The organism is Parashewanella tropica (genome assembly GCF_004358445.1).
In the GTDB taxonomy this organism is placed as follows: Bacteria; Pseudomonadota; Gammaproteobacteria; order Enterobacterales; family Shewanellaceae; genus Parashewanella; species Parashewanella tropica.
The window spans coordinates 297,501-354,961 of record NZ_CP037951.1 but is presented as its reverse complement, the minus strand read 5'-3'; the positions used below and the strand labels follow the sequence as shown (position 1 = coordinate 354,961).

General features: G+C 42.8%; 59 protein-coding genes, 1 tRNA gene and 2 rRNA genes (2 of these 62 cut by a window edge). 26 read left to right on the top strand and 36 right to left on the bottom strand.

What is annotated here, in order from left to right:
* The 4 genes in view from E2H97_RS01570 to hemC are tightly spaced (at most 43 nt apart) and all read right to left on the bottom strand, a layout consistent with a single transcriptional unit that may run on beyond the window.
* Window positions 1-840, bottom strand: the 5' portion of a protein-coding gene (locus E2H97_RS01570; protein WP_133405497.1) for a heme biosynthesis HemY N-terminal domain-containing protein. It extends 321 nt beyond the left edge of the window; only the first 840 of its 1,161 coding nucleotides appear in the window; it begins with the start codon at window positions 838-840; its stop codon lies off the left edge, out of view.
* Window positions 837-1,916 (bottom strand): uroporphyrinogen-III C-methyltransferase, encoded by a 1,080-nt coding sequence (locus E2H97_RS01565; RefSeq protein ID WP_133405496.1) that lies wholly within the window; start codon window positions 1,914-1,916, stop codon window positions 837-839. The genes E2H97_RS01570 and E2H97_RS01565 overlap by 4 nt, the downstream gene beginning before the upstream one ends.
* Window positions 1,916-2,656 carry a uroporphyrinogen-III synthase gene (locus E2H97_RS01560; RefSeq protein WP_133405495.1) on the bottom strand — a complete coding sequence of 247 codons (741 nt, stop codon included), beginning with the start codon at window positions 2,654-2,656 and terminating at the stop codon, window positions 1,916-1,918. The genes E2H97_RS01565 and E2H97_RS01560 overlap by 1 nt, the downstream gene beginning before the upstream one ends.
* 43 nt (window positions 2,657-2,699) lie before the next feature.
* Window positions 2,700-3,626, bottom strand: coding sequence for a hydroxymethylbilane synthase (gene hemC / locus E2H97_RS01555; RefSeq protein ID WP_133405494.1), 927 nt, complete (start codon window positions 3,624-3,626; stop codon window positions 2,700-2,702).
* 405 nt (window positions 3,627-4,031) lie between these two features.
* Here hemC and E2H97_RS01550 point away from each other — a divergent pair, with 405 nt between their 5' ends.
* Window positions 4,032-6,449, top strand: coding sequence for a class I adenylate cyclase (locus E2H97_RS01550; protein WP_133405493.1), 2,418 nt, complete (start codon window positions 4,032-4,034; stop codon window positions 6,447-6,449).
* A gap of 23 nt (window positions 6,450-6,472) precedes the next feature.
* Here the strand turns inward: E2H97_RS01550 and cyaY are convergent, their stop codons facing one another.
* On the bottom strand, window positions 6,473-6,805 hold the full coding sequence (gene cyaY / locus E2H97_RS01545) for an iron donor protein CyaY (protein ID WP_133405492.1): 333 nt from the start codon (window positions 6,803-6,805) through the stop codon (window positions 6,473-6,475).
* A gap of 74 nt (window positions 6,806-6,879) precedes the next feature.
* Here cyaY and lptM point away from each other — a divergent pair, with 74 nt between their 5' ends.
* The 6 genes from lptM to E2H97_RS01515 all read left to right on the top strand — a co-directional run bounded on the left by lptM (window position 6,880) and on the right by E2H97_RS01515 (window position 11,481).
* Entirely contained in the window at window positions 6,880-7,041 is a 162-nt protein-coding gene (gene lptM, locus E2H97_RS01540) for an LPS translocon maturation chaperone LptM (RefSeq protein WP_133405491.1), read from the top strand.
* Between the two features lie 24 nt (window positions 7,042-7,065).
* Window positions 7,066-8,310, top strand: coding sequence for a diaminopimelate decarboxylase (lysA, locus tag E2H97_RS01535; protein ID WP_133405490.1), 1,245 nt, complete (start codon window positions 7,066-7,068; stop codon window positions 8,308-8,310).
* A gap of 75 nt (window positions 8,311-8,385) precedes the next feature.
* Complete coding sequence (gene dapF, locus E2H97_RS01530; RefSeq protein WP_133408541.1) at window positions 8,386-9,213, top strand: diaminopimelate epimerase; 828 nt, start codon at window positions 8,386-8,388, stop codon at window positions 9,211-9,213.
* On the top strand, window positions 9,210-9,863 hold the full coding sequence (locus E2H97_RS01525) for a DUF484 family protein (protein ID WP_133405489.1): 654 nt from the start codon (window positions 9,210-9,212) through the stop codon (window positions 9,861-9,863). Before dapF ends, E2H97_RS01525 begins: the two co-directional genes overlap by 4 nt.
* Window positions 9,863-10,762 (top strand): tyrosine recombinase XerC, encoded by a 900-nt coding sequence (gene xerC / locus E2H97_RS01520; RefSeq protein ID WP_133405488.1) that lies wholly within the window; start codon window positions 9,863-9,865, stop codon window positions 10,760-10,762. The genes E2H97_RS01525 and xerC overlap by 1 nt, the downstream gene beginning before the upstream one ends.
* Entirely contained in the window at window positions 10,762-11,481 is a 720-nt protein-coding gene (locus E2H97_RS01515) for an HAD-IA family hydrolase (protein ID WP_133405487.1), read from the top strand. Before xerC ends, E2H97_RS01515 begins: the two co-directional genes overlap by 1 nt.
* 89 nt (window positions 11,482-11,570) lie before the next feature.
* Here the strand turns inward: E2H97_RS01515 and E2H97_RS01510 are convergent, their stop codons facing one another.
* From E2H97_RS01510 to E2H97_RS01450, 13 genes are all read right to left on the bottom strand, one after another.
* The gene (locus E2H97_RS01510; protein WP_133405486.1) at window positions 11,571-12,563 is read right to left on the bottom strand and encodes a transposase; all 993 of its coding nucleotides are present in this window, start codon (window positions 12,561-12,563) and stop codon (window positions 11,571-11,573) included.
* Between the two features lie 96 nt (window positions 12,564-12,659).
* Window positions 12,660-13,289, bottom strand: a complete 630-nt coding sequence (locus tag E2H97_RS01505; protein WP_133405485.1) for an HAD-IA family hydrolase — start codon at window positions 13,287-13,289, stop codon at window positions 12,660-12,662.
* A gap of 97 nt (window positions 13,290-13,386) precedes the next feature.
* Window positions 13,387-13,740, bottom strand: a complete 354-nt coding sequence (locus tag E2H97_RS01500; RefSeq protein ID WP_133405484.1) for a hypothetical protein — start codon at window positions 13,738-13,740, stop codon at window positions 13,387-13,389.
* A 27-nt stretch (window positions 13,741-13,767) separates the two neighbouring features.
* The gene (locus tag E2H97_RS01495) at window positions 13,768-14,043 is read right to left on the bottom strand and encodes an HPr family phosphocarrier protein (protein ID WP_133405483.1); all 276 of its coding nucleotides are present in this window, start codon (window positions 14,041-14,043) and stop codon (window positions 13,768-13,770) included.
* Entirely contained in the window at window positions 14,030-14,881 is an 852-nt protein-coding gene (rapZ, locus tag E2H97_RS01490; RefSeq protein WP_133405482.1) for an RNase adapter RapZ, read from the bottom strand. Before rapZ ends, E2H97_RS01495 begins: the two co-directional genes overlap by 14 nt.
* On the bottom strand, window positions 14,878-15,321 hold the full coding sequence (gene ptsN / locus E2H97_RS01485) for a PTS IIA-like nitrogen regulatory protein PtsN (protein ID WP_133405481.1): 444 nt from the start codon (window positions 15,319-15,321) through the stop codon (window positions 14,878-14,880). The genes rapZ and ptsN overlap by 4 nt, the downstream gene beginning before the upstream one ends.
* Before the next feature lie 2 nt (window positions 15,322-15,323).
* Window positions 15,324-15,623 (bottom strand): ribosome hibernation-promoting factor, HPF/YfiA family, encoded by a 300-nt coding sequence (gene hpf / locus E2H97_RS01480; RefSeq protein WP_133408540.1) that lies wholly within the window; start codon window positions 15,621-15,623, stop codon window positions 15,324-15,326.
* 40 nt (window positions 15,624-15,663) lie between these two features.
* On the bottom strand, window positions 15,664-17,145 hold the full coding sequence (locus tag E2H97_RS01475; RefSeq protein WP_133405480.1) for an RNA polymerase factor sigma-54: 1,482 nt from the start codon (window positions 17,143-17,145) through the stop codon (window positions 15,664-15,666).
* A gap of 76 nt (window positions 17,146-17,221) precedes the next feature.
* Window positions 17,222-17,953, bottom strand: a complete 732-nt coding sequence (gene lptB / locus E2H97_RS01470) for an LPS export ABC transporter ATP-binding protein (protein ID WP_133405479.1) — start codon at window positions 17,951-17,953, stop codon at window positions 17,222-17,224.
* A complete protein-coding gene (gene lptA / locus E2H97_RS01465; RefSeq protein WP_133405478.1) occupies window positions 17,950-18,513 on the bottom strand; it encodes a lipopolysaccharide transport periplasmic protein LptA in 564 nt (187 codons plus the stop codon). The genes lptB and lptA overlap by 4 nt, the downstream gene beginning before the upstream one ends.
* Window positions 18,497-19,060: an LPS export ABC transporter periplasmic protein LptC gene (gene lptC, locus E2H97_RS01460; RefSeq protein ID WP_133405477.1), complete on the bottom strand. Its 564-nt coding sequence runs from the start codon at window positions 19,058-19,060 to the stop codon at window positions 18,497-18,499. The genes lptA and lptC overlap by 17 nt, the downstream gene beginning before the upstream one ends.
* Complete coding sequence (gene kdsC / locus E2H97_RS01455) at window positions 19,057-19,602, bottom strand: 3-deoxy-manno-octulosonate-8-phosphatase KdsC (RefSeq protein WP_425466805.1); 546 nt, start codon at window positions 19,600-19,602, stop codon at window positions 19,057-19,059. Before kdsC ends, lptC begins: the two co-directional genes overlap by 4 nt.
* A gap of 11 nt (window positions 19,603-19,613) precedes the next feature.
* Window positions 19,614-20,591 carry a KpsF/GutQ family sugar-phosphate isomerase gene (locus E2H97_RS01450; RefSeq protein ID WP_133405476.1) on the bottom strand — a complete coding sequence of 326 codons (978 nt, stop codon included), beginning with the start codon at window positions 20,589-20,591 and terminating at the stop codon, window positions 19,614-19,616.
* Between the two features lie 387 nt (window positions 20,592-20,978).
* Between E2H97_RS01450 and mlaF the strand changes: the two genes are divergently transcribed.
* The 8 genes from mlaF (at window position 20,979) to E2H97_RS01410 (ending at window position 27,607) form a co-directional block, all read left to right on the top strand.
* Entirely contained in the window at window positions 20,979-21,791 is an 813-nt protein-coding gene (gene mlaF / locus E2H97_RS01445) for a phospholipid ABC transporter ATP-binding protein MlaF (RefSeq protein ID WP_133405475.1), read from the top strand.
* Window positions 21,778-22,560, top strand: a complete 783-nt coding sequence (mlaE, locus tag E2H97_RS01440; RefSeq protein ID WP_133405474.1) for a lipid asymmetry maintenance ABC transporter permease subunit MlaE — start codon at window positions 21,778-21,780, stop codon at window positions 22,558-22,560. The genes mlaF and mlaE overlap by 14 nt, the downstream gene beginning before the upstream one ends.
* Before the next feature lie 108 nt (window positions 22,561-22,668).
* Window positions 22,669-23,142: an outer membrane lipid asymmetry maintenance protein MlaD gene (gene mlaD, locus E2H97_RS01435; RefSeq protein WP_133405473.1), complete on the top strand. Its 474-nt coding sequence runs from the start codon at window positions 22,669-22,671 to the stop codon at window positions 23,140-23,142.
* Window positions 23,143-23,151: 9 nt separating this feature from the next.
* Window positions 23,152-23,796 (top strand): MlaC/ttg2D family ABC transporter substrate-binding protein, encoded by a 645-nt coding sequence (locus E2H97_RS01430; protein WP_133405472.1) that lies wholly within the window; start codon window positions 23,152-23,154, stop codon window positions 23,794-23,796.
* Window positions 23,796-24,089 carry an STAS domain-containing protein gene (locus tag E2H97_RS01425; RefSeq protein WP_133405471.1) on the top strand — a complete coding sequence of 98 codons (294 nt, stop codon included), beginning with the start codon at window positions 23,796-23,798 and terminating at the stop codon, window positions 24,087-24,089. Before E2H97_RS01430 ends, E2H97_RS01425 begins: the two co-directional genes overlap by 1 nt.
* Window positions 24,090-24,109: 20 nt before the next feature.
* Complete coding sequence (locus tag E2H97_RS01420) at window positions 24,110-24,367, top strand: BolA family protein (protein WP_133405470.1); 258 nt, start codon at window positions 24,110-24,112, stop codon at window positions 24,365-24,367.
* A 12-nt stretch (window positions 24,368-24,379) separates the two neighbouring features.
* Window positions 24,380-25,639: a UDP-N-acetylglucosamine 1-carboxyvinyltransferase gene (gene murA / locus E2H97_RS01415; protein WP_133405469.1), complete on the top strand. Its 1,260-nt coding sequence runs from the start codon at window positions 24,380-24,382 to the stop codon at window positions 25,637-25,639.
* Between the two features lie 795 nt (window positions 25,640-26,434).
* Window positions 26,435-27,607 carry a DUF4062 domain-containing protein gene (locus E2H97_RS01410; protein ID WP_133405468.1) on the top strand — a complete coding sequence of 391 codons (1,173 nt, stop codon included), beginning with the start codon at window positions 26,435-26,437 and terminating at the stop codon, window positions 27,605-27,607.
* A gap of 258 nt (window positions 27,608-27,865) precedes the next feature.
* Here E2H97_RS01410 and E2H97_RS01405 read toward each other — a convergent pair whose 3' ends face one another.
* From E2H97_RS01405 to E2H97_RS01390, 4 genes are all read right to left on the bottom strand, one after another.
* Window positions 27,866-29,128, bottom strand: a complete 1,263-nt coding sequence (locus E2H97_RS01405; protein WP_133408538.1) for a glutamate-5-semialdehyde dehydrogenase — start codon at window positions 29,126-29,128, stop codon at window positions 27,866-27,868.
* Window positions 29,129-29,158: 30 nt separating this feature from the next.
* Entirely contained in the window at window positions 29,159-30,271 is a 1,113-nt protein-coding gene (gene proB / locus E2H97_RS01400; protein WP_133405467.1) for a glutamate 5-kinase, read from the bottom strand.
* Window positions 30,272-30,372: 101 nt separating this feature from the next.
* The gene (locus tag E2H97_RS01395; RefSeq protein WP_133405466.1) at window positions 30,373-31,326 is read right to left on the bottom strand and encodes an aldo/keto reductase; all 954 of its coding nucleotides are present in this window, start codon (window positions 31,324-31,326) and stop codon (window positions 30,373-30,375) included.
* A 113-nt stretch (window positions 31,327-31,439) separates the two neighbouring features.
* Window positions 31,440-32,183 (bottom strand): ComF family protein, encoded by a 744-nt coding sequence (locus tag E2H97_RS01390; RefSeq protein WP_133405465.1) that lies wholly within the window; start codon window positions 32,181-32,183, stop codon window positions 31,440-31,442.
* Between the two features lie 103 nt (window positions 32,184-32,286).
* Here E2H97_RS01390 and bioH point away from each other — a divergent pair, with 103 nt between their 5' ends.
* Together bioH and E2H97_RS01380 are read left to right on the top strand one after the other, a co-directional pair.
* Window positions 32,287-32,988, top strand: coding sequence for a pimeloyl-ACP methyl ester esterase BioH (gene bioH / locus E2H97_RS01385; protein ID WP_246029079.1), 702 nt, complete (start codon window positions 32,287-32,289; stop codon window positions 32,986-32,988).
* 35 nt (window positions 32,989-33,023) lie between these two features.
* The gene (locus E2H97_RS01380; RefSeq protein ID WP_133405463.1) at window positions 33,024-33,491 is read left to right on the top strand and encodes a hypothetical protein; all 468 of its coding nucleotides are present in this window, start codon (window positions 33,024-33,026) and stop codon (window positions 33,489-33,491) included.
* A gap of 198 nt (window positions 33,492-33,689) precedes the next feature.
* Here the strand turns inward: E2H97_RS01380 and E2H97_RS01375 are convergent, their stop codons facing one another.
* Entirely contained in the window at window positions 33,690-36,026 is a 2,337-nt protein-coding gene (locus E2H97_RS01375; RefSeq protein ID WP_133405462.1) for a Tex family protein, read from the bottom strand.
* Between the two features lie 58 nt (window positions 36,027-36,084).
* Window positions 36,085-36,231, bottom strand: a complete 147-nt coding sequence (locus E2H97_RS18765) for a hypothetical protein (protein WP_170308218.1) — start codon at window positions 36,229-36,231, stop codon at window positions 36,085-36,087.
* A 4-nt stretch (window positions 36,232-36,235) separates the two neighbouring features.
* Here E2H97_RS18765 and greB point away from each other — a divergent pair, with 4 nt between their 5' ends.
* Entirely contained in the window at window positions 36,236-36,703 is a 468-nt protein-coding gene (gene greB / locus E2H97_RS01370) for a transcription elongation factor GreB (RefSeq protein WP_133405461.1), read from the top strand.
* Here the strand turns inward: greB and E2H97_RS01365 are convergent.
* Entirely contained in the window at window positions 36,700-38,112 is a 1,413-nt protein-coding gene (locus E2H97_RS01365) for a hypothetical protein (protein ID WP_133405460.1), read from the bottom strand. The genes greB and E2H97_RS01365 overlap by 4 nt on opposite strands.
* A gap of 135 nt (window positions 38,113-38,247) precedes the next feature.
* Between E2H97_RS01365 and E2H97_RS01360 the strand changes: the two genes are divergently transcribed.
* Window positions 38,248-39,488 (top strand): IS3 family transposase gene (locus E2H97_RS01360; RefSeq protein ID WP_133405459.1). Its coding sequence is split into 2 segments (ribosomal slippage): window positions 38,248-38,608 and window positions 38,608-39,488, totalling 1,242 coding nucleotides; the frame shifts between segments, so codons are not numbered across the junction.
* 38 nt (window positions 39,489-39,526) lie between these two features.
* Here the strand turns inward: E2H97_RS01360 and E2H97_RS01355 are convergent.
* Window positions 39,527-40,720 (bottom strand): SO_0444 family Cu/Zn efflux transporter, encoded by a 1,194-nt coding sequence (locus E2H97_RS01355; protein ID WP_133405458.1) that lies wholly within the window; start codon window positions 40,718-40,720, stop codon window positions 39,527-39,529.
* Window positions 40,714-41,178 (bottom strand): Zn(2+)-responsive transcriptional regulator, encoded by a 465-nt coding sequence (gene zntR, locus E2H97_RS01350; RefSeq protein WP_133405457.1) that lies wholly within the window; start codon window positions 41,176-41,178, stop codon window positions 40,714-40,716. Before zntR ends, E2H97_RS01355 begins: the two co-directional genes overlap by 7 nt.
* 248 nt (window positions 41,179-41,426) lie before the next feature.
* On the opposite strand from zntR, the gene purH reads away from it, so the two are divergent.
* Both purH and purD read left to right on the top strand, forming a co-directional pair.
* Window positions 41,427-43,016 (top strand): bifunctional phosphoribosylaminoimidazolecarboxamide formyltransferase/IMP cyclohydrolase, encoded by a 1,590-nt coding sequence (purH, locus tag E2H97_RS01345; protein ID WP_133405456.1) that lies wholly within the window; start codon window positions 41,427-41,429, stop codon window positions 43,014-43,016.
* A 180-nt stretch (window positions 43,017-43,196) separates the two neighbouring features.
* Window positions 43,197-44,489 carry a phosphoribosylamine--glycine ligase gene (gene purD / locus E2H97_RS01340; protein WP_133405455.1) on the top strand — a complete coding sequence of 431 codons (1,293 nt, stop codon included), beginning with the start codon at window positions 43,197-43,199 and terminating at the stop codon, window positions 44,487-44,489.
* A 33-nt stretch (window positions 44,490-44,522) separates the two neighbouring features.
* Here the strand turns inward: purD and E2H97_RS01335 are convergent, their stop codons facing one another.
* Together E2H97_RS01335 and typA are read right to left on the bottom strand one after the other, a co-directional pair.
* Entirely contained in the window at window positions 44,523-45,281 is a 759-nt protein-coding gene (locus E2H97_RS01335) for a hypothetical protein (RefSeq protein ID WP_133405454.1), read from the bottom strand.
* 198 nt (window positions 45,282-45,479) lie between these two features.
* The gene (typA, locus tag E2H97_RS01330; RefSeq protein WP_133405453.1) at window positions 45,480-47,321 is read right to left on the bottom strand and encodes a translational GTPase TypA; all 1,842 of its coding nucleotides are present in this window, start codon (window positions 47,319-47,321) and stop codon (window positions 45,480-45,482) included.
* A gap of 519 nt (window positions 47,322-47,840) precedes the next feature.
* Between typA and glnA the strand changes: the two genes are divergently transcribed.
* Complete coding sequence (gene glnA, locus E2H97_RS01325) at window positions 47,841-49,250, top strand: glutamate--ammonia ligase (RefSeq protein ID WP_133405452.1); 1,410 nt, start codon at window positions 47,841-47,843, stop codon at window positions 49,248-49,250.
* 52 nt (window positions 49,251-49,302) lie between these two features.
* On the opposite strand, the gene E2H97_RS01320 is transcribed toward glnA, so the two are convergent.
* Window positions 49,303-50,187 carry an SDR family oxidoreductase gene (locus E2H97_RS01320; protein WP_133405451.1) on the bottom strand — a complete coding sequence of 295 codons (885 nt, stop codon included), beginning with the start codon at window positions 50,185-50,187 and terminating at the stop codon, window positions 49,303-49,305.
* Window positions 50,188-50,397: 210 nt separating this feature from the next.
* On the bottom strand, window positions 50,398-51,318 hold the full coding sequence (locus E2H97_RS01315) for a manganese-dependent inorganic pyrophosphatase (protein ID WP_133405450.1): 921 nt from the start codon (window positions 51,316-51,318) through the stop codon (window positions 50,398-50,400).
* Between the two features lie 98 nt (window positions 51,319-51,416).
* Here E2H97_RS01315 and E2H97_RS01310 point away from each other — a divergent pair, with 98 nt between their 5' ends.
* Window positions 51,417-52,307 carry a pseudouridine synthase gene (locus E2H97_RS01310; RefSeq protein WP_133405449.1) on the top strand — a complete coding sequence of 297 codons (891 nt, stop codon included), beginning with the start codon at window positions 51,417-51,419 and terminating at the stop codon, window positions 52,305-52,307.
* Window position 52,308: 1 nt separating this feature from the next.
* Here E2H97_RS01310 and E2H97_RS01305 read toward each other — a convergent pair whose 3' ends face one another.
* Complete coding sequence (locus E2H97_RS01305; RefSeq protein WP_133405448.1) at window positions 52,309-54,450, bottom strand: hypothetical protein; 2,142 nt, start codon at window positions 54,448-54,450, stop codon at window positions 52,309-52,311.
* 51 nt (window positions 54,451-54,501) lie between these two features.
* Window positions 54,502-54,984: a CesD/SycD/LcrH family type III secretion system chaperone gene (locus tag E2H97_RS01300; RefSeq protein WP_133405447.1), complete on the bottom strand. Its 483-nt coding sequence runs from the start codon at window positions 54,982-54,984 to the stop codon at window positions 54,502-54,504.
* 109 nt (window positions 54,985-55,093) lie between these two features.
* Here E2H97_RS01300 and E2H97_RS01295 point away from each other — a divergent pair, with 109 nt between their 5' ends.
* From E2H97_RS01295 to E2H97_RS01285, 3 genes are read left to right on the top strand one after another with little or no spacing between them, the layout of a single operon-like run.
* On the top strand, window positions 55,094-55,993 hold the full coding sequence (locus E2H97_RS01295) for a virulence factor BrkB family protein (RefSeq protein ID WP_133405446.1): 900 nt from the start codon (window positions 55,094-55,096) through the stop codon (window positions 55,991-55,993).
* Window positions 55,953-56,393: a D-aminoacyl-tRNA deacylase gene (gene dtd / locus E2H97_RS01290; protein ID WP_133405445.1), complete on the top strand. Its 441-nt coding sequence runs from the start codon at window positions 55,953-55,955 to the stop codon at window positions 56,391-56,393. Before E2H97_RS01295 ends, dtd begins: the two co-directional genes overlap by 41 nt.
* Entirely contained in the window at window positions 56,393-56,842 is a 450-nt protein-coding gene (locus E2H97_RS01285) for a thioesterase domain-containing protein (RefSeq protein ID WP_133405444.1), read from the top strand. Before dtd ends, E2H97_RS01285 begins: the two co-directional genes overlap by 1 nt.
* Before the next feature lie 112 nt (window positions 56,843-56,954).
* On the opposite strand, the gene E2H97_RS01280 is transcribed toward E2H97_RS01285, so the two are convergent.
* From E2H97_RS01280 to E2H97_RS01270, 3 genes are all read right to left on the bottom strand, one after another.
* A tRNA-Asp gene (locus tag E2H97_RS01280) sits at window positions 56,955-57,031 on the bottom strand.
* A 44-nt stretch (window positions 57,032-57,075) separates the two neighbouring features.
* Window positions 57,076-57,191, bottom strand: a 5S ribosomal RNA gene (rrf, locus tag E2H97_RS01275).
* A 134-nt stretch (window positions 57,192-57,325) separates the two neighbouring features.
* A 23S ribosomal RNA gene (locus E2H97_RS01270) occupies window positions 57,326-57,461 on the bottom strand (it continues 2,756 nt past the right edge of the window).

The following is a 57,461-nucleotide window of genomic DNA, read 5'->3' as shown; positions in this document are numbered from 1 at the left end:
TTTCTTTGCCTGAGCCTTATCACCCAGCTTTGCTAAGCACTTGACATATTCTGCTATATTGCTCGGTTCTTTGCGCTCTTTTCGACTCAACCAATGCCAAACTTTTTCTAATTCGGGAGTATTGTCAGCCCCTTTCAGTAATGACTGATTCACTTGATGCTGTAGTTCATTAAGCTCGATTTCATTCAGCAATTTTAGTTTTACCACTTTTGGCAGTAATATTTTCAACGCCGACCAATCTTGTTGTAAGCGATATAGCTCTAACCCCAGCTTAATTAATGTGGCCTTATTACTGTCTGAAGCAATGAGTTTATCTAGCTGTGTCCTAGCAGAATCTAATTCTCCTTGCTTGATCAAATAACGAACTCGAGTCACCGCAATTGAGGACTTTTTCTCTGCCAGCTTTTCAGCTTGATTGAGGTAATGCTCTCTTTGTTGAATATTGCCTTGGTGATGCGCAGCCCTTGCAGCGGCAAGCCAGTTAACCAAAGGCAATTCGCCATTATTTGCACCTTTACACATCGACTGTTCAGCGCTCAACCAATCTTCTTCGGCGATGAAGAGTGCGCCCTGTAACGTATGCTTTCGTGCTGATTGTTTGCGCCAATGGCTGGATAACCAACCTCGGCGTACAAAGGTGTTAATAACACTGACAATGAGCCACTCAATAAGCTGTATTAAACTGAAGATCACTAACAGCGCCACCACAGCGAAAACCACGCTGGTTTCGACCTCATAGTCGCCAATCGATAAATATAGATAACCTGTATGAGATAAGATCCAAGGGCTGATCACTAACCCAAGTAATATGATCACAATATAAGCGAGTGTCCTGATCATAGAGAAGGCTCCCTCACCGCTGACAAGTGACCATAAGTGACGAGTTGCTTGAGTAATGGAACCGAATCAAAACGACGGATTTGTGTATGAGAAAGCGTCAACCTTTTCAATTGCTCAAGCTCATTTAATGCATTTTTAGTGGTTTCATTTTGCAGATCAAAATATTCAGATAACCACTTGTGCGCTAACTGAATAGAGTGATGAAAATTCACTTCGTCGTTGCGATACAAGGCTAGCTGTGCTTGCAGTAATTTGTTTTTAATATTTTCTTGTAGATACCAACGCTGTTTTGGTGACATCAAAGGCTGTACATCCCCCTGACGTTTACGAATATGAATAAAATCCTTAATTAACGCTTGCCAGGTCTTATTAATGTTTTCTTTCCAATCATCAATCGATTCTGACAAGACATTATCTTCAGGCTGTACTGTTACTTTCGGTTTAAATTGATTGAGTGGTAAGCTATCTAGCTGCTCAATCACGCCATCAATAGCAAATACAGCACCTGTAATATCGGTTTCGTTTATGGATTTGACTTTGGATAGATCCCGAGAAATGGCTTTTCTGATTTGCAATAACGAAGGGTCTTGCATCGATGCAATCTGCTGATCGGCAGCTTTCAATAATTCAGTCGCCGTCATAGGATCATTTTCTAACCACAGTTTCCGACCCGCCATACGTACAAGATAATCCGCTTCCGCTGCCATCCAATGTTTGGGGCTGCGTTTGGCTAGTCCACTGACATTACTTTCTAATTCTGCCACACGTTGCTGTAGCTGCTGGCTTTTTTGGTTAACACTTTGGTTTTCTGCTTTGAGCTGTGCCGTGTATGAATTCTGTTGTTGTAGTTTCTGCTCAACACTCGCTATCTGTGCATGCCATTCTGCTTCTTTTGATTGTTGCTGGTTATAAAAGTAATACCCCGTAGCCACAATCCCGCAGCTCACAGTAAAACAAAGCAAGATACTCAATATTATCCAGATTGAGGTTTTCGCTTTAGCTTTGCCCTTTGAGCTCGCCACAGCTGACTTAACCTCAGACTTAACTGGCTCTGATTCAGTTTGGGCTGATTCCATTATGATGATCCTTGATGAAGCAATGTACAGGTCTCTAGCAAAGCAAGTTCACTTGCTCCACCAGCGTTCATCACCTTGGCAAATCCGTTCGATTTCGCCATGGCTTCAATTCGTTCGCTAACGACGATTAATTGGCATTGTTTGAGCCAATCACTGTCGGTTTTTTCCATTAATGTTAATAGGTTTGTGAGGATCTCACCACTGGTGATGATAACTGTATCCACGTTTTGCAGTTTCCATTCAGTTATACAAGACGCGGCATCAAGCTCAGGTAAAAGCCTTTGATAAGCTTCGATGTAATGAACCTCACCACCACGCTGCTGAATTTGTTCAGCCAACAACTCTCGACCACCTTGTCCACGTACAATAACCACAGTTTGCCCGCTTAAATCCTGAAATTGAGATAGGGATAACAACCCCTCACTGTGCTGCTCAAGTTTTGGTGGACACTTCGCCTCTATCCCTTTGCACTTTAATTGCTCTTTTGTGGCGGAGCCAATGGCAAATACTTGTGTAGAATGACTCAACGCCTGAAATAATTCTTCAGGCGCACAATTTACCGCATTAACACTGATAAATATGACTTTCTGAGAGCTTTCAACAACCGCCAGTTTATCCGCAGAAGGTGTCACTGCAGATATCGACAATAAGGGCTGGCATAGACTTTCTATCCCTAGGTCATTTAACTTACTCGCCAAAGTAAGGTTTTTTCCTTTGGGTCGAGTCAATAGCACCTTCATTTCATGTCGCCCTTACTGTTCATACCTTCAATGATGATTGATTTTATTTGTAGACTGCATCGAGAATGGCTTTAGCCCCTTGCGCTAGCAATTTTTCAGCGAGTTCAATACCTAACTCCGTGGCTTGCTGCTTATCACCTGTCACTGAATCAGCAATGATTTCACTGCCATCAGGTGCGCCCACTAATCCTCTTAACGATAGTTGATCACCGTCAATTTGAGCAAACGCGCCTATCGGCACCTGACAGCCCCCTTCTAATCGAGTATTCATCGCACGTTCGGCTAAAACGCGATAGCGGGTTTCTTGATGCTCAAGTGGCGCTAATAGGGCTTTGACTTGCTCGTCATCCATGCGACATTCAATCCCTACCGCACCTTGACCGTTAGCAGGCAGTGACACTTCAGGCTCAATAAAGCTGGCAATTCGATTAGACAATTCAAGACGGATCAGTCCGGCTGCCGCAAGAATAATGGCATCGTAATCACCGTTATCAAGCTTGGCGAGACGAGTGCCTACGTTTCCGCGTAAATCACGGATTTCAAGATCGGGACGCAAGGCACGTAACTGACATTGACGACGCAAACTAGAGGTTCCAACAATCGCACCTTGTGGCAATTCTGTAATACTCTTGTAGGTATTGGAAACGAAAGCATCACGCGGATCTTCACGCTCACAAATCACATGTAAGCCTAATCCCTCAGGGAAGTCGACAGGCACATCTTTCATCGAATGCACAGCGATATCAGCACGGCCTTCTAACATCGCGACTTCAAGCTCTTTTACGAACAATCCCTTTCCACCAACTTTGGCCAGAGGCGTATCTAAAATCACGTCTCCTTTAGTACTCATCGGCAGCAGCTCTACGGTGATATCACCATGGATTTGCTCAAGGCGTTGTTTAACATACTCTGCTTGCCACATGGCAAGAGGACTTTTGCGGGTTGCAATACGAATGACAGGTTGAGACATCGACGGTTCCACTTTTACGACTCAATGATTAGAGCAATGCTATCATTGCCCTGATAAAGTTACCATTTTTGCAGCATTGAAAATCAAAACTCAGGGTTTAACCTGATTTTTTTCTAATCGTGATATTGCTACTCTTTTTCTTGAGATCGCTTTGCCTGCCAGAATCACCATGACCGATTAAGTGATAAATCACTTTTGTATTTGATTGAATAGGGGTAACCCTAATTCACCTTCCCCCGCCAGGGATGGCTTCCATTTCCCCTTATATCAAGGTGTTATTTGTATGATAATTTCGTGATCTGGGACATAAAACAGGCGTTTTCGTGATCCATTTCACTTTAACTTGCTCGTTGACAAATTTATCGCTAGCATGAGCATTCATTGCCGTTCTGACCTAGTATCTCGATGCTTGAACAACAGCGCATATCTAAACTCGCCAATCAGCTTAATCAAGTAAGACTTGCACGCCTTCACGCATTATTAACCCCAATGCAGCAACGGGTGTTTCGCTTACTTCCGTATTTATTGCATCAGAACCACGTCGAAGTACCAGGTTTTGTCAGTCGGCATACGTCTAAAGGTGTCGTTGATTTTTCCTTCAACGACGCGCTCATTGAAGATTGCCAAATATTTAATTTCCCGCTTGAAATAGACTCGGTATCTGCGCCCATTTTTGAAGGTATTTATGCCATGGGCAGTGTGGCGAGTTTCGGACACTCAAAACACAGTGACATCGACATTTGGGCCGTGCATCAAGCTAAAGCCTTAGCCACAGATTTAACATTACTAAGACAAAAACTCGATAAGTTGACTCAATGGTTCGCCAGTTTCGATTTAGAAGTGAATTTTTATCTGGTTCATCCACAGCAATTTTGTGTCGAACAAGCTGAAAGTCATCATCAAACTCTAGGTCGAGAACACAGTGGTAGCGCACAGCACTGGTTATTATTAGAAGAGTTTTATCGCTCACAAATTTGCCTTGCTGGACGACCTGTTGCTTGGTGGCCTCACGTCAAAGAACTTCCTGAATTACTGCATTTAGGTGATGTTCGTAATCTCGATGCCAGTGAATATTTTGGCGCTTCTTTGTGGCACCTTTATAAAGGGATCGAGAAACCTCATAAAGCGTTACTCAAAGTACTGCTGCTTGAAGCCTATGCCAGTGACTATCCGAATTCTCTTTTGGTGACCGATAAAATATGGCAAAAGATATTAGATGGTGATTTTTCTCAGGAAAACGATCCCTATCTGGTGCTTTATTATTACATTGAAGATTATTTACTTAAGCTCAACGATGCTAAGCGATTAGAAGCATTGCGACGCTGTTTTTATTTAAAGTGCGGATTAAAGCTCACTCGTGAAGATCATGAAAACGATTGGCGAGCTGAAAAAATGCAGCAGCTGGTCAAGCAATGGCAATGGTCTGAGACCCTACTACAAACACTAGACGAGCGTGAACATTGGCACTGTGGACAAATACAACAATTTAACAGCCAGTTATACGATCTACTGCTTTCTAGCTATCAAACCTTATTGGCTTTTGCTTCAAAACAAGGGCTGGATGAAAGTTTAAAAATGGATGAGTTGAATGTGCTTACTCGAAAATTACGCACATTTTTTCATAACAATGATCATCAAATCAGTAAGCTCAACCGCGTATCTGCCGCTGTCATCACCGAAGATGAATTAACCGTGCTTCACTCCAATCGTGACGGTTTGTATTACTTATATCGTGGTGCGTTACAAGGCTCAGATTTCATTGGACAAACACCAATATACCAAGCTACGGCATTATCAGGTTTGTTGATGTGGGTGTGTTTCAATAAGATTTCATCACCAAAAACCAAATGGTATTTATCGCTAGATACTTGGCAACGGTCTAAAAAAATTGAAGCCATTAATAAGCAGATCCTCAGTCTTTTAAAAAGCGCTCCACCACCCAACAGCGTCAGTAAACACGATTTATGTCAGCCTTGGTATTATCGTCAGTTAATTTTGCTCATTAACCTTTCGTCTGATCCCACTCATGACTGGCAAGGGCAAGAAATGATGGTAGATGTACTCAATGCCAACATCTTTTCTTTGGGCCGAAAAAAGCTCAACATGCTCGGCAGTATTGATATTTTATCGGTAAACAGCTGGGGCGAATGGCATTATCGAAGCTTTAAAGGAAATACTGCAATGCTTGATGCTCTGACCTTTATGGCACCGGGATTAAGCCGAGCTAGCCAAGGACTAGGCATTGAAATATTCAGTGCTTCTAGACGTCTCGCTCGTCAGCTCAGCCAGCAAATAGAAAAGCTAACCAGACAGGCATTGAGGTTAACTCATAGAGCCACCGACTCTTGTACTTTATTACAGCCAATCCATATAGGTGAAAAACGTTTTGGGATTTTTATCAACCGACACAGCGCCGTTTGCCAAGATCTACAAGACCCTAAATCTTTTTATCAACGCATCAGTTGCGATAAATTAACCGAATTGCCCCGTCCAGAAGTATGTGAAGACCCACATGCTTGTGCTCCTTCAATCATATTGGATCATGCCGCCATGGATACCATCCAATACTTTTTAAGGCAGACAGGAGAAGATATTGAAGTGTTTGTGATGGATGAGTTCAACGAGATTCAGCATTTTATCCAACGTCAGCAACCGATTGAGCAACTGATCAGCACCATCAGTCGCCATTTTGCATTTAGTGAAATCACAGAAAATCGCGGCCATTTTAATTTGCCGCAATTTTTCTTACTTCAACGCACGGAAGGAAACTTAGAAGTCGTGCCATTTGGCATATCAGCTGAAGAAGCACTGAATGATTTTTAAATCAAAAAAATCATTCATTAACTCTAACTAAATTTGATCACCAGTCCGCTTTGTTTGGTAATTGAATCTTCCAGATGAGAAATAAATTCACACTGATTACGAGTGTCATACCACTTTTCGCCATCAAACCCAAAGTGATAACCTCCAAAGCGCGTCGCCAACCAAATTTCATGCAATGGCTCTTGTTTATTGATAACGATCTTGGAGCCATCTTCAAAGGCTAGTTCAAGAACCCCTCCACTGGCATCAATATCAATATCGGCATCTTGCTCATCGATCATGGCCTCAACGGCGTTTTCAATGGTATGAAATACCTCATCAACCTTATGGTGATATTCAGTATCTGTCATTTTCATGCTTGAACCCTTTGCTTTTTAGTCATTGGATGCGATTATAACTCTAAATGTATAAAACTCAGAGTAATAGACGCATGAAACCAATGATGTTGATGTTGTTAGCTTGCCTTTGCCTTAGTGGTTGCGGGCAGAAAGGTCCTTTATATCAAACCCCAACTCCAGAGACCAATAAAGCATCAGCTCAGCAACAAACTGATGTTGACCAAGCACAGTCAGCCCCGTCCATTACCAATTAATGAGTTACTAAAAGGAAGTTAGTTATGGATCATTTCACTTATCAAGGCGAGCGACTGTGGGCTGAACAATGTGATGTTCATGCGTTAGCTCTACAACATGGTACGCCTATGTACCTTTATTCTCGCGCCACCTTTGAACGCCATTTTAAAGCATTTAAAACTGCGATTGCTGATCATCCTCATCTTATTTGCTATGCCGTTAAAGCCAATTCAAACTTAGCCATATTAAACCTAATGGCAAGACTGGGCAGTGGTTTTGATATTGTATCTGGCGGTGAGCTAGCCCGCGTAATTGAAGCCGGAGGTGATCCCGCTAAAGTGGTGTTTTCAGGCATTGGCAAAACTCAACAAGAGATGCAAGAAGCCCTTGAACTTGGGATCCATTGCTTTAACGTCGAATCCATTGCGGAATTAGAAACCCTAAACTTAGTCGCTGAACGTTGCGGCAAAGTTGCCCCTGTTTCATTACGCATTAATCCTGATATCGATGCCGGAACTCACCCGTATATTTCGACAGGTATGAAAGAGAATAAGTTTGGCATTGCAATGAACGATGCCTTGGCCACGTTCCGCCTAGCTCAGTCATTACCTCACGTAAATGTGATTGGTGCAGATTGCCACATTGGCTCTCAGCTTACAGAAATCCAACCTTTCCTCGATGCCATGGATCGCATGTTGGTACTCATTGATACCCTTAATGCCGAAGGTTTTGATATCAAGCACCTTGATATTGGTGGTGGTTTAGGCGTTCCTTATGATGATGATGTGCCGCCACATCCGAATGAATACGCAGCGGCTGTAGTAAAAAAATTGGAAGGACGCCCATTAAAGCTCATTATGGAGCCGGGACGTGCTATTGCTGCGAATGCAGGGATTTTTGTCACTCAAGTACTGTACCTCAAACACAATGAAGATAAGCGTTTTGCCATTGTCGATGGCGCTATGAATGACTTATTACGACCATCGCTGTATCAAGCCTATCATCAGATCATTCCTGTGATAAAACAGTCTGGAGAGGCTCAAGAATACGACATTGTTGGACCAGTGTGTGAAACCGGCGACTTTTTGGGTAAGAATCGTTCACTTGTCACCAAAGCCAATGATTACCTTGCTGTGCGCAGTTGTGGGGCTTACGGGTTTACTATGGCTTCCAACTATAACTCTCGCCCTAAAGCGATCGAAGTGATCGTTGACGGCGATCAAAGCCATGTGATCCGCCAACGTGAAACCCTACCGCAGCTTTGGCAAGGTGAGCAGTTACTGCCGTAATCAAGCTCTACCTTTTTGACTCACTACAGCAATGGAAACAACAACAGCATTATGAACGATAAAAGAAAGGCGAATGTGATCAACTTTACTAAAATGCACGGTTTGGGAAATGACTTTATGGTGATTGATGCCATCACCCAAAACGTCTTCTTTTCACCCGAGCAGATCAAACGCCTTTCTGATCGGAATTTTGGTGTTGGCTTTGATCAATTGTTATTAGTAGAACCGCCATACGACCCAGATCTTGATTTTCATTACCGTATTTTCAATGCCGATGGCAGCGAAGTGGAGCAATGCGGTAACGGTGCACGCTGCTTTGCCCGTTTTGTAAAAAATAAAGGGCTAACGCAAAAGCATAAAGTCAAAGTCAGCACTTCCAATGGCAAAATGACACTTCGTCTTGAACGAGACGGCCAAGTTACCGTGAATATGGGGGTACCGATTTTCGATCCACAGCGCATTCCATTTAAAGCCAAGCAAACCGAAAATATCTACTTATTGCAAGCTCAAGAGCAAACGTTTTTGTGCGGTGCTGTCTCTATGGGAAACCCTCATTGTGTGATTGAAGTTGACGATATAGAAACTGCGCCCGTTGATGAAATTGGCGCTATACTTTCAAAGCATGAACGCTTCCCTAAAGGCGTTAATGTCGGCTTTATGCAGATCATTAGCCCTGATCATATTAAGCTCAGAGTCTATGAACGTGGAGCCCAAGAAACATTAGCTTGTGGAAGTGGAGCATGTGCTGCTGTTGCCATTGGACAACGGCAAAATAAATTGAAACACGTCGTTCGAGTAGATTTACCCGGCGGTCGTTTAAAAATCGCATGGGATGGTGAAGGAAAACCATTGTGGATGACCGGCCCAGCGCAACATGTTTATGATGGAAACATTCAGTTATGAGTAATGCTTTAACGCCCAAGGAAAAAGTTTGTGCTGAGCTGGACGAACAGTTAGTCTACGAATACCTCTCTGATAATCCGGATTTTTTTAATCGCTATCCCAATTTATTACATACATTAAGGCTACCGCATCAACAACGTGGCACGGTCTCGATTGTTGAGCGTCAGCAAGAGTCATTGCGCCAGCGAGTCGTTCAACTGGAAGAAGAAATTACGGCGTTGATGAGTGCAGCAACCAATAATGAACGCATCTTTCGTTTCAACTCCCAATTAGTATTAGATTTATTTGCTTGTACTCAGTTTGACGATCTTAAACACACGCTCTCCGATGCATTAAAAAGTGAATTTAACTTTTCAAATGTGCGCTTAATCGCGGTTCAAGACGTCGACACTGAAATGATGCAATTATGGAACAAGCGCATGCATTCAGGCTATTACTTAGGTCGACTGACTCAACAAGAGTCTAAAAAGCTGTTTGGGAAGGAAGTCGGCTCAGTAGCGCTTTCTCAACTCACACCAGAAAACGGCTGTGATAAAGTAATTTTTGCCATTGCCAGCCCTAACGGTGCCCATTTTCAACCGGAAATGGATACTTTGTTCCTCGAGCAACTGAAAACTATCATTACTCTTAAACTCAGCAGTTTCAAATAATGGCGCAGCCAGACAATACTAAAATAGAACAAGACTTCGAGCGCTACTTGCGCTCAGAAAGACGATTGTCTCCCTACACCTGTCGAAATTACTTACGTGAATTAACTCGTTTTAAAGCATTACAAACGGAAGAACAACACTGGCAAGCTCTCAGCCCTGATGATTTACAATCATTGCTGGCTAAGCTCCATCGACAAGGATTGAGTCCAAGAAGTATTGCCCTTAGTTTGTCATCCATAAAACAGCTGTACCAATTTTTGTTGCGAGAAGGAAAGATCAATACTGACCCGAGCGTGTTACTTCGCGCACCTAAACAAAATAAACCATTACCCAAAAATCTTGATGTTGATAGCATTCAACACCTTGTTGATATCAACCCAGATGATCCGTTGGCTGTTCGTGACAAAGCGATCATGGAGTTGTTTTACTCAAGTGGACTTCGCTTAGCCGAACTTGCAGCATTGAATACAAGTGATTTTAGTGATCAACTAAAACAAGTCACTGTAATGGGTAAAGGTGGGAAGATGCGAATGTTACCCGTTGGCTCCAAAGCGGTAGATGCATTACAAGATTGGCTAGACATTCGAAGTACGATTAATACATTAGATTCTGCAGTTTTTGTTACCCAAAAAGGCAAGCGTTTATCTCACCGTAGTATTCAGACACGACTCAATAAATGGGCACAGCAACAAGGGCTATCAAGTAAAGTTCACCCTCACAAATTACGCCATTCATTTGCCACGCACATGCTAGAAGCGAGCGCTGATCTTAGAGCCGTACAAGAACTGTTGGGACATGCCGATTTATCCACAACACAAATCTACACCAGCTTAGACTTTCAGCATTTAGCTAAGGTTTACGACGGTGCTCATCCAAGAGCAAAAAGAAAGGAAAAATAATGCGCAGTTATCTTGGTCTTCGCCAAATCCAAGTCATTAGCTTCGATCTTGACGACACCCTATATGACAACCGTCCGATCATCAAAAAGGCTGAACTACAATTTCTGAAGTGTATGCAACAAATTGCGCCAGCGACACATCAATGGCAATCAGACTTTTGGCTCAGTCAAAAACAACAAGTGCTAGAGCTATCTCCAGAACTATCTCATGATACTTGGCAGAGTCGAGAGCAAACATTGAAGTTTGTTCTTAAGCAACAAGGAATATCTGAGCAGCAGACTCAACAGTTGGCAAAGCTAGGCATGGAACATTTTTTATTCCATCGCAGCAATTTTACTGTTCCTCAAACCAGCCTTGAATTGCTTAACGCCTTGAGCCAACACTATCCACTGATTGGCATTTCCAATGGCAATGTCGATCCCAAGGCCATTGGTATTGCAGACTATTTCCAATTCATTTTACATTCTGGAAATGGCTTAAGAATGAAACCGGCACCAGATATGTTTTCGCTAGCTTGCGAGCGTCTGCAGTTGGCTCCAGAGCACATCCTTCATGTAGGTGATAACCCTCATGCCGATGTGGTTGGAGCCAAAAACTTCGGCTGCCAAGCGGCATGGTTAAATCCAGGTTATGGCCAAACCGAAAGGCAGTCGCCAATAACCACCTTACCTCATATTGAACTGAGCGATATTCAGCAACTTCGCTATTTACTACCATAATCATTACCACTTTGAGTTAAACATTCATTAGCGCACAACGTTAAGATTATGTTTTCTAAGCCCTGTTATATACAGGGCTACTAGACACGTTAGCCAGTTTCATCTTTATTCGGAGTTAGCCATTTCGCACTGTTAGCCGCCCCTTGTCGTCGTCTTCTGTCTAAGCGTTGGCAATACTCGGTTAATGCCATTAGGTTTCCGGCAGGTCCTTTAAACATCTTGCTAAATCGAGAACACAACCTTAGCCAATTTTCGCAAGGTAAATTCAAGCCCATCAAAATACGTTCACTCTTCACCAATCGCTCACTATTATGATGAACTAGGCTGAATGCCGTTTCTTCGACAAGCTTGATGTAATCCCGCATCCCAAGTGGTAAACATTTTTCATGCTCATTCACATCTTGATGGTTAAACTTCATCAACTCTTTCGGCTGTACGCCTTTTAATTTAGCTTGAATACGACGCTGGATACTCGTGAATGTGGAATCTATAGGGGTGTCTGAAATTTTGGCTCGGATCGGGTTCAGATCTACATAAGCCATACAAGCCAGAAGTGCTGTTTCATCTAATAAAGCTTGAGATTTAAATCGACCTTCCCAAAAACGTCCTTTACATTCATCTTCCTTATTCGCCATCCGAGCTATAGGCTCATTTAATGCCCGCATAAACCAGCTGATGTCGCAAAGACGACTTCGGTATTCAATGATTTGTTTAGTTAGCTCTTGCTTTTTAGCCTTTGAGAGTGAGTCGCCTTGAATGAACGCCTGCGTTAAAGGTGTTCCTTTATGCAGCCGATGCCACTGCTCTATCACTTCAAGATCTGACCAACGCTTTGCTTTATCTAAATCTACGTGCAATACGACATGCAAATGATTCGACATCACCGCATAAGCACAGATATCAATGGCAAAAATTTCAGCCAGATGCAGTAAGCGTTGTTCTACCCAGCCTCGCCGATGCTCATAACTTTTACCCGTGAGCTGGTCGAGTCCACATAAGAAAGCACGACGCACGCAACGAGAGATACAGTGATAATACGGCGTATCTTGCAGGCTAACTAAACTTTTTCGAGGGGCAGGCATCCACGACTCTCCTTGTCTGGAACGGTTATTTTTTAAGCCTAGGCGAGGATTTAAATTAATGCAAATAATTATGGGTGTCTAAATAAATTATTTTGATTAGGGTTTTAAAAACGGAGTTAATATCTCTTCTACATCTTCATGGTTTTGTAGCAATCGAGCCTGAATTTTACAGTGGCGCGCACCTTCGATGTGTCTTTGGGTGTCATCGATAAATAATGTAGTTTCTGGATTGGCATTGGCTGAAGCTAATACTTTCTTAAATGCTTCTGGCTGTGGCTTTCGTAAGCCTAGTAAATGAGAGTAAAAAACTCGGTCGAATACCTGCTGCAGAATGTCTTGTTGATACTGCTGATGTAAGATTAATTGCAGAGCCTCATAATGAATGGCATTAGTATTTGAAAACAGGATTAATTGATAATGAGGTTTTAACTTTAATAGCAATTCAATTCGAGATTCGGGTAAATCAAACAACATTGCATTCCAAGCGCTATCAATTTCATCATTGCTTAAGGCTAGGCCTGAAAGCTCACGGATCTTGCTTCTAAAAGCCTCTGGGGTTTCTTTACCTGCTTCCAAGCGGTCAAAGAAAGGCTGTTGTGCATTTTGGTGATAGTAATCAGTAAAGGAACGAAAGCCTAGTTTGGCAAAGGCTTGCTCAGTAGCCTGATAATCCAAATTGAGCAATACACCACCGAGATCCAACAGCAATGTCTTGATTGATGCCATGACAGTGTGACAGTTGATTTCAATTAACTAGACAGTAACCCGTCAGTTCTGAACTTAGTCTTAATCAAGATGAATAGAAAGGATATTTTTGACAGAACTATTTATCTAAAAAAACCACTTGGTAATAATGACTATCAGTGTATTCTGCATAGGGTGAAAAGATAGAATGGCCACTGAGCTTTCCGGCATAGATAAATTGGTATTTAGGTTTTCTAATTGGCTTTAGCACTAGGCAATTATGATAATAGGGCTCAGTAAAAGTAAATTTACCTAGATTAGTTAAAGGTTTAGCTGAAGAAACATCAATGATTGTAGAACTGACATCCAGCTGATAATCGTAGTTTTGAGGCACTTTTACATTGGATGCAAGAGGAGTATTAAACTCAGGCTTTGAATGACTAGAACAAGCCGCCAACAAGCTAATCAAAAGTAACGCGATAAATCCTTTCATCTATCATCCTTTTAATGAGGTTCTAGTTCAACAAGCCTCTTCAAACTTATCATCAATCAGCTGACAAACGGCATTTAAAGCCGCTTTAGCATCTTTTCCTGTAGCAATAACTTTAATGGTTTTTCCCATGCCAGATTCCAGCATCAACAATCCCAAAACACTTGAAGCTGATGCCGATTTATCACCTTGCTTGAGCGTCACTTCGGCATCAAATTCTGAGGCTAATACGGCTAGTTTAGTGGCTGCTCTTGCATGTAAGCCCAGCTTATTGCAAATCAGAACTTCTTTTTCAAGCGTCGGCATTCACCAGTTCCTTATGACGAACCTCGACATTACGATTATTTTTATTCAAATGCTCACCAAGCTGCTCAGCCACAAACACAGAACGGTGTTGCCCACCTGTACAGCCAATCGCAATGGTCAGATAGCTACGATTATTCCGTTCAAGTTGAGGTAGCCAAGTATCAATCAAATTGGCAATTTGCCAGATAAACTTATTCACTTCAGGTTGAGCATTCAAAAAATCTTGAACAGGTTTATCAAGCCCAGTGAATGGTCTAAGGGCTTCTTCCCAATGAGGATTCGGAAGAAATCGAACGTCAAACATAAAGTCAGCATCATTAGGACGACCGTGTTTGAAACCGAAAGACTCCACATTGATCACCAGCTCTTGCTCGACTCTACCAAGCAAAACCTCTCGGATTTTATCACTGAGCTGATAAGCATTGGTTTCTGAAGTATCTATAAAGTGATCCATCATCTTAGACATGCCTGACAATAGCTCACCTTCAATACGAATCGCTTCGGGTAAGTTTTTGCATTGATAGGCCAGCGGATGCAATCGTCTTGTTTCGGTATATCGTTTAAGTAAAACCTCATCATTAGAACTGATAAAGAAACTGAGGATCTCAATATCAATGAAACTTTTCAGTTGTTGCTCAAATACTTTGTCTTGTTCAGGTAGATTACGGACATCGACACTGATCGCTACCAGCTCTTGAGTCGGTTTTAGCTCTTCAATTAATCCACCTAACAAACTCATCGGTAGATTATCAACACAGTAATAGCCTAGATCCTCAAGTACTTTAAGTGCTACCGATTTACCCGACCCACTTCGACCCGAAACAATGACTAATTTCATCCAGTAATCACCTGATAAAGTTCTTGCTCGTCATTAATACGACGTAACTGTTTGAGAGTTTGCTTATCGCTGAGTTTTTCAGCCATTGCTGATAAGGTACTAAGATGCTCTTGACACTGATCAGAAGGAACCAATAGCGCAAACAAGATATCCACAGGTTGCTTATCGATGGCTTCAAAGGCGATGGGCTGCTCACATTTGATCAATACTGCAATCGGAGTATCGATGTTGTCTAATCGACCATGTGGGATCGCAATACCATTTCCAATGCCCGTACTGCCCATTTTTTCACGGGCGAGGAGGCTCTCAAAGATTTCTTGAGAAGAAAGCTCTGGATACTGAGAAGCAACCAAGTCACTGATCATTTCCAGTACTTTCTTCTTACTGCCAGGCGTCGCACAGGTTGTGCATTCTGGCTTTAAAATGATGTTTAATTCCATCGTTAATGTTTTATCAACTTCTCTTTATGTTTGATCACTTGACGATCGAGCTTTGCCATTAACAAATCAATGGCAGTATACATATCATCATGTTGTGATTTGGCATAGGCTTCTTTGCCATTTAATATCAAACTGGCTTCAGCGGTTTGATTCGATTTTCGAACATTTAGCACGACGCGCACATTATTGATCTGTTCGAAATGACGTTCAAGTTTTGCCATTTTACCGCTGACGTATTCTTTTAGTGATTCAGTAACATCCAACTGCTGACCATTTTGTTGACCATTGATCCGGATTTGCATATCCATTGCCTCCTGTCGTTGTTAGCTGACGTTTATGTGATCATAAACTTTTGCGCTGATTTGATGGTGGGATCATCATTGCCTCTCGATACTTGGCGATGGTACGTCTTGCTACTTTGATCCCTTGTTCTCCAAGTAATTGCGCTATTTTATTATCACTGAGTGGCTTCTTCTGATTTTCTTCAGCTACTAGCTTTTTAATAAGAGCACGAATTGCTGTGGAAGAACATTCTCCGCCATCGTCAGTACCCACATGGCTAGAGAAAAAGTACTTCAGTTCAAAAATCCCTCTCGGCGTGTGCATGTATTTTTGTGTCGTCACTCGTGAAATGGTCGATTCATGCATCTCGATTTCTTCGGCCACATCATTCAAAATCATGGCTTTCATGGCTTCTGGGCCATGCTCAAAAAAGTTGACCTGATTTTTGACGATACAATTGCACACTTTTAATAAGGTATCGTTGCGACTTTCTAAACTTTTAATAAACCACTTAGCATCTTGAAGATGACCACGAACAAATTGGGTATCACTACTGCTACGACTGGTTTTCGCTAATGCTGCGTATTGCTGATTGAGTCCGATTTTCGGCATCGCATCGGGATTTAACTCCACTTGCCAACGCCCATTCTTTTTCATCACGGATACATCAGGAATAACATACTCATCTTCTTTACGGCCAATGTTTAAACCCGGTCTTGGGTCTAAACTTTGGATCAAACTCATCGCTGCTTTTAACTGTGGTTCTCTAAGCTTAGTTTTTTTCAACAAAGATCGAAAGTCACGAACGGCAATCAAGTCAATATGATCTTTAATAATGTGTTTGGCTTCGGCTAAATACGGCGTTGCCTCATCAAACTGAGACAATTGTAATAATAAGCATTCTGGTACATCTCGAGCCGCAACACCAATGGGATCAAAATGTTGTACTCGCTTTAATACCGCTTCCACTTCATCCATTTCAATCTCAGGGTCGCCCATTGCTTCTAAAATATCTTCAAGCGATTGAGTCAAATACCCTCGTTCATCAATGGCCTCAATAATGGCGGTCGCAATACCATAATCAGTACTAGAAAACGGAGTAAGATTTTTTTGCCATTCAAGATGCTCGTATAGTCCATCACTGGTTTCACCTTGAAACGGAAGATCGTCAGCCGGTAAAGCACCACTACCCGAGGTAGGCATAGCGGTAAAGGTTTCATCCCAAGTCGTATCCATGGGCAGCTCTTCAGTGAGCTTTTCTTGGGTTAAAGTCTCAGCGGTATCAGGCGTTACTGGCTCAGCAATGTCCGCATTATCATCTTGCTTTATGACTATATCTTGCTCAGCCTCAGATGCTGTTACGGACTCAGCATTAGCCGAGGCTAACTCTTCTTCTAATTCCAACAAAGGATTAGATTCAAGAGCCTGCTGAACTTCTTGATGTAGCTCTAATGATGAAAGCTGTAGCAAGCGTATGGCTTGTTGCAGCTGGGGCGTCATGGTGAGCTGTTGTCCTAACTTAAGCTGGAGTGACGCTTTCATAGTTACCGCTTGTCCTTCTTATTGTTCTTGTTGGCGCATAGCAGGACTCCCTATAAGGGTTCCCAAATAATCATCACTATAACGTGAATTGCTCTCCTAAGTACACTTCACGTACATGCTTATCATCGAGGATTTCCTCTGGCGTACCTTCGGCAATCAAACTGCCGTGGCTCACAATATAGGCATGTTCACAGACATCCAGTGTTTCTCGGACATTGTGGTCTGTGATCAATACACCTAAACCACGGTCTCTGAGCTGCTCAATGATCTTTTTAATATCAATGACAGAGATAGGGTCAACCCCGGCAAATGGCTCATCCAGCAAAATAAATTGCGGATTCGCTGCCAACGCGCGGGCAATTTCGACTCGGCGACGTTCACCACCCGATAATGCCATGCCAAGGCTGTCACGAATATGGGTGATATGAAATTCTTCAAGTAAGTGCTCTAGTTGCTCTTCCCGTTGGCGTTGATTGAGCGATGCCCGCATTTGCAATACGGCCATGATGTTATCGTAAACCGAGAGCTTACGGAAAATACTGGCTTCTTGCGGAAGATAACCAATCCCCTTCCGAGCGCGCATATGCATAGGATCAAGCGTGAGATCATCGCTATCGATAAAGATCTCACCTTTATCACTTTTTACCAATCCTACCACCATATAAAAGGTGGTGGTTTTACCCGCACCATTTGGGCCCAGTAAACCGACGATTTGCCCTGTTTTTACGGATAAACTGACATCCTTCACCACTTGTCTAGATTTATAGCTTTTTGCAAGATGTTTTGCTGTCAGAGTTTTCTGAGTCATTGCTTCTTCTCAGCTGGTGTGTTCGATGATGGCGCAGACTTTTTGTCTTTTTTACGCGCATTTTGATAATTTTCAGCAGGAATAATGGTCTGTACTCGGTCGCTGCCTTTACCAGAGCTCGCTGCGGTAACGTGTTGGTTAGCAATATTGTAGCGGATCGTTTCCGCCTTCATTTTACTGCCACCGATATCTAACTCAGCACCGCCTTTAAGGACTAAATCACCACTGATATTGTCGTAACGAATACTTACGGCACTGGCTGTGCCCAATTCACCCGTATCTAATATTTGCGAAAACGTTGCCGGCTTACCTTTGGCGATAAACACTTTGTGGCCATTTTTTTCATCATTAACGGCACTCAGTTCGTCGGCATGAATTTTAATACTGCCTTGGATAATTTTGACGTTACCAAAATACGACAATTTATTGTTTTTTAAATCGCCGGTTTGGCTTTTCGCACTAATACTTAAATCTTGCTTCAAATCATCCTGCTTGGCTACGGTAGAGAACGTCATTACCGAGCAAAATGCCACCAGCAGTATATTATTTATTCGCTTCATAGGTTCCTGTTACCTGATCGTTTAAGCGTACCGTCTCACGGTTTAAGTCGGCATATAGCCCTTTACCTTGGCTGTTAAATCCATTGCCTTTAATGTAAACCATCGCATCCGTGGTCATGATTTTTTTGTCTAAATCCAACTCAACATAGCGAGTACTGACACTTTGAAGGGGCTCTTTTTTCCCAACCGCTTCTAACTTCACATTCCAATCTAAATAAGCTTTTTGAGTGTCATCTTTTTTTAAGCGGCCTTCTTTAGCCGAGATGCGCCAAGGACTCTCATTCGAATCACCGTAAAGTAAATATACAGGCTCTGTAAATAATGTCGTATCTCTTGTCGCGTAATGTTCCATGTGTTTTGCTGTTACTTGACTGCTTAACCGTCCCTGCTTATCGTAGGAAATACTGTTAAGCTCGGTCGCCATGTAATCAGGTCGCTCAATTTGAGGACCTAGCGCAACTTTTTCACCTTGTTTTTGCTGCACCTGCCAATACAGTACTAATGCGGTACTGAAAAACAATATGATGGCAAGGGTCACTCGGTTCATACACTCATTCCTTGAGCCGATTCAAACAATCCTTGTGATTCTAAAATTAAATCGGCCAATTCGCGAACGGCACCATGACCGCCATTTATCGAGGTCACCATGTCGACCTGTTGTTTAACATAAGGATGACCATCGGCCACTGACACCGATAACCCAACCTGCTTCATTACAGGTAGGTCAACCATATCGTCACCGATATAAGCCACCTGTTGGGGTTCCAGTTCAAATTTACTCAGCAATTCATTAAAAGGTACCAACTTGTCATCAATACCTTGATAGATATGCTCAACGCCGAGTGCTGTCATTCTATTTTCAAGCAGTTGTGATTTACGACCCGTGATCACGGCTAGGTGAAAACCAGCATTCAGTAGTGACCGCACTCCGAAACCATCACGCGTATGGAACGCTTTTAACTCTTCACCGCTATTACTCAAGTAAATGCGACCATCAGAAAACACCCCATCAACATCAAAAATGATCAGCTTAATTTGTTGTGCTTTATTCCACACGGTTTGAGTTACGTCACCGTATAAGGTTGGCATCATAGTCACAGTTAAATTACTCCAGATTTGACCATATCAAGCATATTTAATGCTCCAATAGGACATTGTGCGTCATCCACTACTATCAGTCCATTAATGTTTTTCTCATCCATTAACTTAAGTGCTTCTGCTGCCAAAACATTTTTGCTTGTTGTAATACAGTTAGGCGTCATGACCTCAGAAATAGGGGTTTGTCTTAAATCCACTTCAGCATCAATCACGCGACGTAAATCACCATCGGTAAATACACCTAAGAGTTTAGACTCTTGATCGATGATTGCAGCCATCCCTAAGCCTTTGTTAGAGATGACATATAAAGCCTCGGTGATTTTCATATTGGGGCTAACCAAAGGCAATTGCTCACCCTTATGCATGACATCACTGACTTTAAGCAACAGTTTACGACCTAAACTGCCACCTGGATGTGACAAGGCAAAGTCGTCTTTGGTAAAGCCTTTGGCTTGCAGTAAAGCAACGGCGATTGCATCCCCCATAACTAAGGTAGCAGTCGTACTCGATGTCGGCGCTAACCCTAATGGACACGCTTCTTCAGGCACCTGAATACAAAGGTGTATTTGTGCCAGTTTTGCCATATTAGATTTAGGCACACCGGTAATGGAGATAATCGGCAAGCCCATGCGTTTGATCACTGGAAATAAGGTTAGAATTTCTGAGGACTCACCAGAGTTTGAAATCGCAATGACAATATCGTTCGCCGATAGCACACCAAGATCGCCATGACTGGCTTCTCCTGGATGAACAAACACCGCAGGCGTTCCGGTACTGGCCAAGGTTGCGGCAATTTTATTGCCTATGTGGCCGGATTTTCCCATCCCCATAACGATCACCTTTCCGGTGCAACTCAGCATAACTTCACACGCCTGAGCAAACTCATCCGAATTTACATAATGATATAAGCTATCTAAGGCAGCCTTTTCGATATCGACTACTTTGCTGCCCCATTGTTGGAGCTGAGTTTTATTCGCCATTGTTTTCTATTCTACCCAACCTAATCCTTGAATAACATTTTCGCTGGAATTGCAACAAATTGAAAGCCTCCCTTTATGTATTCAAGTGAACAAAAATGTCATAAATAAAGGATAATTCACGGAACTTAGATATAATTTTAGCAATCCTATATTCAATATCGTCGAGTTCACGATTACTGTAGCAAACAAAATCATTGTAATAGCAATAACGATTATTCAAAAGTAATCATGCAGTTACTTAAAAAACAACAGTGCGTTACAATAAATACATGCTTGAAGATATCATGGCATCTGTCGATTCGATTCTTGTGCCATTTTATACATTTTCGTACACTGTTTTATTTTGTATTTCCCGCAGGGGATCTCTCTTTCGACTAAAGGCTCTAAATGGAAAATCAAACACCAAATTTGGTAGAAGTGAGGAATATGAGCTTCAATCGAGGCTCAAGAGCAATTTTTAAAGATCTCAATCTGACCATTCCTAAAGGGAAAGTGACTGCGATTATGGGCCCAAGTGGTATTGGTAAAACAACACTGCTGAAATTAATGGGTGGACAACTGACCCCAGATTCTGGCCAAGTATTATTTGACGGCCAAGACTTGCATAAAATTAGCCGCAGCCAATTATTTAAGCTACGCCAACGAATGAGTATGTTGTTCCAAAGTGGCGCCTTATTTACCGATATCAATGTGGCTGATAATGTCGCTTTTGCCCTTCGTGAACACTCCAATCTACCCGAAAGCATCATCAACACCATAGTGGCGATGAAATTAGAAGCAGTTGGATTAAGAGGTGCTGGTAAACTCATGCCTAATGAGCTATCAGGCGGTATGCAGCGCCGAGCGGCACTTGCCCGTGCCATTGCGCTTGAGCCAGAATTGGTGATGTATGATGAGCCCTTTGCAGGTCAAGATCCTATCGCGATGGGCGTATTGGTAAAACTGATCAAAGAGTTATCGGAATCATTAAACCTCACATCAGTGGTGGTTTCCCATGACGTGGTTGAAGTACTCAGTATTGCTGACTATGTCTATGTGGTTGCTGATAAAAAAGTGATTGCCGAGGGTACACCAGAGCAACTTAGACAATCAGATAACCCCCAGTTACAACAATTTATGGGAGGGGAGCCTGACGGCCCTGTACCATTCCACTTCCCTGCATCAGATTATAAAAAGGAGTTATTGGGTGAGAATCGTTGATCGTATCACCGCTGTAGGGCATAACGCTATTGAGTTTATTTCCGGTTTTGGCCGAGCTGGACTCATGTTGTGGAATGCCATTGTAAATGTGCCACGCATCCGTAAAGGAACCCCGCTTCTCATAAAGCAGCTTTATGTTGTGGGCGTTCAATCCTTTATCATTATTACCATTTCAGGCTTATTCATTGGTATGGTGCTGGCATTGCAAGGCTATACCATCTTGTCTGACTTCGGTACCGAAGAAAGCCTAGGTCCTATGGTCGCACTGAGTTTACTGCGCGAACTTGGGCCAGTCGTCACAGCCTTGCTGTTTGCGGGTCGAGCGGGCTCTGCGTTAACGGCTGAAATAGGCCTAATGAAAAGTACCGAGCAGCTTTCCAGTTTAGAGATGATGGCGATTGATCCCTTAAGACAAGTGATAGCACCGAGATTTTGGGCAGGTGTGATCAGTATGCCACTGCTAGCGATGATTTTCTCTGCCATTGGCATTTATGGCGGCCACATCGTTGGTGTTGAATGGAAAGGCATTGATGCAGGTTCTTTTTGGTCGATTCTGCAATCTAAAGTAGAGTGGCACCAAGATATTCTAAACTCTCTAATAAAAAGTCTAGTGTTTGCCGTTGTAGTCACTTGGATTGCCCTTTACCGAGGCTATCAAGTAATACCGAACCCTGAAGGGATAAGCCGTGCTACCACTCAAACCGTGGTGCAAGCTAGCTTAGCCGTCTTGGCTTTAGACTTTTTATTAACAGCATTAATGTTTGGTTAATGCTGCAGTACTTCCGCTAAAAAGCGTGAAGCGAAACAAATACATAGATTTTTTAATTGGGCAGTGTTACTGCCCTAAAACGGACTTTTTGACTTGTGGTAGGCAAATATGTTGACTCGCAAAATTGAATTTTTAGTTGGATGTTTTTTACTTACTGGTTTAGCCGCGTTTCTCACTTTGGTGTTTAACGTAGCGAATATCAAAATTGATAGTGGTGAAAGCACTTATGCCCTCAAGGCTCACTTTACTAACGTTGGTGGCCTTAAAGTACGCTCCCCTGTAAAAGTCGGAGGGGTAACTGTAGGCCGAGTGAGTGATATCACTCTGGATCCAAAACAACTGGATGCAGTAGTGACCATTCAAATCGACAAGCGCTACGACCAATTCCCAGAAACCAGTAGCCTATCCATTCTAACCTCAGGCTTATTGGGCGAACAATTCCTTGGTCTGACCCCAGGGTTTGTGGATGACGATATTTCAATGCTTAAGAATGGCGACCAAATTGAGAACACTCACTCAGCTTTAGTATTAGAAGATCTGATTGGGCAGTTCCTGTATAGCCTTGGCTCAAAAGATAAGTAGGAGCAACCCATGCGAAAGTTATTCTCCAAAATTTTATTACCTATCTGTTTAATGATCAGCAGCTTTTCTGTAATGGCCGCTGATATTAACACTAAAAACCCATACACCATGATCCAACAGGTAGCCGATCAAACCTTTGCACGTTTTAAAGCGGATCAAAGCAAAATTAAAGCCGATCCTAACTATTTAAAAACCATCATCACCGATGAGTTGTTACCTTATGTTGATTACAAATATGCCTCGTACATGGTCTTAGGTCGTAATTTACGTTCATCGTCGAAATCACAGCGCACGGCATTTGTTACCTCATTCAAAGACTATTTGATCAGCACCTATGCGACAGCCTTTACAGCGTACACTGATCAGCAAGTCAAATTTTCTCCAGCTAAGGATTTCAGTAATCAAAAAATTGTTACTGTACCTGTACAGGTGATTTCAGGTGGCCGTCCACCAATCAATATCTCTTTTAAAGTGCGTAAGCTGAAAAATGGCACTTGGAAAGTGTTTGATTTAGTGGCCGAAGGCGTGAGCTTATTACAATCTAAGCAATCAGAAATCGGTGGCTTGATCCAGCGCCAAGGCCTAGACTCTGTCATCAAGATGCTAAGTGAAAAAGCAAAAGCTCCTATTCAAGCAGCAGCTGAGACAAAATAATGGCACAATTCACTATTAATCAAGACAGCTGTGTTCTATCAGGGCGACTCTCACGAGAAGAGGTCGTCGCTCTCTGGACAAAACGCAAGAGCTTGTTAAGCTCACAAGTCAATCAACTTGACCTATCTGAGCTTAATTACATTGATAGTTCAGGCATTGCGTTTTTGTTTCATTTAGTCGAACAACAAAAACAGAATAACCTAATCTTATTGTTGGTGAACCCTTCCCAACAATTACAATCATTGATTGCGCTTTATAACTTGCAACCAATGTTTGAATCTCAAAATTCTTAAAAATTAAGGTAGTAATTCCGATGGAATGCAAACAAGTAGAAGAGCTATTACGCGCTCAGCTCGAACTTGACGAACTGTACGTAACTCAAGACGGTACCCACTACAAAGTGATTGCGGTTGCCGATATGTTTGGTGAACTTTCTCCAGTAAAACGTCAGCAGGCAATTTATGCGCCGTTATCAGAGCAAATTGCAAGCGGTGCTTTACACGCGCTAACCATCAAAACCTTTACTCCGGAGCAGTGGAAACGCGAAAAGCTCTTTAATATGCCAGCATAATCGGAGTACTTTGTGGACAAACTAACTATCGAGTCCAGCCAACCATTGGCTGGCAATGTCGTCATTTCTGGAGCTAAAAATGCTGCACTGCCCATTTTAATGGCAGGTGTACTCGCTGAAACCGATTTCATCGTCAGCAATGTACCCGATCTTCGCGATGTTCAAACCAGTTGTAAATTACTGCAATGCCTAGGGGCAGATGTAACAAAACTGGATGATGGCCAATTTAAAATCTCCACTCAAAACCTAGATCATTTTTGTGCGCCTTATGACTTAGTCAAAACCATGCGTGCGTCAATTTTGATATTAGGCCCACTGCTTGCCCGTTTTGGTACTGCCGATGTGTCTCTGCCTGGTGGTTGTGCAATCGGAGCACGTCCGGTCAACTTGCATTTGCATGGCCTTGAACAAATGGGCGCTCACATTGAAGTGGAAGAAGGTTACATCAAAGCCAGAGTCGATGGCCGCCTTAAAGGTACTCACATCATCATGGATATGGTGAGTGTAGGGGCAACCGAAAATCTACTGATGGCTGCGGTTCTTGCCGAAGGCACCACCGTCATTGAAAACGCTGCGCGTGAACCTGAAGTTATTGACCTTGCTCATTGCCTTGTTGCCATGGGCGCAAAGATTGAAGGTATTGGTACTGCAAAATTAGTGATTGAAGGCGTTGAGTCACTGAAAGGCTGTGATTATCGCGTGATGCCAGATCGTATCGAAACCGGTACTTTCTTAGTTGCAGCCGCGATCACCCGTGGGCGTATTCGCTGTTTAGATGCTGATCCGGCATCATTAGAAGCAGTACTAATGAAGCTAGAAGAAGCAGGTGCTGAAATCACTAAAGGCACCGATTGGATTGAACTGGATATGCACGGTAAGCGTCCAAAAGCCGTCAACATCAAAACCGCTGTTTACCCGGGCTTTCCAACCGACATGCAAGCACAATTTTGCGTATTAAATGCATTGGCTGAAGGTAATGCCACCATCAGCGAAACCATCTTTGAGAACCGTTTTATGCACGTACCTGAGCTGATTCGTATGGGCGCAAAAATGGAACTTGAAGGTCATACGTGTATCATCAATGGCATTGAGCAGCTCAAAGCGGCGCCAGTAATGGCGACAGACTTACGCGCTTCAGCAAGTCTTGTGATTGCGGGTTTAATGGCAGAAGGTAAAACCGTAGTCGATCGTATTTATCATCTTGATCGCGGTTATGAGCATATTGAGGATAAGTTTGAAAAACTCGGCGGTAAAGTTTATCGAGTGAAGTAGCTTTCACGAATTATTTTTACAGCTGCACCTCAAGTAAAAAAAGCCTTTTGAGCATTCAAAAGGCTTTTTTTGATCTGTAGCGGCAACTAATACCATTCACATCAATTAATTGTGTTTTAAGGGAAGCGTTAGTAAAGGAAATACAAGGCGCAATGACGAATCATAGCTGTAGCTATGGTGAGGAATTGCAACGATGTAGTTACAAAGCTAAGGCTTCATCTAAGACATAGTTAATTGGTACGAATGGTATAAAAGTTCAAATGGTGCATCCATGCACCGCAGAACCACACCCAACTCCATGTCAGGTTTTCATTATTTCTAATAATTGTCGACGGGTCGATAGCCCATTTAGGTGATTGACGGGAGGGTGGTTTGAGCTAGCGCTTGTTTTTTGGTTTAGGCAGAGGGAGAGTTTCTGCGAAACTCTAGAAAGTCGTGGGTTTACCACCCACACCCGTGATAGAGGGGACTCTACAGCAAGTCCCCTCTAACAACTCCCCGTGCCGCCCAACGGAGCTAAACGTTTCAGATTTTATTGAATAAATGCCTAACGCCTCTGATGGTACATCCATGTACCCCAGAGCCTAGCCCGACATCCATGTCGGGCTTACGTCATTTTATATTCAATAAAATCCGAAACAGCTCCAAAGGGGGAAAATTAGTTATCGCCCTAAATAACAATATGTTGAACATACATAGCTTTTTTCTAAACACAAAATAGAACCACCATTCCGTATAACTCTATGGTAATTTAAGAACTCAAACATTTCACCGTTTAAACAAAGAATTAAGAGTATGCCGAAAGGATATAAACCAACTATTTTTGTCAGTTCAACTTGTTTTGATTTAGGACAGGTAAGAGCAGAAATTAGAAATTTAATCATCTCTTTAGGTCTAGAGCCTCTACTGTCTGAATATGATTCTTTCCCAATATCTCCTGATATAGATACCGTAGCAAACTGCTTACAAAATGTAAGGGAAAGAGCCGATATTTTTATTCTGATAATTGGACCTAGATATGGATTTCAAACTGAGAATGGCAGATCTATTACAAATCTCGAATATATTGAGGCAAAGAAAAAAGGAATTCCGATATATGTTTTCATTAATCAAAATATAACTAACATTTTACCTATATGGAAAAACAATCCAAATGCAGACTTTACTTCACATGTCGAAAACCCCAAGGTTCTTGAATTCGTAGAGAGCGTCTCAGACTATAAATCCAATTGGATATATAAATTCAATGATGCTCAACACATTAAAGATGCATTGTTACAGCAAATTCCTTATCTTTTCATGGAATCGCTCATTGCTCGACAGAAGTTACAAAGCTCAAAATTCAAACTTCCAGAACAACTATATTCTGCCAATGCTGCAAAATTAATCATTGAAAAACCATACGGCTGGGTTTATTTACTTTTTGGCGAGCTATGTAAATTCTATCTAGATAGCCTAAGCCATAAAAAATTCGATTTAGAATATGGTATTTGTTTTAGTGATGTAGTCACTATTCACGACCCTTCCCAAGTCTTTCAATGGATGAGTAATCATCAATCAGAAATGTTAAAACTAATAGCCATTGTTTCGACTCTAATTAATAATGCTGCTGACGCATCTTTCAATGAAGCTCATACATCAGGATGTCACCAAAAAATCCAACATGTTAGTCAAAGATTGCTCGAAGCATATGAAAATATAATAAATTGGAAGCTTTCTTTTAAAAGGTTAGAAGTTGATGAAATATTCCATCCCTTGTTAAATGAACTATCTAGTTTTGCAGATGACCCTTTATACAAAATCGAGAAGTTTATAAATGAGCAATATGATGAAGTACCTAAAGCACTTGATAAAATAAAGGAAACAGGGGAAAGCGTAGAACTCAATTTAACATTTGTTTTAGAAGCTCCTGACATGGAGCATTATGAAAAAGAAGCTGAAATATTAATGTTTCATTTAAAGCATTAGGCTTTCAACTAGTTCTCAGAGTTCACCTTCTCATCCCATCGGAGCTGTTTCAGTGAGAATTGAATATCAAAATGGCGTGAGTCCGACATGGACGTCGGGCTAGACTCTGGGGTACATGGATGTACCATCAGAGTCGTTAGCCATTTATTCAATTATCACTGAAACGTTTAGCGACGTCTGGGCGGCATGAGGGTTTCCAAAGGGAGGTTTGCTGATGAACCTCCCTTTGGGCGGTGTGGTGTGCAGCACCACGAAAAATTACTCCCTAACTTGCCCTTCTCCTAACACCACAAATTTCTCTGTAGTCAATGCCTCTAACCCCATAGGTCCAAACGCATGTAGTTTTGACGTTGAAATGCCAATTTCAGCACCAAGCCCTAGCTCGCCACCATCAGAAAAACGTGAAGAGGCGTTGACCATCACCACTGACGAATTGATGCGGCGGATAAAGTCTTGTCCTCTAGCTTCATTTTCAGTGACGATGACTTCGGTGTGATCTGAAGTGTAGGTTTGAATATGCTCAATCGCCGCTTCATAATCATCCACGACTTTAACAGCAATTTCTTGAGCCAAATATTCAGCGTGATAATCCTCATCTGTGGCTAATTGTGCGTTATCAAAAAAGTCTCGGCTTTGTGGGCAAGCATGAATGATGACATTAAATTCTGCCATTGTTTGTACCGCTTTGGGTAAAAAAACATCGGAAACCTCACTGTGAACTAAAAGAGTTTCGATAGCATTACAGGCACTAGGGCGTTGGGTTTTTCCGTTCACTAAAATGGCTACCGCCTTTTCAAGATCCGCTTGTTCATCAATATAGAGGTGACACACGCCTTTGTAGTGTTGAATGACTGGAATACGAGAATTTTCAGTCACGTAGCGGATCAAGGCTTCACCGCCTCTTGGAATAACCAAATCGATATCTTCATTAAGCTTAAGCAATTCGCTGATCACACTGCGATCAGTGTTTGGTACTATCGTAATGATGGCGGTTGGTAGATTGGCTTGCTCTAGCACTTGATGCCAAAATTGAGCGATAGCACGGTTACTGTGAACCGCTTCAGAGCCACCACGAAGAATGACGCCGTTTCCTGACTTGAGACACAAAGCAGCGGCCTCTGCGGTCACATTGGGGCGCGCTTCATAAATCATCGCAATCACTCCCAAAGGAATACGCATCTTGCCGACTTTAATACCATTCGGGCGCTCACTAAAGTCGCCAAGTCGGCCAACAGGATCTTCTAAATGGATAATGTCCTCAATCGCACTGGCAATCCCTTCGACTCTAGACTCGGTCAATAACAATCTATCCAGCATGGCCTCGGTTAAGCCTTTAACTCTCCCCGCTTCAATATCTTTTTGATTTTCACTGAGCAGTAATTGATGATGTTGACGGATTTTGTCTGCCATCGCTTGCAGTAAGGTATTTTTTTGCTCTGCCGTTAACTGAGCGACTTGAGGTGTTGCTTGACTCGCTTGACGTGCTAAGCGAGCGATATCAAAGGTATTATTCTCTTTCATCTTATTCATTACCTGACATTATTTTACTCATCACAACAAAACGAGATCGTCTCGATGGATCACTTCTTGGCTAGGACAATAGCCCAATACGGTTTCAATTTTTTGGCTGCTGATCCCTTGTATACGGGCTAAATCACGGCTGGAGTATTGGCAGATCCCTTTCGCGATCAAACTTTCTTTTGGATCATCGATATAAGCAACAGTAATGGCAGCACCTTTACTGAACTCTCCTTTAATCGCTCTAATACCAATAGGCAATAATGATGCGCCTTTTCTTTGCAATGCATTCACTGCACCTTGATCCACCAGCAAAGTGCCTTCACTTTTTAAGGTGGTTTTTAACCAGCGCTTTTTCGCAGTTAAATTAGTCCCTTTAGCCGTAAAGCGAGTGCCAGGATTCTTTCCTTTCAATAATGTTAGAAAGACCTTAGCTTGAGTACCATTGACAATATAGGTATCGATACCTTGTTCACAGGCTTTATCAGCGGCTTGAATTTTAGTGCTCATGCCACCTGTAGCGAGTGGATTATTAGTGCCTCCTGCCAGTTGATAAATCTCTTTGGTAATATTAGGGATTTCGGGGATCAATTTGGCATCATAGACTTGGCGAGGATCGGCATCAAACACACCGTCAACATCACTTAATATCAACAGCGCATCAGCTTCAGCCACCATAGCAACCAACGCAGCGAGATTGTCATTATCTCCGACTTTAAGCTCTTGAGTTGCCACGGTATCGTTTTCATTAATAATGGGGATCACGTTATTTTCTAATAGCACCCGTAAGGTGTTTTTAATATTTAAATAACGTCTACGGTCTTTTAAATCGCCGTGGGTGATCAGCAGTTGTGAGCAAGCGCAATCGAAAAATCGTTGCCAATTGGCGATCATTTGCATTTGACCAACAGCGGCCATTGCCTGTTTAGCGGCAATTGAGGGCTGGCCTGAGCCATGACTGACATGATTTCGCCCTGCCGCAACACTACCTGAGGACACCAAAATCACTTCAATATTGCGCTGAAGGCATGTATTAATAAAGCCTGCAATGGCAAGTAAGTACTTACCTGAACACCCTTGCCCTTCGGGTGCGACTAAGGCGCTGCCCACCTTGATCACAATTCGTTTGTACTGCATTAGCGCCATCCAAGTATTTATGATTTTTAAGCTTAATTTAAGAGAAGAATGAAGATTAAATTTCGAACACACTCAGCATAAAAAAAGCACACTTGTTAAGCAAGGGTTAATTAGGGTACAGGCTTACCTCTTACCAAGGTTAGTAGCTCATACCAATGCTCACGCGTTAAGGTGATGGTTTGTGCTTGAACACAAGCTTTAATCCTATCAGGGTTAGTTGTTCCTAACACAGGTTGAATAGCTGCAGGGTGTCGCATTAACCAAGCTAACACTATCGCCTCCGGCGAAACCTGATATTCGCTAGCCAGCTCAAACACTCGCGCTCTAATCTGGCAGTCAGTTTGCGATGAAAGGTCACGAGTAAATCGTCCTTGTGCCAAGCAGCCCCATGCTTGTAATTGAATATTATTCAGTTGCGAATACTCGATAATTCCGGGAGAAAAACGCCCAGCTTCATTCATTCCCGCAGTAAGCCCTTCATTGACCCATTCGCAATTCGCTAGGCTCATTTCCAGCTGGTTAATAACAATCGGTATATTCAACTGGTGTTGTAAAAAATCCACTTGATAAGAGTGCATATTAGAAACACCTAAGTGATGGATTTTGCCCGCTGACAATAGCGTATTTATCGCCTCAGCAACTTGTTCTATTTCCATTAATGGATCGGGACGATGTAGCAGCAAAATATCAAGATAGTCCGTTCCTAAACGACTTAAGCTTGCTTCAACAGACTCTACTATCCAATTTTTTGAAAAATCATATCGTCCCACACTATGTTCATCAGCCAGCCGAATACCACACTTGCTTTGTATGATCAGGTCTTCTCTTGGTATGGAACTTGATTTTAATATTTCACCAAAAACCGATTCTGTTCGACCTTGTTTATAGATATCAGCGTGATCAAAGAAGTTTATTCCTAGATCTAAACAGGTATCCAAGGCATTGTGCATAAGTCTGCGATCTTCAGTGTTATAGCTTGACGCCTCCCATGCCCCGCCAAATCCCATGCAACCTATGGCGAAATTACTTACGTGAGGAAAATACTGTTTTAGTGGTAACTTCATACTGCAATTAAATCCTATAACCTTTGGGTATGAGCCCAAAATGGCAGCGCAATTAATACGGAAAATAAGTGGTTAATTCTGATAAGGAAGCATATTGATGTCAAAGGCTGTTTTTACAGTAACTCTGGCGCTTCAGCTCGTGCCAAACACCACACCTGAGACGAAATTCCCTGCCGTGCCAATAATTTCGCGATTTCGGCCACTGTAGTACCAGTCGTTACCACATCATCCACAATCGCGACTCGTTGAACATTAAGGGGTTGAGTTAAGGTAAATGCACCATGAAGATTTTGACGACGCTGTTTACCATCCAATCCTGCTTGCTCTTTGGTAGCTTGAACTCTCAGTAAATGCGTATCAAGTAAAGGTAACCCTAACTGCTGACTTAATGGTTTTGCTACCAACCATGCTTGATTAAAACCACGCTTTCTTTGACGTTTTGGGTGAAGAGGGACGGGAATGATGGCTTGCGGCATTGACAGTAAGTCTTCGTTTGCCAATTGAATGATTTTTTGATGTAAGGCGTTGGTTAACGCCTCTAATACCGCAAATTGCCGTTGGTATTTGATCGCGGCGATCCATCGTCCTAAGCCTTGATGATAACTGCATGGCGCAATAATCTTTATTGGCATTGATAGTTGGCACTGACCACAATATCGGATCAGCTCAGTCATACTCGCACCGCACCCTAAGCAAACTGGAGTCTGATATAAGCCTGCTTGTAAGCATACCGAGCAAATGCCACTCCCACCACTATCCACAGACTGATGACAAGCAATACACCGATTCGGTACACTGCGCTTGAGTAATTCTATAAAATAGCGTTGCAGTTGCCGCCACTGAGTACGCCAATCCATTGCCGTTCTCCTCTACGAAAGGAAGTCCATCGTGCCACAACCCAAATTAAATATCGAATCCAAAGGTCAAGGTCCAGATATTGTACTTCTACATGGCTGGGGCATGAACCACGCGGTATTTTCTCCTTTATTTGAGAGGCTTGAAGGCTATCGAGTCCATTATGTGGACTTACCCGGTTTTGGCCACAGCGCTCCGATATCAGGTAACCTTGATGCTTGGGTGGATCATTTGATGGAACACTTGCCTGACGATAGTATCTGGCTTGGCTGGTCATTAGGTGGATTAGTGGCAACCCAATTGGCGTTAACTTATCCAAATAAAGTGAAAGGCTTGATAACGGTTGCATCGTCTCCTTGTTTTTTGAGTAAACTCGATGAAAACTGGCTGGGAATGGATCCTAAGGTGTTGTCGCTATTTTCTGAGCAATTGCAATCAGATATCAAGAAAACCGTCGAACGCTTTTTAGCAATTCAAGCCATGGGCAGTAAAACCGCCAAGCAAGAGATCAAGCAGCTTAAACACGATGTGTTAACTCAGCCGCTTCCTGATCAACAAGCCTTAGCACAAGGCTTGTCTTTCTTGCAGCAAAACGATCTGCGCAAAGACATCTCGAATATTAATCTACCTTGGTTACGAATTTGGGGACGGCTCGATAGTCTTGTACCAAAAACTATCATTGAAACACTTCCTGCAACGCCCAATACCAGTGATGTATTAATGCACGAGTGCGCTCATGCACCGTTTTTTTCACATACTGAAGAATTTTGTGACATTCTATTGAAATGGTTATATAAAACTGGCTAAACTCTGTACAACATCTACCGTTCAGGGAAAGGGCAATGGCAATCACCACTCATTATGGCAACGTTCCCATTGCGCCAACCAATGTGGCTACCGATAGCGTTCGTAATGAGAATGAGCACAAAAAACCCATTCCTCCACCTAAATCCGTTTCGGAAATTCATAAAGAACGGGCCATCGATCCTGAAAGAGAACATGATGCAGAACAGGGGCAACAGCACAGTTCTCAACAGCAGGAGACTCTGGAGCAAAAACCTCAAGAGCAAGAGCCTGAAATTCAAAAAAATGTTACATCATCGATAACAGGAACGGCACATTCTCCCTATCCTGCTGCGCTTAAACGTTCAGATATTCATATTGGCGCAGAGCCGCCGATTATTTTAGATCACGACTCGACAACTCAAGTCGCACCCACAGAAGCAAAAAACGTCCGTCAGCAACTTAATAAAGTGTATCAAGAAAAAGAGAGCCCACCTCGACGCCTGATCATCGATGAAGAGTTATAATAAAAAATCTAAATTTCAAGCGGTTGAATTTACAGGAGAAAGGATAAGCAATAAGCTGAATGTCCGAGGCATGGATGCCGAGGCCAAGCGCCCATGGATGGGCTTGTAGCGTTTCAGCGTTTGCTTATCCTTTCTTTCCTTAAAACATGCGGATTCGTCAGTGCATAGACAGGAACGACATTAAACCTTTAAAGGTTACTACTTTTTCAACTTAGCAAAGGCTTCGGCAAAAGCGTTACCCATAGCGGCATTTTTAGGTGTCTTATTTTGCTTTTGCTGAGGTTTATGCTGCTTATTACCCGCCTTAGGCTTAGCTTTGTTATCGCGCTGCCCATTGGCACTAGCTTTCGCTGTCGCAGCAGACTCGTCCATTTTCATAGTTAACGCAATTCGGCGACGCTCGACATCCACATCGATCACTTTAACTTTCACCACATCACCTGCTTTTACAATAGTATGTGGATCGCTAACAAACTTATCGGTTAATGATGAAATATGCACTAAGCCATCTTGGTGAACCCCTACATCGACAAAGGCACCAAAATTGGTCACATTGGTGACAACACCTTCGAGGATCATATCCAGTTTTAAATCTTTAACGTCTTCGACACCTTCTTTAAAGCTGGCGGTTTTAAATTCACCACGAGGATCACGCCCCGGTTTTTGAAGCTCTGTAATGATGTCATTGACTGTGACTACACCAAATTGGTCATCGGCATAATCACTGGCATTTACGGCTGCAAGCTTTTCAGCATTACCCACTAAATCAGTGACAGAAACCTGTAACTGTTGCGCCATTTTCTCCACAACACCATAAGCTTCAGGGTGAACGGCAGAGGAATCCAATGGGTTATCACCACCTTGAATTCTCAAGAAACCTGCGGCTTGCTCATAAGCTTTAGGGCCAAGGCGTGCCACTTTCAACAATTGTTTGCGATTAGTAAAACTGCCATTTCCATCACGGTAGTTCACCACATTTTTAGCGAGCGTTTTATTAAACCCTGCAACTTGAGCGAGTAACGGCTCAGATGCCATATTTAAATCAACACCCACAGCGTTTACGCTGTCTTCCACTACCGCTTCAAGTGAACGCGATAGCTGGCTCTGGTTCACATCGTGCTGATATTGGCCAACGCCAATGGATTTAGGCTCGATTTTAACCAGTTCTGCCATTGGATCTTGTAGGCGGCGAGCAATCGACACAGCGCCGCGAAGTGACACATCGAGATCTGGAAATTCTGCCGCGGCTAATTCAGAAGCTGAGTAAACAGAAGCGCCCGCTTCACTGACCATGACTTTAGTCACTTTGTTTTTAATTTCCGTCAGGCTGGCAATCACCTCGCCTGCAAGCTTGTCGGTTTCACGTGAGCCTGTACCATTACCGATGGCAATCAGTTCCACCTTGTGCATTTTCACTAAATTGGCGATTGAACGAGCTGACTTATCCCACTGATTTTGTGGCGCATGAGGGAAAATTGTGGTGTGTGCCACTAGCTTGCCAGTGTCGTTAACAATAGCCACTTTAACACCGGTTCGGATCCCGGGATCTAAGCCCATGGTGACTTTGCTGCCCGCAGGGGAAGCCATCAGTAGATCGTTAAGGTTACGCGCAAAGACTTTTATGGCTTCATCTTCGGCACGCTCTCTTAATGCGGCAATAAACTCTGTTTCCATTTGCATTGAGATTTTCACTCGCCACGTCGATGCAACGACAGTAGCAAGCCATGTATCCACTTCGGAGTTTGAAAGTGATAATTTAAGGTGATCACGAATGATGATTTCGCAATAGCTGCCTGCTTTTGCTTCTGAATCAGGATCGGCATTTAAACTAAGTGCCAGTATGCCTTCAGTGCGACCACGAAGCATGGCTAATGCGCGATGTGAAGGGACTTTGGTAATGGCTTCGTTATGCTCAAAATAATCTCTAAATTTTGCGCCTTCTTTATCTTTGCCTTTCATCACCCGACTTTCAAGCTGAGCGTGTTGCTCAAGATGTTTACGTATCTTACGCAGTAATTCGGCATCTTCGGCAAAACGTTCCATTAAAATGAAACGAGCGCCATCTAGAACTGACTTTTCATCAGCAACGCCTTTTTCCGAATTGATATATTCGGCTGCTTTGTCATTTAATGAAGCTTGACGATTCGATAATAAGAAGTCCGCTAAGGGCTCAAGCCCAGCTTCTTTAGCGATTTCCCCTTTAGTGCGGCGCTTTGGTTTAAAGGGTAAATACAGATCTTCTAAGCGAGTCTTAGTGTCCGCTTGTTGTATTTCATGCTTAAGGGATTCCGTGAGTTTTCCTTGAGCTGAAATACTGGACAACACCACTTCTCGACGCTCGTTCAATTCTCTTAAATAGCTAAGGCGAGACTCTAACGTTCGCAGCTGAGTATCATCAAGCCCACCCGTGGCTTCTTTACGATATCGGGCAATGAAGGGAACAGTCGCACCATCATCTAATAACGTAATGGCGGCAGACACTTGAGACTGATTGGCAGATAACTCGTGAGAAATGGTTTGAACTATAGACTGCATAAAATCTTCTACTATCGAACTCAAAAAAATGATGGTTAACATAGCATAACTTACACCCTTAAACCCCTTTTTTCAGTAAGTGCTTTATGTTCAACCAATCGTATACGACCTTACCTAAGTATCTACCTATGTTTTTCTCAATATGAATCGTTGATTTCTGTTGTGATTTAAGTAAGGTGTTTTTCTTGTTATTTATTTGAGACATCCCTTTGCGTACCAATTTGATCACCCCTGAAGGCTTTGAGAAATTACAAAAAGAGTTGGATTATCTGTGGCGGGAATACCGCCCTGAAATCACCAAAAAAGTCGCTTGGGCAGCCAGTCTTGGCGATCGCAGCGAAAATGCCGATTACAAAGAAAATAAACGCCTTCTGAGACAAATTGACAGCCGAGTGCGATTTTTACGGAAGCGTTTAGAAGCCTTAAAGGTGGTTCATCATGCCAAAGAGCAAGATGGAAAAGTCTTTTTTGGTGCTTGGGTGGAAGTGGAAAATGAGCAAGGTGAAACTAAGTCATTTCGCATTGTCGGACCTGATGAAATCTATGGTAATAATGATTACATTTCTATTGATGCGCCGATGGCTAGAGCCTTGTTAAAAAAGGAAGTGGACGATGAAGCGGTCGTCAACACTCCTGCAGGGAAACAAGTTTGGTATATCAATAGTATTCGCTATTAATAAATAGCATTGAGCCCGCGAGTGGTGGCTTGGAAATCTTGTAAGCTCTCGTCCTCCAGATCTAACAAATCGAGTGCAGATGACATCCATTGAGTACCTTGCTCTCGTTTGTCTTCAAGCTCTATTCTCAGCTTTTCCATTTGTCGATCAATATACATTTCTTCTTTACTGAGTTCCGCTTGGATCTGGCTCTGAGTAGGTCCGACTACTTTTAGGGTTTCCACGCCTTTTTTATTTGTCACGAGCTCTGTACGCCTCATCGCAGGAGAATGCTTAAGCTGCTTTGCCATTTGCTTTAAACGCTTCACTTTTGCTTCACCGCGAAGATCGAGTTCGGTTCTGAGATTAGCAATTTCTGTTTGAATACCTTGATACTCAGGAGAACGTTTCAGTCTTGCGATTGCTGCCGCTCTGTCAGTATCTGAATGTTCTGCTTTAATGTCTTGTTGGCTGTCATCTGTAGCTTGTGCATCGTGAAATGAGACTTGGTCGTTTTCTGCATGAAACTGTACCGTTCCCGAATGCTGCTGACTCCATTGCAGGCGTCTATCACTCACTTGCTGCAATTTTTGCTTTAGTGCTTGTTCGGCTTGTTGCTGTTTTTGTTCAATCTCAGATAGTTGGTGCAGGGCTCGCTTTGAGGTTTTTAGTAAAGGCGTGGCCTCGCCCGCCGAACTCAGTTCATCGTCACTTTCATCAATTTCAGGTAATTGAGAAAGCGTAACAGGCGTCGCTAGCGCATCTTGTTGTTTTATATATGACTCTTTGGCACTGTAATAGCCTTGCTTTGCCGCATTTTTAAGCACAGCTGGCGCTTTTTCTCTGATTGTCTCGTTGGAGGATAACGTCGCAAATGCCAATAATCCACGTGTCGCAATCGATATTCTATCGGCAAATTTAAAGGCTTTGCCATCTTGGTACCCCAATTTTTTCAACGCTGCAAATGCCATATTACCGACGGAGTCTTGCCCCATAGGCAGTAAGTCTGACCGCTTACCTTTCCAATCCATATAGGAACAAATACTATCTCCTACAGCCACACCAAGGTGTGTCGTAGCTAAAAACAATAAAGGAGCTGTAGCGCCACCTGTGCCAATCGTCGTCAGCAAGGTAACGCCAACGGCGACCCCTGAGCCAATCGCGAGAGCTAAGTTCTTAATAAAGGCTTTTTTCTTGATATTAACGCCTTGAGTTTCGGCGTCTTTATGAGATTGCGCGGCTTTTTCAACTTGTGAAGTCACGTCGGTACGTGGCTCTGAGGAAACTTGTTCAGATGGTTTGGCTGTATCGAGCTTAATTTGGGTAGGTTCAAAGGCTTTAGCTGACGTAATTTCAACGGTCGGTTCATCACCGTTCGTAAATTTAACCTGTAAACCTTCGGTCGAGATACTACCATCGAAAGAGCCCATACTGCCGTCCTACATCCCTGTGTTATCAAGAGTATAGTCGAAGACTCTAAAAAAAAGCCCACGCTCGATTGCATGGGCTATTTCTATTAATCAATTGTCCCGTCCTGAAATGTGTTTACACATTTAGGACTTATTATGACAAACCCAGATCCTACCTATATAAAACGTACACAACGTGATTATTCATTAGGCTTTAAATTGCAGGTTGTTGCAGCTGTTGAAAAAGGTGATATGACCTATAAGCAAGCTCAAAAAATCTATGGTATCCAAGGTCGCTCAACAGTACTTACATGGTTGAGAAAACACGGTAAGCTAGATTGGTGTCAACCACCGAAAATAACCATGTCTAAATCACCTAAAGCCAAAGAAACACCAGCTCAAAAGATTAAGCGCTTAGAGCGAGAGTTGAAGGATGAAAAGTTACGTAACCTATTACTTAATGAAGTCGTCGATATTATTGATGCTGAACATGGTATAGGGTTGCGAAAAAAGCTTATAGCCAAGGAGCAAGAAACCTTCAGGTACAAAAGCAAGTAAGTTTAAGCAAGGCTTGTAAGCTTCTTGGCATGACGAGGCAATCAATTTATCAAAGGGAATATAGAGATAAAAAACGGGCTATCATGTTAGCTCCAGTAAAAAATATGGTGCTAGCGTTACGGCGATTTATGCCACGATTAGGCGGTAGGAAACTGTACTATCTTCTGAAGCCTCAACTTATGGAGGAAGGCATAAAGCTCGGGCGAGATGGCCTATTCGACTATCTGAGGGAAGAACACCTGCTAATTCAACCCAAGCGTAGTTATAGGAAAACGACTAACAGTAAGCATTGGATGAAAAAGCATCCGAATTTGTTAAAGGATTACACGCCACAAAGAGCTGAAGAAGTCTTGGTAAGTGATATCACTTATGTGGAAAGTGATGATGGTGTGCATTATCTCTCGCTTGTCACTGACGCTTATAGTCGAAAAATAATGGGCTATGAATTAAGTGATGGAATGAAAGCGACAGACGTGGTTAAAGCGCTAGATATGGCTGTTAGCCATAGGTGTTATAGACGTAACGCAATTCATCACTCAGACAGAGGGTTACAATATTGCTCTGCTATTTATCAGAATAAACTTAAGCAAAATAATATAGTACCCTCAATGACTGATGGTTATGACTGCTATCAAAATGCACTCGCAGAGAGGGTGAATGGTATACTGAAGCAGGAGTTCCTTGTATATCAATGTAAAAATATTGATGAATTAAAGTTGCTCATCGATGAATCAATAGCGATATACAACGATATGAGACCGCATTTAAGTTTAGAGATGAAAACACCGAACCAAGTGCATAAAAAAATCCAAGAGCAAATGCTCTTGGATTTACATTAAAACCGTCAACGTATTTTAGGACGAGACAAATCACGCCTTTATGAACAACAATCTTTATGCCACCAGCGCTTGGGTAACTTTTCAAAAACGACTTTTGCCATTAGAACTGCTAACATTATGCCTGAACTTACCACTAACCAGTCGGGAAGTAAGCTGTGATGCTCACCAATTTGTGGCGCAACAGCAATACCGTATTCAGCCACCACATAATTCGTTATGTACCCTGCGATGATGGCAACACCAATCACACCGCCTAAATAACCAAATAATGCACGCTTTCCTAACTCTTTAATGACTACGCCTAAGGTCGCAATATTGGTTGCAGGGCCTGCCAACATAAACACCAATACCGCCCCTGGTGACACACCAGCTAGTAACAAACCAGCGGCAATTGGGGTTGATGCTGTGGCGCAAATATACATAGGGACTGAAATAGCAATCATCACTAGCATGGCTAAAATACCACTGCCGTATTGAGACAAAAAGTCTTCAGGAACGTACGTTTTAACTAATGCTGCAAAGAAAATACCGACGAGAAGCCACATTGTGGTATCCCGAACTAAATCGGTTGCCGCATAACGAAGCCCTTCTTTGATCTTTCCAAAAAAGCTGGCTGGCGGTGCACTTGGCTCTGAACTGCAGCAATCATCATCATTGCTATGACTATGAGAATGCGACTTTATCTCAGTAGTTGAGCTACAACACGACGATGACTCTGGCTCTACTTTAGCGTTAGAACTGCAGCAAGAAGTTGGTTCAGGTTCTTTAGATTTTGAACTACAACATGAATTGGATTCAGACTTAGGCTCGGTTTTTTCAGCGACTGATGCATCATTTTTGTCATCCGCCCCTACCAGTAAGCCCGCGGTGATTGCACTCATAACCGCAGCAATCGGACGCACTATCGCCATAAAAGGACCAAGCAGTACATAAGAAACACTGACCGAATCAACCCCTGTTTCTGGCGTCGATACTAAAAACGTCGTGGTGGCCGCTTTAGATGCCCCAGAGCGTCGCAGCCCCACTGCGGCAGGAATGACCCCACAAGAACATAAAGGCAGAGGTGCACCAAACAGAGCAGCTTTGATCACCGTCTTAAAATCGTGTCCCCCCAACTGTTTTTGCATCCATTCGAGTGGGACAAACATTTTTAGTAATCCTGCCATGACAAGGCCGAGTAACAGCCAAGGGGCAGATTCTAAAAACAGCTCGACAAAATTACTGATCAACATGACTTGTCTCCCTTAGCTGATATGGGTTTATCAAAACGTGGAACGGATTCATCGTGATGGATATCATCCAATGCTTCTAAAATAGAACAGTACTCCGCACTTTCATCACCGCCACAGCAAGAGTCAGACAGTTCTTGCAACCCTTTTTGAAACTTTTGAAGTTCCAAAATTTTAGCGGTAATGTTGTCGAGTTTTTTATCAACTCGACCTTTAACATCGGCACACGCCCATTGCGACTTATTGAGTTCAATCGACACCAACTCTTGAATTTCATTCAGAGTAAATCCCACGTTTTTAGCACGCAGAATGAACTTTAGGAGTTGAGCATCTTTGTCGCTATAAAGTCGATAGCCTGATCCAGTACGTTCTGAGGGAGACAATAAGCCATGCTTTTCATAGTACCTCAGCGTATCTGAATTGATGCCAAAGGCGTTCGCGAGTTCGCCAATTCGATACATAATGCTTCCATCGTATTCATCCAATGTAGTTAAGTATAAACCTTAGAGTAAGCTCCAAGGTCAAATATTATTTTATTATTATGAAAAATTGAACTCAGTGTTTTGTATTAACTGAAGGGAATATGCACAGAAAATCAGCAGATTGATTGGTTTTTCAGGTAGAATATGCGCGCCCAAGTTCAGAGAAGAAAACAATATTAATCAAGCTTCTCTGGCCAAGAACACTTTAACTGGATAAAAGTACCCACATGAATAACGCCAGACCTATTCGTCGCGCGCTGCTTAGCGTTTCTGATAAAACCGGTATCATTGAATTTGCCCAAGCTCTGCATACTTTAGGTGTAGAGATCTTATCGACAGGTGGCACAGCCAAGCTTTTAGCTGACAACCAAATCCCTGTAATAGAAGTATCAGACCATACAGGACATCCAGAGATCATGGATGGCCGCGTAAAAACATTGCACCCTAAAATTCATGGCGGCATTTTAGCTCGCCGTGGTACTGACGAAGCGGTAATGGCAGACAACAACATCGATGCTATCGATTTGGTTGCGGTAAACCTCTATCCATTTGCGCAAACGGTAGCTAATCCAGACTGTACACTTGAAGATGCGATTGAAAATATCGACATCGGTGGCCCAACTATGGTGCGAGCTGCCGCGAAAAATCACAAAGACGTGACGATTATTGTTAACGCTAACGATTACGGTCGTGTACTGGCAGAGCTTGCTGATAACCATGGCTCTACCACTTATGAAACCCGCTTTGATTTAGCCATTGCCGCTTTTGAGCATACCGCGCAATACGATGGCATGATTTCCAACTACTTCGGTACTAAAGTGCCCGCTCATCATCAAGAGCATGCCACTGATGACAGCAATTTCCCACGTACCTTCAATACCCAGTTAGTGAAGAAACAAGACCTTCGCTACGGTGAGAACAGCCACCAGCAAGCGGCGTTTTATGTCGATACCAAAGTTGATGAAGCTTCGGTTGCTACGGCAACTCAAATTCAAGGTAAGGCACTGTCTTATAACAACATCGCTGATACCGATGCCGCATTAGAGTGTGTGAAAGAATTCCTTGAGCCTGCCTGTGTAATTGTCAAACACGCCAATCCATGTGGTGTTTCATTAGGTGAAAGTCTACTTGAAGCCTACGACCGTGCGTTTAAAACCGACCCAACGTCTGCATTCGGTGGCATTATCGCCTTTAACCGTGAATTAGATGAAGCCACAGCAAAAGCCATTGTGGAACGCCAGTTTGTGGAAGTGATCATCGCGCCAAGCGTATCTGAAGCTGCAAAAACCGTCGTTGCTGCTAAAGCGAACGTTCGTTTATTAGAATGTGGTCAGTGGGATAACAAAACCACTTCACTCGATTACAAGCGTGTGAATGGTGGTATGTTAGTTCAAGACCGCGATCAAGGCATGGTGGGTTTAAACGACTTGAAAGTGGTTTCGAAACGTCAACCGACTGAAGAAGAACTGAAAGATTTACTCTTCTGTTGGAAAGTGGCTAAATTCGTTAAATCTAATGCTATCGTGTATGCCAAAGACGGTATGACGGTTGGTGTTGGCGCAGGTCAAATGAGCCGCGTTTACAGTGCGAAAATCGCAGGTATTAAAGCCGAAGATGAAGGTTTAACCGTTCCTGGTTCAGTAATGGCATCCGATGCTTTCTTCCCATTCCGCGATGGTATTGATGCAGCCGCAGCCGCTGGCATTACCTGTGTTATCCAACCGGGTGGCTCAATGCGCGATAATGAAGTCATTGAAGCGGCAGACGAACACGGCATGGCTATGGTGTTTACCGGAATGCGCCATTTCCGTCATTAATAGTGAATTATTTTACCTGACATAGCGGAATGATAGTGTGAACGACAACAGAAACGTACGTCCATGTACTCACGACCGTGACATCCTGTCACGGACGGTTGTCTTATCACACTATCATCCCTCTCTGAATATTCGACATTACTGATTTCTACTAGAGCAGGTAATAACAAGGAATATGAAATGAAAATATTAGTTATAGGTGGCGGTGGTCGTGAACACGCCTTGGCATGGAAAGCGGCGCAAAGCACTCAAGTTGACACCGTCTTTGTAGCACCGGGCAATGCGGGCACAGCTTTAGAGCCAAAATTAGAAAACGTCGCCATTGGTGTTGAAGATGTTTCTACCTTAGTTTCATTTGCAAAAAATAACGACATTGCGTTAACCATTGTTGGCCCTGAAGCGCCATTGGTGATTGGTGTGGTTGATGCTTTCCGCGCTGAAGGTTTAGCGATTTTTGGCCCAACCGAAGGCTCTGCACAATTGGAAGGCTCAAAAGCCTTCACCAAAGATTTCTTAGCTCGTCATAATATTCCGACCGCTGATTACCAAAATTTTACGGATATTGAACCTGCAAAAGCATTTTCAGCTCAACTCGCAGATAGAACGGGTTACCCTGTAGTGATCAAAGCCGACGGTCTTGCTGCAGGTAAAGGGGTAATCATCGCTCAAGATCAAGCTGAAGCGAATGCGGCCATTGAAGATATGCTGGAAGGCAACAAATTTGGTGAAGCAGGTTCTCGCGTGGTTATCGAAGAATTCTTAAAGGGTGAAGAAGCCAGCTTTATCGTCATGGTCGATGGCAAAAACATTCTTCCAATGGCCACCAGCCAAGATCACAAAGCCCGTGACAATGGCGACAATGGCCCAAATACCGGTGGTATGGGCGCGTACTCGCCAGCGCCAGTGGTCACACAAGCCATTCATGACTGGACAATGAAGTACGTGATTGAGCCAACGGTTGAAGGCATGGCGAAAGAAGGTCATCCATACACTGGCTTCTTATACGCTGGCTTGATGATTGCCGCTAATGGTACAGCTAAAGTACTTGAGTACAACTGCCGTTTTGGCGACCCTGAAACTCAGCCTATTATGATGCGCTTACAATCAGATTTAGTTGAGCTTTGCCTAGCCGCGTGCCGCGGTGAACTTGATAAAGTGACAGCTGAATACGACAGCCGCGCCGCAGTCGGTGTGGTGTTAGCTGCTGGCGGTTATCCAGCGTCTTATCGTAAAGGCGATGTGATTGACGGCTTAACCCTTGGTAACAATAATCAAAAAGTTTTCCATGCAGGTACGGCAGAAAAAGACGGTCACATCACCACTAATGGTGGACGGGTGCTATGTGCTACTGCTCTCGGAAACTCTGTGACAGAAGCGCAACAAGCGGCTTATGGACTGGTTGATACCGTCCATTGGGATGACGTGTATTTTAGAACCGATATCGCTTATCGCGCTATCGCTCGCGAACAGTAATTGCCTCAAAGTAGATGTGGGCTAGGCTCACATCTACTTAATGCTATCCGTTTTCACTTCAGTAGCTTTCTTAAGTGCCATCATTGGCGGCTGAGGTTGCGCCTCTCCACATACCCAAGCCCCAAAACCATTGTAAAGATCTGGAACATCCTTGGCTGGCTCGATATCAAATCTAAAAGGAATATCAGTGAACTTTGGATTTAATGCAGCATCCCAACTTGATGTTTGACTCCACCCGTTAAACTTTCCAGTAATTTGTTGGGTGTTTTGAAAAATGTTCAATCGATAATCGGCATCAAAATTATAGTTTCTCACAGGCGCTTCATAACTCGGATACACACTGCCATCGTCCAACACCGCATAGCCCAAAGTCATGTATTTATGCTTTTTAGCTTCAGGCAAGGTATCAACTCTTACAGCTGGGAATTGAATACTGGTGACCCAAAACTTAGCGCCGTCCTGCCTTTGCAATTGAAACTCAATAAAGGTATTCGCGGGATTCCTTACTTTTATTACTAGATCTTTAGTTGATGAGTCGGGCGATTGCTGAGGTTTTTGAATTGTTAAGTTACTGGCTGTAAATCCAGACATCACGAACGAAGGCTTTACTTCGTCAGTAGTCGCGACCGCTTTACCATTAAAATTCGAATAAATCGCCAATGGTTCACCCCCGACAGGACAAGCAAATGCATCTACAGGATTAGATTGAGCATATGACATTTGATTGACAGCAAGACTGCTTAAAATGAAGAAAAAGGGCTTAATATGAGTGTTTCGAATGGATAATGTCATGATGCTTCCCCTTATACAAGTTATCTGATTTCTAAGTGCTCAACTACTGATAAACAACCAAAAATCAGCTACTTCCATAAACTATCACTTTTAAATTTTATCTACAGTGAATCTTTAGTATCCATTAAGCCTAAATTCAGATAATAAAAAACCCAGCGACTAAGGCTGGGTTTTAAGGTGTTTATCTTTTATTTAAGATTAAACGTGACCACGCGCAGCGCGTTTACGGTCATTTTCCGTTAGGTGCTTCTTACGTACACGAACGCTTTCTGGCGTTACTTCCACTAGCTCATCATCATCGATGAACTCAAGTGCACGCTCAAGGGTTAATTCGATTGGAGGAGTCAGAATTTGTGCTTCGTCAGTACCAGAAGCACGCATGTTGGTAAGCTGCTTACCTTTCAAGCAGTTAACGGTCAAGTCGTTTGAACGTGAGTGAATGCCAATCACCTGACCTTCATACACTTCAACACCGTGACCTATAAACAGACGACCGCGATCTTGTAGGTTATACAATGCGAACGTCAGTGCCTTACCGGTACCGTTAGAGATCAATACACCGTTGTTACGCTGACCGATATCAGACTCAATCGCAGGACCATAGTGATCAAACGTATGGTAAAGCAGACCTGTACCTGAAGTTGCGGTTAGGAATTCAGTTTGGAAACCAATCAAACCACGGCTTGGAATAACGAAGTCGATACGTACACGACCTTTGCCGTCTGGTAGCATGTCACGCATATCACCCTTACGCATACCAAGCTTTTCAATCACCGCACCTTGATGTTCTTCTTCAACATCGACGGTCATGGTTTCGTATGGCTCACACATTTCGCCACCGATTTCTTTAACGATAACTTCAGGGCGAGATACCGCTAATTCGTAACCTTCACGACGCATGTTTTCAATCAAAATCGCTAAGTGAAGCTCACCACGACCTGATACACGGAAACGATCTGGACTCTCGGTTTCTTCAACGCGTAATGCTACGTTGTGAACCAATTCTTGCTCTAGACGCTCAAGAATATTACGAGACGTCACGTACTTACCTTCTTTACCCGCGAACGGAGAGGTGTTTACTTGGAACGTCATAGTTAGCGTTGGCTCATCAACAGACAGCGCTGGCAATGCTTCAGGTGTGCCTACTGCACAAATGGTGTCAGAGATCTTAAGCTCACCTAGACCAGTGATCGCAACAATGTCACCGGCTTCTGCGCTTTCTACTTCGTGACGATCTAGACCTAAGTAACCTAGAACTTGACCGACTTTGCCGTTACGGGTCTTACCATCAGCACCCACTACGGTGACTTGTTGGTTAGTCTTAACGCTACCGCGCTTGATACGACCAACACCGATAACACCTACGTAAGAGTTGTAGTCAAGCTGTGAGATCTGCATTTGGAACTCACCGTCAGCGTCAGCGTCTGGGCGAGATACTTTATCAACGATCGCTTCAAATAGCGGCGTCATGTCTTCGCTTGGCTCATCTGGATCTAAGGTCGCAAATCCGTTCAATGCTGAAGCATAAACCACTGGGAAATCTAGCTGTTCGTCGGTTGCGCCTAGGTTGTCGAACAAGTCGAATACTTGATCCATAACCCAATCAGGACGCGCGCCTGGACGGTCAACTTTGTTGATCACAACAATCGGTTTCAAACCTTGAGCGAACGCTTTTTTGGTTACAAAACGCGTTTGTGGCATTGGACCATCTACCGCGTCAACCAGCAGTAATACTGAGTCAACCATAGATAGAACACGCTCTACCTCACCACCAAAGTCGGCGTGACCAGGGGTGTCCACAATGTTAATTCGATAATCGTTCCACTTGATGGCAGTATTCTTCGCCAGAATGGTGATCCCACGCTCTTTTTCAAGATCGTTTGAGTCCATCACACGCTCTTCAGCTTCTCCGCGCGTTTCAAGGGTACCTGATTGCGCCAACAACTTATCAACCAAGGTTGTTTTACCATGGTCAACGTGAGCAATAATGGCGATGTTACGTAATTTATCTAGCTTAGACACAAAGAAGCCTCTTACCATCTATACCAAGTTCAATCGAAATACTCTTGTAAATGTAGTCGAATACTATTTATAGCAATACAGATAAGAAATAAGGTGACCATCCGAGGCATGGATGCCGAGGCTGAGCGCCCATGGATGGGTTTACAGCGTGTCATCGTTTTCTTGTCTGTATTTTCGAACGTCATTTACCGAGTATTTTATGACTCAGCAATATAAAACCAACGCCCTTAATTATAGGGAGTCTTCCAAAAAGCGGCCTATTCTACTCTAGCTCAGCCCTCAGGCACAGGATTATTTTTTGTTCAATAAAAAATTCATTATTTGATTAGCTCCAGCATGCGCACCACATTGGTGCAGCATGATCGCTCTGTGGTGCAAAGTGAGTATTTCAAATATCAAAAAATCACAATATAAACATAAATATCAAACAGTTAAATTTCTGGCACAGTGTTAGCTTATAACAGCGTCAGAACAGGTGATGTGATATGATCGCCCCACAATAAAAGCGTACCCTTTCATTCTATTGGAGATTTAAGCATGTCGATTGCTGCTGTATTAGAACAACTTGAAGAGTTTGATGTAAAATTTGTCGACCTACGTTTTACCGACACCAAAGGTAAAGAACAACACGTATCTATTCCAGCGAGCCAGATCGATGAAGACTTTTTCGAAGATGGAAAAATGTTCGATGGTTCATCAATTGCAGGTTGGAAAGGCATCAACGAATCTGACATGGTACTCATGCCAGACCCAAGCACATTTGTTCTTGATCCTTTCACCGAAGAAACCACAGCACTTATCCGTTGTGACATTCTTGAACCGAGCACCATGCAAGGTTACGACCGTGACCCTCGCTCGATCGCTAAACGTGCTGAAGATTACCTACGCTCAACAGGTATTGCTGACACAGTTCTAATCGGTCCTGAGCCAGAGTTCTTCTTATTTGATGATGTACGCTTCAAAACCGATATGTCTGGCAGCATGTACGCCATTGATTCAACGGAAGCGGCGTGGAACTCTGACAAACAATATGACGATGGCAATACAGGTCACCGTCCAATGGTGAAAGGCGGTTACTTCCCAGTAGCTCCAGTGGATTCGTCACAAGATTTACGTAGTGCAATGTGCCTACTAATGGAAGAAATGGGCTTAGTCGTAGAAGCACACCACCATGAAGTGGCTACAGCTGGTCAAAACGAAATCGCTACTCGTTTTAACACCCTAACCCTTAAAGCTGATGAAACTCAGATCTTAAAATATGTGGTTCACAACGCCGCCCATGTTTACGGTAAAACGGCGACCTTTATGCCTAAGCCTGTTGTTGGTGATAACGGTAGTGGTATGCACGTTCACCAATCGCTAGCAAAAGACGGCGTGAACTTATTCGCAGGTGATCGATACGCTGGTCTAAGTGAAACGGCGCTTTACTACATTGGTGGTATCATCAAGCACGCTAAAGCGCTAAATGCATTCACTAACCCAAGTACGAACTCTTACAAGCGTTTGATCCCTCACTTTGAAGCTCCTGTTATGTTGGCTTACTCGGCACGTAACCGCTCAGCATCTATTCGTATTCCAGTAGTACCAAGCCCGAAAGCGCGTCGTATTGAAACTCGATTCCCAGATCCAATGGCGAACCCATACTTAGCCTTCTCTGCATTATTGATGGCAGGTCTTGACGGTATCCAAAACAAGATCCACCCAGGTGATGCCATGGATCAAGACTTATACGATCTACCACCAGAAGTGGCTGACGGTATCCCACAAGTAGCAACGTCTTTAGAAGAAGCATTAGCAAGTCTACATGCTGACAGTGACTTCCTAACCAAAGGTGGCGTATTCAGCAAAGATTACATCGAATCGTACATTGCACTGAAAACTGAAGAAGCAAAGCGTGTAAGCCGCACGACTCACCCTGTTGAGTTCGAGCTTTACTACAGCTTGTAATAGCTAAAGCTAAATAAAATGAAAGCCTTATTGAGCGATCGATAAGGCTTTTTTATTTGCAAGAAGTCTGATTGAGCGTCAACAGCTCCCCAAACGGATAACTTTGATAGAGCTTCTGCATCGCAGTCTCAAGGCTGCGATTAACCTCTTCAACAGGATGTTGTTCACAAGTACCGTCCACCAAAGTTCTAAATGGCCTTTGTTCTGGTTTCATTTGTAATAGTTTCAATACAGCATCCGCCACCATTTGTGGATCTGGATTATTACCCTGCTCGCGAACTTTATTGTAATACTCAACTTGCTTATCAGGCGCATCTGCAAGTTTGTCATATGACTGAGTGATCTCAGTGTCACTTCCTGCAATTAAATTCGAAGAAAACGGCGTACCAAATGCGCCAGGCTGAACCAATAGCGATTGAATGCCAAACTGAGAAAGCTCAACACGGTAAGTTTCAGTTAGTGCTTCTAACGCATGTTTACTGGCGTTATACACACCCATATAAGGCAATACGAATTGGCCTAAGGTACTGGAAATTTGAATTAGCGTTCCTTGCCGTCTTTGCCTCATATGAGGAAGTACGGCTCGTATCATCCGCTGCACACCAAATACATTAACATCGAAAATGGCATTAAAATCATCAATAGTGCAGCTTTGTAACCAAGCCGACGAGCCAAAGCCTGCATTATTAATAAGCACATCAATATGCCCCTGTATGGCAATGGATTCAGCCACGCCATCATTAACACTTTGCTCATCAGTAACATCAATATCCACAACCAAAGCACCTTGCTGTCTTAGATCATTTGCTACATCAACGTGCTTAGATGTCGAGTGACGCATAGACGCCACAACAAAAAAGCCCTGTTGTAATAAGGTCTTTGCCATTAAATAGCCAAAGCCACTGTTTGATCCTGTGATCAAGACCGATGTGGACACAATTCACTCCTTACAATGCCATTAGTAAATGAATATGAAGAAACACTAGCATCAAGGTAATGAATAAGGGCTTAACCGAATGGTTAATTATTTGTTAATTTGGTTTTGATAGACTTTTTAGCATTGCTCTCAGGCAAGGGTAAGTCGTGAAAATATAAGTTAAAAAAGCCCAGCATAAGCTGGGCGATAAAATCTATAAATCTATAGCGATTAAGCAAACACTTCTTGTAGAGGTGGTACAACTTGCTTCTTGCGGCTTAATACACCTGGTAACCAAGAGCGACCGTTTTCAGAGGCAATCTTGTACGCTTTTTCACTTAAATCCGCATCATCACTCACCACTAATAACTCTGAACCTTCTTTCATAATGTCGGTGAGTAGCAACATTACAGTATGGCGATTGCCTTCTTCTTTAAGTGCCGCGATATCCGCTTCTAAATCGGCTTTGATATCATCAAACACTGATAGATCAACCACTTCAAGCTGACCAATACCGATCAGATTATCGTTCATGTTGAAGTCTTTAAAATCACGCATCACAAGCTCACGTGGTTTCGCGCCTTTCACGTCAGATTTCACGTTAAACATTTCCATGCCAACCGCTTTAAAGTCTTCGATGCCTGCGATTTCTGCTAATGCTTCAACACAACGAATATCTGCCGTGGTGCAGGTTGGTGATTTGAAAATAACCGTATCACTCAAAATCGCACACATCATGATGCCCGCAATGTCTTTTGGAATTTCAACATTATAGAAGTCATACATCATTTTGATAACGGTATTTGAACAACCAACAGGGCGGATCCAACACTCAAGTGGTGTAGAAGTCGTTAAGTCACCCAGTTTGTGGTGATCAACAATACCTACAATCGTTGCTTCAGCAATATCATCAGGGGCTTGGGTTACTTCAGAGTGGTCAACGATATACACTTGCTCGCCAGCGTAGCTTAGTTTTAGTTCTGGTGCTTCGAAACCAAACTTATCAAGAATGAATTGTGTTTCAGGTGAAGGCTCGCCTAGACGAGTTGCGATAGCTGGCTCACCGATTTGATTTTTTAGGTAAGCTAAGGCGATGGCACCACAAATAGAATCAGAATCCGGGATCTTGTGTCCCACTACGTAAATTGACATTGCTCATAATCTCCAAGTTATTTGCGAAGATTTTATCAAAACTCTGCCAAATTCAAAAATATACGATAAAATCATTTTTTTGCTCTGATCATCACCTCATGTCAAACGTTGTCGCTAAACACCCATCTTACGTTGCTATTCCTCAAGATACGGCTAACGATCTAACTGTATTAGAGTTTCTGAGTTTTAAATATCCGCAGATTGGCAAAGCCCAGTGGCTAAAACGAATGAACGAAGGGAAAGTCCATTGGCAAGATAAAAGCTTAATCAACTCTGACTGTTTGTGCCGTCCAACGGCACGAGTGTATTACTATCGTGAAGTTGAGCAAGAGACACCAATTCCATTTAAAGAACAGATCCTCTTTGAAAATGACAATATTCTCGTGGTCAATAAGCCACACTTTTTACCGGTAGCACCGGGAGGAAATTACATCAATGAGTGTTTGGTTTCTAGGCTAAGAGCAAGCACAGGCATTGATACGATTACGCCTGCACACAGGTTAGATAAAGACACCGCAGGGTTAATTCTCTTAACCAAAAAACCGGAAGTTCGGGCGATTTACCACAACTTATTTCGTGATGGTATCATTCAAAAACGTTATCAAGCGTTCGCTAGAGTCCCTTCTGAAATTCAAACAAAATTTGCTCAGCAAGGTAAATTACACTGGACAGTAAAAAATCGATTACAAAAATCGAACCCCTCGTTTGTGATGGAAATTATAGAAGGTGAACCCAATAGCCACTCAGAGATTTCATTATTGGAAATAGTCGATGAAATAGGACGATTTGAACTCGAACCGGTAACTGGGAAAACGCATCAACTTCGAGTGCATATGATGAGCCTCGGTATGCCTATTTTAAATGATGTATTTTACCCAACTTTACAAAAAAATAAGGTTGCGGATTATACTAAGCCATTACAACTGATGGCTAAACAACTCGCATTTACAGATCCTCAAACCCAACAAGAAATGTGCTTCGAATTATAATCTAGATTGCAGTCGTTCTTAAGTGATATGGCGGAACTAATGGAACCCTTAATCCACCTTTATCTCTCACCTCAGGCCCCGGTTGCCCACCGGCTAAACTAGCTTTCATCGTTTGCATAAGCAGTTCACGAACTTCATCTGATTCGATGTACTTCAACACCTGAAGCTGCTGTTGCTCTGCTAACTGCTGAAACTCAGTTCTCAATTCAGTTAACTGACGTTGAATATGCTCTGTTTCCATCTGAGCCAACAGCTTATGTTTATATGCCATGGTCAAATTATGTTGTCCCTGATGCTTAATTCGCTCCATCTCACCATTATAGGCCGTAAAAATAATTTGCTGATCGCGAATCGCCTCTTTAACAATACTAAATTGAGTTTCTAGCTTTAGAGTACTCAACTGAGTTTGAGCAACATCACTTGAGTCTTCAAGCCTTTCCGAAGCAGCACCTGTTACAGGTTCTATATGTGATGTGACTAACTCTAACTGTTCAACAGCGTTTAATGCCTTTCTTTTGGGCCATAAAGAACCCAACGTAAAAATAAGACGAAGCACCACCGATGTGTTTTCCGACAGTTTGATCAACTTCTCTTCATCAACCTCTTCACTTCTAAGTATGTAATACATTTCGTTAGCAATGAAGTCTGAACCAAACTGTAACTCTTCTCCTTCTTTCTTCATTTGCTGCCAATTTTTATACGCCGCAAACGCATCGCCAATAGAAAAACTAAAAATACCAATCATAAATAATGCCAGCGGTGTCGCGGCCCCCATCGTCGCACCAGTTATCGCCGCTGCACCAGCTACCCCTAACAAACTCAATGGAGTATTCAAAAGCTTACCAAGAAATGTATTTCTACAGTGTCTAACTTTTTTTCTATGAGCCTCAGTTAGTGATTCAATATGCTGCTCTCTTAAACGTTCTACGCGATGACTCATCTCAGCAATTTCATCCAAATAGGGTTTTAAACTGACTTCTTTTACATTGAACCTTCCAAGCTGTAATTGCGCATCAGCTCTTTCACTTAAATCAGCATCATCTGGTAACTCTACCTCACGCTGAACAACGTCTTCCATAGCGACCACCACTTCAGAGCCTAATACCATCTTAGCCTGTGCTATCGCTTGCTCAATATCTTCGAGCTGAGTTCTTGCTGAATCGAGTGTCTCTTTTGCACTAACGGCCAGTTGATATTCTTTTCTGACTCTGACTTTAATTCTATCTTCAAACTTTTCCTGTACCGAAAGTTGGGATTTAACTAATCCTTCAATAAATTCTTTTCCTCTCCTTTTTTCTTTGGCCTGTTCGGCATCCATAACCGCTTTTTCGAACCATTCTTGATGTGCTTTTTCAGCATCTTCCACTTGAAAATACAATTTAGAACACTCTTCAGCTATGGTTCCTAAAGTTCCCCCTACGGCCTGTGGGTCAACCAATAACTCTGGAGAGGCTTCAGCCGCCCAAAGAGTCCCGATAGTGATTAGAATTTTAATGACAATGGCAATAACCTTAGCAGTAGCAATGCTCTTTTCATTTCGCCAGCCACAAAGATAAAATATCCCCCATATACCATTGGCTATCGAACAAGTGCCGCATGCCAACCCAGAATAGCCATGACTTTTTAATTGCCAGTCGGCTAAAGCACAAAACATATCCGCAATGGCAATAGCAGTAACTACGCCCATTACGGCAATAAAGGGGATTGCCATCGGAGCTGCTGCGCCCAAAGTTCCAACAACAGCTCCAATAGCAATGCCAAGAACCACTAAACTGACACATGTAGCAATTAACTTTATAAAGAAATTTTTCTTGGCAATTTCAATTCCGGTTTGCATCGCTTGACGATTACTTTCCTCTGCCCGCTCTGCATTTCTTTTAGACTGCTCACTGACTTTTTCGAGCACCATATGCCGTCTTAAAGGAGGGAGCGTTACTTGAAGGTGATTAAAGTCAGCAGAAGGTGCTTGAAGATAAGTTCCTACCGCATCTAATTCAATGTTGCTTGGCTGTGATGGGCGAGTAACCGTAATAGTAGGGGCAGTAAGTGGAGAAGATGTAGGAGCACCATGACGTAGTCGAGGATCCTCTTCAAAGGTATCAACAGGGATCTGGATAAGTTCAACACCACCAACGGCAGCCATACAACCTCTTTAGGTATAATACAGCTCATCCCTGAGGATTATAAAGAAGTGTTACTTATTAATTTCTTCTAATAACTTACGAGCATGTTGACCCACTTCGTAATGCTCAGGCTTTGTAAAGCTTTGAGATATGGCCGTTTGCAAAGCATCAATCGCTGAAGCTTCGTCACCTAGACTTAAAAAGCATTGAGCAATACGGAAAGTCGCACCGGGATCACAAGCATCCATTAATAATGCATAACCATAAAAATTCATCGCATGTTTAAATTCGCCTAGCCAATGAAAAGTAGAGCCTAATGCCATATGAAAACGGCGATCATAAGGCTGATGCATCACAAGATAACTGAAATCGGCAAGTGCTTCTTCTGGCTTTTCAGCGTGATATTTCTCTAAACCTTTGGCATAAACATCTTCGAGCTCTTGAGGCGTCATCCCCTTAGCTTCTGCCAGAGTCTTATGTTCAACTAAAGCAAGTCGGCAAGCTTCTTCCAGCTGTTTAATATCCACTTCCCAGTCAGGATCACGCTGCTTCATTCACTACTCCCAATCAAGTTTATTGATCATCAGTATAGACTGTATTGCACTAATGCCTTTTCAATGCGATAGTTTACAAAAACTTCTCATGGACTCGGAGAACTAAACCATGAATGGGTTTAAGCCATTATTAACATTGCCTCGCCAGTTATCTTTTCTAAAAACGTTTACGAGTTTTTTAATTCACTTGTTTAATCGCTTTAAACAAGATCACGTTAATATCGTTGCAGGCCATTTAACCTATGTGACCTTACTTTCTCTGGTTCCTTTAGTAGCAGTAATGATGTCGATGTTATCGATTTTCCCTGTTTTTCAAGGTGTCAGAGAACTCATAGAAGAGTTTATATACCACAACTTTTTGCCCTCAGCGAACGATGTAATTCAGTCGAATATCAATAAATTTGTCAGTAACGCTTCTAAAGGAACGACCATTGGTATCATGGTTCTTGTAGTCGTTGCCTTGATGTTGATCTCAACCGTCGACCGCACATTAAATAGAATTTGGCGAATTAAAAAAAAGCGCCGCTGGGCCATTTCTTTCTCAATGTATTGGATGGTATTAACATTAGGCCCTATTTTTGTTGGAGCCAGTTTAGCGGCAACGTCTTACTTAATCTCATTAAAATTTTTTAATGATCCACAAGTAGCTCCCTTCTTTGTTTCCAACCTACCTATGCTGTTTTCTTTTGCGGCATTTTTTATGTTGTATCTGACCGTGCCTAATACGCACGTTCATTGGAAACATGGGCTTATTGGTGCGGCATGCGCTTCTTTCTTATTTGAAGCAGGCAAAAAACTGTTTGCCTTTTATCTCACTCACTTTCCAAGTTATGAAGCCATATACGGAACACTAGCCACTATTCCGATCTTATTCGTTTGGGTTTATATCTCATGGATGATCGTATTATTAGGCGCCTTAATAACAGCGTCACTTCCGGATTTTTTTAACCAATTACAAGAACAACAAAATGAAAGCCATCATTCAACGAGTCAGCCAAGCGAAGGTTGATGTAGATCAGCAAACTATAGGTCAAATCCAACAAGGGTTGGTTGTTTTATTAGGAGTAGAACAAGAAGACACTCCTTCTACTGCAGAAGCACTAGCCCAAAGGATCATCAACTATCGAGTGTTTTCTGATGAAGCAGGAAAAATGAACCTTAACCTTGAACAAATAAAGGGTGAGCTGTTAGTGATCTCACAGTTCACCCTTGCAGCAGATACCAGCCGAGGACGCAGACCAAGTTTTTCATCTGCGGCAACACCAGAGCAAGCAACTACTTTATATGAACATTTCATTCATTATTGTCAGAAACAAGGCATAACAACACAAAGTGGGCGGTTTGGAGCCGATATGCAGGTCAGCTTAACCAATGACGGACCGGTTACCTTTATCTTGGAATCAAAATAATGCCAATCAATTCAACCGCGCCGCTACTGAAAGAATTGAAAACGATGTGGCATAACACGATACCTATCTCGCAAGCTATGCAAATCACTCCTATTAGCTATCAAAACCAAGAATTTATCGTAACTGCGCCAATTGATCCTAATATCAATTGCCATCAAACTATGTTTGCAGGCTCTGTCTCAACATTGGCTACATTAACCGGTTGGGGAGTATTTTGGCTGAATCATAAATTGCAAAATGTGAGTGGTGATATCGTATTAGCTAAAGCCGACATTCGCTACCTTGCCCCCATTCACTCACAACCACAAGCGAGAGTTAAGTGGCAAGAACAAGAATTAACAGGGCTGAATGAAGGTAGAAAGCAACGAGTGACGCTTAATGTAGAAATTTATTGTGATGACACTCTATGTGCGACTTTCAAGGGAACATACGTAAGCTTGCCTCAGTAACCTCCACTTACTTTCGACTTAAAGTAAATTAGTCCAACAACCAGTTGATTACTTGGAATAATTTCTTACAAACACAAAAAGCCCCGTCATTTCTGACGAGGCTTCGTTGTGTTGGCGGAGCGGACGGGACTCGAACCCGCGACCCCCGGCGTGACAGGCCGGTATTCTAACCAACTGAACTACCGCTCCAACTCTTTATGAATCACCGCATTGGCAGTGTATTCAAAATTGGCGTCTGGCAATGACCTACTCTCACATGGGGAAACCCCACACTACCATCGGCGAGGCTGCGTTTCACTTCTGAGTTCGGGATGGATTCAGGTGGGACCACAGCTCTATTGTCACCAGACAAATTCTGTTATTTAACATTCGGAAAGCTGTTTGTGTTTCTCAACGTTCTCGCTTCATTAAGCGCTTTGTATTCTTTCTAAGGTTTAGCAAATTACTCTGAACTTTTAGTTCAGTAAAACCCATTAGGGTTGTATGGTTAAGCCTCACGAGTCATTAGTACAGGTTAGCTCAACGCCTCACAACGCTTACACACCCTGCCTATCAACGTCCTGGTCTCGGACGGCTCTTTAGAGACCTCTAAGGTCTAGGGATGACTCATCTCAGGGCT

Bases quoted from the DNA above. Each gene is read 5' to 3' on its own strand.
- E2H97_RS01500 (WP_133405484.1), bottom strand. From the start codon at position 13,740: ATGAAAGGATTTATCGCGTTACTTTTGATTAGCTTGTTGGCGGCTTGT.
- E2H97_RS01355 (WP_133405458.1), bottom strand. From the start codon at position 40,720: ATGTTGATCAGTAATTTTGTCGAGCTGTTTTTAGAATCTGCCCCTTGG.
- E2H97_RS01315 (WP_133405450.1), bottom strand. From the start codon at position 51,318: ATGTCAATTTACGTAGTGGGACACAAGATCCCGGATTCTGATTCTATT.
- E2H97_RS01430 (WP_133405472.1), top strand. From the start codon at position 23,152: ATGCGAAAGTTATTCTCCAAAATTTTATTACCTATCTGTTTAATGATC.
- E2H97_RS01390 (WP_133405465.1), bottom strand. From the start codon at position 32,183: ATGGATTGGCGTACTCAGTGGCGGCAACTGCAACGCTATTTTATAGAA.
- E2H97_RS01525 (WP_133405489.1), top strand. From the start codon at position 9,210: ATGAGTAATGCTTTAACGCCCAAGGAAAAAGTTTGTGCTGAGCTGGAC.
- E2H97_RS01285 (WP_133405444.1), top strand. From the start codon at position 56,393: ATGCCAATCAATTCAACCGCGCCGCTACTGAAAGAATTGAAAACGATG.
- E2H97_RS01475 (WP_133405480.1), bottom strand. From the start codon at position 17,145: ATGAAAGCGTCACTCCAGCTTAAGTTAGGACAACAGCTCACCATGACG.
- E2H97_RS01505 (WP_133405485.1), bottom strand. From the start codon at position 13,289: ATGGCATCAATCAAGACATTGCTGTTGGATCTCGGTGGTGTATTGCTC.
- E2H97_RS01335 (WP_133405454.1), bottom strand. From the start codon at position 45,281: ATGACATTATCCATTCGAAACACTCATATTAAGCCCTTTTTCTTCATT.
- dtd (WP_133405445.1), top strand. From the start codon at position 55,953: ATGAAAGCCATCATTCAACGAGTCAGCCAAGCGAAGGTTGATGTAGAT.
- mlaF (WP_133405475.1), top strand. From the start codon at position 20,979: ATGGAAAATCAAACACCAAATTTGGTAGAAGTGAGGAATATGAGCTTC.
- E2H97_RS01515 (WP_133405487.1), top strand. From the start codon at position 10,762: ATGCGCAGTTATCTTGGTCTTCGCCAAATCCAAGTCATTAGCTTCGAT.
- typA (WP_133405453.1), bottom strand. From the start codon at position 47,321: ATGGTAAGAGGCTTCTTTGTGTCTAAGCTAGATAAATTACGTAACATC.
- purD (WP_133405455.1), top strand. From the start codon at position 43,197: ATGAAAATATTAGTTATAGGTGGCGGTGGTCGTGAACACGCCTTGGCA.
- E2H97_RS01450 (WP_133405476.1), bottom strand. From the start codon at position 20,591: ATGGCGAATAAAACTCAGCTCCAACAATGGGGCAGCAAAGTAGTCGAT.
- lptA (WP_133405478.1), bottom strand. From the start codon at position 18,513: ATGAAGCGAATAAATAATATACTGCTGGTGGCATTTTGCTCGGTAATG.
- E2H97_RS01365 (WP_133405460.1), bottom strand. From the start codon at position 38,112: ATGGGCTCTTTCGATGGTAGTATCTCGACCGAAGGTTTACAGGTTAAA.
- glnA (WP_133405452.1), top strand. From the start codon at position 47,841: ATGTCGATTGCTGCTGTATTAGAACAACTTGAAGAGTTTGATGTAAAA.
- E2H97_RS01560 (WP_133405495.1), bottom strand. From the start codon at position 2,656: ATGAAGGTGCTATTGACTCGACCCAAAGGAAAAAACCTTACTTTGGCG.
- E2H97_RS01495 (WP_133405483.1), bottom strand. From the start codon at position 14,043: ATGCCGACGCTTGAAAAAGAAGTTCTGATTTGCAATAAGCTGGGCTTA.
- E2H97_RS01510 (WP_133405486.1), bottom strand. From the start codon at position 12,563: ATGCCTGCCCCTCGAAAAAGTTTAGTTAGCCTGCAAGATACGCCGTAT.
- cyaY (WP_133405492.1), bottom strand. From the start codon at position 6,805: ATGAAAATGACAGATACTGAATATCACCATAAGGTTGATGAGGTATTT.
- E2H97_RS01405 (WP_133408538.1), bottom strand. From the start codon at position 29,128: ATGAAAGAGAATAATACCTTTGATATCGCTCGCTTAGCACGTCAAGCG.
- lptB (WP_133405479.1), bottom strand. From the start codon at position 17,953: ATGACTCAGAAAACTCTGACAGCAAAACATCTTGCAAAAAGCTATAAA.
- E2H97_RS01410 (WP_133405468.1), top strand. From the start codon at position 26,435: ATGCCGAAAGGATATAAACCAACTATTTTTGTCAGTTCAACTTGTTTT.
- E2H97_RS01420 (WP_133405470.1), top strand. From the start codon at position 24,110: ATGGAATGCAAACAAGTAGAAGAGCTATTACGCGCTCAGCTCGAACTT.
- E2H97_RS01295 (WP_133405446.1), top strand. From the start codon at position 55,094: ATGAATGGGTTTAAGCCATTATTAACATTGCCTCGCCAGTTATCTTTT.
- E2H97_RS01425 (WP_133405471.1), top strand. From the start codon at position 23,796: ATGGCACAATTCACTATTAATCAAGACAGCTGTGTTCTATCAGGGCGA.
- lptM (WP_133405491.1), top strand. From the start codon at position 6,880: ATGAAACCAATGATGTTGATGTTGTTAGCTTGCCTTTGCCTTAGTGGT.
- E2H97_RS01300 (WP_133405447.1), bottom strand. From the start codon at position 54,984: ATGAAGCAGCGTGATCCTGACTGGGAAGTGGATATTAAACAGCTGGAA.
- hemC (WP_133405494.1), bottom strand. From the start codon at position 3,626: ATGTCTCAACCTGTCATTCGTATTGCAACCCGCAAAAGTCCTCTTGCC.
- E2H97_RS01310 (WP_133405449.1), top strand. From the start codon at position 51,417: ATGTCAAACGTTGTCGCTAAACACCCATCTTACGTTGCTATTCCTCAA.
- ptsN (WP_133405481.1), bottom strand. From the start codon at position 15,321: ATGGAATTAAACATCATTTTAAAGCCAGAATGCACAACCTGTGCGACG.
- lptC (WP_133405477.1), bottom strand. From the start codon at position 19,060: ATGAACCGAGTGACCCTTGCCATCATATTGTTTTTCAGTACCGCATTA.
- E2H97_RS01305 (WP_133405448.1), bottom strand. From the start codon at position 54,450: ATGGCTGCCGTTGGTGGTGTTGAACTTATCCAGATCCCTGTTGATACC.
- E2H97_RS01565 (WP_133405496.1), bottom strand. From the start codon at position 1,916: ATGGAATCAGCCCAAACTGAATCAGAGCCAGTTAAGTCTGAGGTTAAG.
- rapZ (WP_133405482.1), bottom strand. From the start codon at position 14,881: ATGAAATTAGTCATTGTTTCGGGTCGAAGTGGGTCGGGTAAATCGGTA.
- xerC (WP_133405488.1), top strand. From the start codon at position 9,863: ATGGCGCAGCCAGACAATACTAAAATAGAACAAGACTTCGAGCGCTAC.
- mlaD (WP_133405473.1), top strand. From the start codon at position 22,669: ATGTTGACTCGCAAAATTGAATTTTTAGTTGGATGTTTTTTACTTACT.
- proB (WP_133405467.1), bottom strand. From the start codon at position 30,271: ATGGCGCTAATGCAGTACAAACGAATTGTGATCAAGGTGGGCAGCGCC.
- hpf (WP_133408540.1), bottom strand. From the start codon at position 15,623: ATGCAAATCCGGATCAATGGTCAACAAAATGGTCAGCAGTTGGATGTT.
- purH (WP_133405456.1), top strand. From the start codon at position 41,427: ATGAATAACGCCAGACCTATTCGTCGCGCGCTGCTTAGCGTTTCTGAT.
- kdsC (WP_425466805.1), bottom strand. From the start codon at position 19,602: ATGCCAACCTTATACGGTGACGTAACTCAAACCGTGTGGAATAAAGCA.
- E2H97_RS18765 (WP_170308218.1), bottom strand. From the start codon at position 36,231: ATGTCTCAAATAAATAACAAGAAAAACACCTTACTTAAATCACAACAG.
- E2H97_RS01375 (WP_133405462.1), bottom strand. From the start codon at position 36,026: ATGCAGTCTATAGTTCAAACCATTTCTCACGAGTTATCTGCCAATCAG.
- E2H97_RS01550 (WP_133405493.1), top strand. From the start codon at position 4,032: ATGCTTGAACAACAGCGCATATCTAAACTCGCCAATCAGCTTAATCAA.
- E2H97_RS01380 (WP_133405463.1), top strand. From the start codon at position 33,024: ATGGCAATCACCACTCATTATGGCAACGTTCCCATTGCGCCAACCAAT.
- lysA (WP_133405490.1), top strand. From the start codon at position 7,066: ATGGATCATTTCACTTATCAAGGCGAGCGACTGTGGGCTGAACAATGT.
- zntR (WP_133405457.1), bottom strand. From the start codon at position 41,178: ATGTATCGAATTGGCGAACTCGCGAACGCCTTTGGCATCAATTCAGAT.
- bioH (WP_246029079.1), top strand. From the start codon at position 32,287: ATGAACCACGCGGTATTTTCTCCTTTATTTGAGAGGCTTGAAGGCTAT.
- E2H97_RS01395 (WP_133405466.1), bottom strand. From the start codon at position 31,326: ATGAAGTTACCACTAAAACAGTATTTTCCTCACGTAAGTAATTTCGCC.